The organism is Agrobacterium sp. 20P9.1.2 (genome assembly GCF_057799395.1).
On sequence record NZ_JBYOKI010000003.1, the window covers coordinates 228,011 to 285,058 of the forward strand.

General features: G+C 57.6%; 53 protein-coding genes and 3 tRNA genes (2 of these 56 only partly in view). 32 read left to right on the forward strand and 24 right to left on the reverse strand.

Features of this window, described 5'->3' with window-relative positions; genetic code table 11:
- On the reverse strand, window positions 1-354 hold the 5' portion of the coding sequence (locus AC27VJ_RS10475; protein ID WP_488683958.1) for a thermonuclease family protein. Its footprint begins 225 nt before the window's first position; 354 of the gene's 579 nt are visible here — the first part of the coding sequence; it begins with the start codon at window positions 352-354; its stop codon lies off the left edge, out of view.
- Window positions 355-461: 107 nt separating this feature from the next.
- On the opposite strand from AC27VJ_RS10475, the gene AC27VJ_RS10480 reads away from it, so the two are divergent.
- Entirely contained in the window at window positions 462-1,997 is a 1,536-nt protein-coding gene (locus tag AC27VJ_RS10480) for a sensor histidine kinase (RefSeq protein ID WP_488683959.1), read from the forward strand.
- On the opposite strand, the gene AC27VJ_RS10485 is transcribed toward AC27VJ_RS10480, so the two are convergent.
- Both AC27VJ_RS10485 and cobT read right to left on the reverse strand, forming a co-directional pair.
- On the reverse strand, window positions 1,994-2,413 hold the full coding sequence (locus tag AC27VJ_RS10485; RefSeq protein ID WP_488683960.1) for a diacylglycerol kinase: 420 nt from the start codon (window positions 2,411-2,413) through the stop codon (window positions 1,994-1,996). The genes AC27VJ_RS10480 and AC27VJ_RS10485 overlap by 4 nt on opposite strands.
- A gap of 8 nt (window positions 2,414-2,421) precedes the next feature.
- Window positions 2,422-3,444: a nicotinate-nucleotide--dimethylbenzimidazole phosphoribosyltransferase gene (gene cobT / locus AC27VJ_RS10490; protein ID WP_113088022.1), complete on the reverse strand. Its 1,023-nt coding sequence runs from the start codon at window positions 3,442-3,444 to the stop codon at window positions 2,422-2,424.
- 100 nt (window positions 3,445-3,544) lie between these two features.
- On the opposite strand from cobT, the gene AC27VJ_RS10495 reads away from it, so the two are divergent.
- The 3 genes from AC27VJ_RS10495 to AC27VJ_RS10505 are packed head-to-tail and all read left to right on the forward strand — an operon-like array spanning window position 3,545 to window position 5,280.
- Entirely contained in the window at window positions 3,545-4,363 is an 819-nt protein-coding gene (locus AC27VJ_RS10495; RefSeq protein WP_488683961.1) for an adenosylcobinamide-GDP ribazoletransferase, read from the forward strand.
- A gap of 18 nt (window positions 4,364-4,381) precedes the next feature.
- On the forward strand, window positions 4,382-4,576 hold the full coding sequence (locus AC27VJ_RS10500; RefSeq protein ID WP_488683962.1) for a DUF1289 domain-containing protein: 195 nt from the start codon (window positions 4,382-4,384) through the stop codon (window positions 4,574-4,576).
- Window positions 4,573-5,280 carry a retropepsin-like aspartic protease family protein gene (locus AC27VJ_RS10505; RefSeq protein WP_488683963.1) on the forward strand — a complete coding sequence of 236 codons (708 nt, stop codon included), beginning with the start codon at window positions 4,573-4,575 and terminating at the stop codon, window positions 5,278-5,280. Before AC27VJ_RS10500 ends, AC27VJ_RS10505 begins: the two co-directional genes overlap by 4 nt.
- 33 nt (window positions 5,281-5,313) lie before the next feature.
- Here AC27VJ_RS10505 and AC27VJ_RS10510 read toward each other — a convergent pair whose 3' ends face one another.
- The 3 genes from AC27VJ_RS10510 to AC27VJ_RS10520 form a co-directional block, all read right to left on the reverse strand.
- A complete protein-coding gene (locus AC27VJ_RS10510; protein ID WP_488683964.1) occupies window positions 5,314-5,895 on the reverse strand; it encodes a transglutaminase-like cysteine peptidase in 582 nt (193 codons plus the stop codon).
- Between the two features lie 429 nt (window positions 5,896-6,324).
- Entirely contained in the window at window positions 6,325-7,458 is a 1,134-nt protein-coding gene (locus tag AC27VJ_RS10515) for a hypothetical protein (protein WP_488683965.1), read from the reverse strand.
- 132 nt (window positions 7,459-7,590) lie between these two features.
- Complete coding sequence (locus tag AC27VJ_RS10520; RefSeq protein WP_488683966.1) at window positions 7,591-10,989, reverse strand: YhdP family protein; 3,399 nt, start codon at window positions 10,987-10,989, stop codon at window positions 7,591-7,593.
- Between the two features lie 178 nt (window positions 10,990-11,167).
- Here AC27VJ_RS10520 and bcp point away from each other — a divergent pair, with 178 nt between their 5' ends.
- The 9 genes from bcp to AC27VJ_RS10565 all read left to right on the forward strand — a co-directional run bounded on the left by bcp (window position 11,168) and on the right by AC27VJ_RS10565 (window position 22,141).
- Entirely contained in the window at window positions 11,168-11,635 is a 468-nt protein-coding gene (bcp, locus tag AC27VJ_RS10525) for a thioredoxin-dependent thiol peroxidase (RefSeq protein WP_488683967.1), read from the forward strand.
- 99 nt (window positions 11,636-11,734) lie between these two features.
- A complete protein-coding gene (locus AC27VJ_RS10530) occupies window positions 11,735-13,006 on the forward strand; it encodes a M23 family metallopeptidase (RefSeq protein ID WP_488683968.1) in 1,272 nt (423 codons plus the stop codon).
- A gap of 208 nt (window positions 13,007-13,214) precedes the next feature.
- A complete protein-coding gene (locus tag AC27VJ_RS10535) occupies window positions 13,215-14,717 on the forward strand; it encodes a DEAD/DEAH box helicase (protein ID WP_488683969.1) in 1,503 nt (500 codons plus the stop codon).
- A 2-nt stretch (window positions 14,718-14,719) separates the two neighbouring features.
- Window positions 14,720-15,136 carry an NUDIX domain-containing protein gene (locus AC27VJ_RS10540; protein WP_488683970.1) on the forward strand — a complete coding sequence of 139 codons (417 nt, stop codon included), beginning with the start codon at window positions 14,720-14,722 and terminating at the stop codon, window positions 15,134-15,136.
- Window positions 15,137-15,415: 279 nt separating this feature from the next.
- Window positions 15,416-16,489, forward strand: a complete 1,074-nt coding sequence (locus AC27VJ_RS10545; RefSeq protein WP_488683971.1) for a branched-chain amino acid ABC transporter substrate-binding protein — start codon at window positions 15,416-15,418, stop codon at window positions 16,487-16,489.
- An 81-nt stretch (window positions 16,490-16,570) separates the two neighbouring features.
- Window positions 16,571-17,248, forward strand: coding sequence for a ribulose-phosphate 3-epimerase (gene rpe / locus AC27VJ_RS10550; RefSeq protein ID WP_113085925.1), 678 nt, complete (start codon window positions 16,571-16,573; stop codon window positions 17,246-17,248).
- A gap of 124 nt (window positions 17,249-17,372) precedes the next feature.
- Window positions 17,373-18,680, forward strand: coding sequence for an adenylosuccinate lyase (gene purB, locus AC27VJ_RS10555; protein WP_488683972.1), 1,308 nt, complete (start codon window positions 17,373-17,375; stop codon window positions 18,678-18,680).
- Between the two features lie 183 nt (window positions 18,681-18,863).
- On the forward strand, window positions 18,864-19,436 hold the full coding sequence (locus AC27VJ_RS10560) for an RBBP9/YdeN family alpha/beta hydrolase (protein ID WP_113085923.1): 573 nt from the start codon (window positions 18,864-18,866) through the stop codon (window positions 19,434-19,436).
- A 158-nt stretch (window positions 19,437-19,594) separates the two neighbouring features.
- Complete coding sequence (locus AC27VJ_RS10565) at window positions 19,595-22,141, forward strand: sensor domain-containing protein (protein WP_488683973.1); 2,547 nt, start codon at window positions 19,595-19,597, stop codon at window positions 22,139-22,141.
- Window positions 22,142-22,169: 28 nt separating this feature from the next.
- Here AC27VJ_RS10565 and AC27VJ_RS10570 read toward each other — a convergent pair whose 3' ends face one another.
- Complete coding sequence (locus AC27VJ_RS10570) at window positions 22,170-22,514, reverse strand: ATPase inhibitor subunit zeta (protein WP_488683974.1); 345 nt, start codon at window positions 22,512-22,514, stop codon at window positions 22,170-22,172.
- 246 nt (window positions 22,515-22,760) lie between these two features.
- Between AC27VJ_RS10570 and purC the strand changes: the two genes are divergently transcribed.
- The 4 genes from purC (at window position 22,761) to AC27VJ_RS10590 (ending at window position 24,957) form a co-directional block, all read left to right on the forward strand.
- Window positions 22,761-23,525 carry a phosphoribosylaminoimidazolesuccinocarboxamide synthase gene (gene purC / locus AC27VJ_RS10575; RefSeq protein WP_062449937.1) on the forward strand — a complete coding sequence of 255 codons (765 nt, stop codon included), beginning with the start codon at window positions 22,761-22,763 and terminating at the stop codon, window positions 23,523-23,525.
- 17 nt (window positions 23,526-23,542) lie between these two features.
- Window positions 23,543-23,785 (forward strand): phosphoribosylformylglycinamidine synthase subunit PurS, encoded by a 243-nt coding sequence (purS, locus tag AC27VJ_RS10580; RefSeq protein WP_027673420.1) that lies wholly within the window; start codon window positions 23,543-23,545, stop codon window positions 23,783-23,785.
- Window positions 23,786-23,802: 17 nt separating this feature from the next.
- A complete protein-coding gene (gene purQ, locus AC27VJ_RS10585; protein ID WP_488683975.1) occupies window positions 23,803-24,474 on the forward strand; it encodes a phosphoribosylformylglycinamidine synthase subunit PurQ in 672 nt (223 codons plus the stop codon).
- A 72-nt stretch (window positions 24,475-24,546) separates the two neighbouring features.
- On the forward strand, window positions 24,547-24,957 hold the full coding sequence (locus AC27VJ_RS10590) for a hypothetical protein (protein ID WP_488683976.1): 411 nt from the start codon (window positions 24,547-24,549) through the stop codon (window positions 24,955-24,957).
- A gap of 6 nt (window positions 24,958-24,963) precedes the next feature.
- Here AC27VJ_RS10590 and AC27VJ_RS10595 read toward each other — a convergent pair whose 3' ends face one another.
- Window positions 24,964-25,263, reverse strand: coding sequence for a DUF1127 domain-containing protein (locus AC27VJ_RS10595; RefSeq protein WP_488683977.1), 300 nt, complete (start codon window positions 25,261-25,263; stop codon window positions 24,964-24,966).
- A gap of 90 nt (window positions 25,264-25,353) precedes the next feature.
- Here AC27VJ_RS10595 and AC27VJ_RS10600 point away from each other — a divergent pair, with 90 nt between their 5' ends.
- The 3 genes from AC27VJ_RS10600 to AC27VJ_RS10610 all read left to right on the forward strand — a co-directional run bounded on the left by AC27VJ_RS10600 (window position 25,354) and on the right by AC27VJ_RS10610 (window position 29,395).
- Window positions 25,354-26,772 (forward strand): aminotransferase-like domain-containing protein, encoded by a 1,419-nt coding sequence (locus AC27VJ_RS10600; RefSeq protein ID WP_488683978.1) that lies wholly within the window; start codon window positions 25,354-25,356, stop codon window positions 26,770-26,772.
- 135 nt (window positions 26,773-26,907) lie between these two features.
- A complete protein-coding gene (purL, locus tag AC27VJ_RS10605; protein WP_488683979.1) occupies window positions 26,908-29,142 on the forward strand; it encodes a phosphoribosylformylglycinamidine synthase subunit PurL in 2,235 nt (744 codons plus the stop codon).
- A 19-nt stretch (window positions 29,143-29,161) separates the two neighbouring features.
- Window positions 29,162-29,395, forward strand: a complete 234-nt coding sequence (locus tag AC27VJ_RS10610) for a BolA/IbaG family iron-sulfur metabolism protein (RefSeq protein WP_003507909.1) — start codon at window positions 29,162-29,164, stop codon at window positions 29,393-29,395.
- A gap of 54 nt (window positions 29,396-29,449) precedes the next feature.
- On the opposite strand, the gene AC27VJ_RS10615 is transcribed toward AC27VJ_RS10610, so the two are convergent.
- Window positions 29,450-30,598, reverse strand: a complete 1,149-nt coding sequence (locus tag AC27VJ_RS10615; RefSeq protein ID WP_488683980.1) for a hypothetical protein — start codon at window positions 30,596-30,598, stop codon at window positions 29,450-29,452.
- Window positions 30,599-30,698: 100 nt separating this feature from the next.
- Between AC27VJ_RS10615 and AC27VJ_RS10620 the strand changes: the two genes are divergently transcribed.
- On the forward strand, window positions 30,699-30,956 hold the full coding sequence (locus tag AC27VJ_RS10620) for a hypothetical protein (RefSeq protein ID WP_488683981.1): 258 nt from the start codon (window positions 30,699-30,701) through the stop codon (window positions 30,954-30,956).
- 138 nt (window positions 30,957-31,094) lie between these two features.
- Here the strand turns inward: AC27VJ_RS10620 and AC27VJ_RS10625 are convergent.
- Window positions 31,095-31,179 (reverse strand) — tRNA-Leu (locus AC27VJ_RS10625).
- A 189-nt stretch (window positions 31,180-31,368) separates the two neighbouring features.
- Between AC27VJ_RS10625 and lipB the strand changes: the two genes are divergently transcribed.
- A complete protein-coding gene (lipB, locus tag AC27VJ_RS10630) occupies window positions 31,369-32,103 on the forward strand; it encodes a lipoyl(octanoyl) transferase LipB (protein WP_488683982.1) in 735 nt (244 codons plus the stop codon).
- Window positions 32,104-32,210: 107 nt separating this feature from the next.
- Window positions 32,211-33,278 (forward strand): NAD(P)-dependent alcohol dehydrogenase, encoded by a 1,068-nt coding sequence (locus AC27VJ_RS10635; RefSeq protein ID WP_488683983.1) that lies wholly within the window; start codon window positions 32,211-32,213, stop codon window positions 33,276-33,278.
- 205 nt (window positions 33,279-33,483) lie between these two features.
- Here AC27VJ_RS10635 and AC27VJ_RS10640 read toward each other — a convergent pair whose 3' ends face one another.
- The 5 genes from AC27VJ_RS10640 to AC27VJ_RS10660 form a co-directional block, all read right to left on the reverse strand.
- Window positions 33,484-33,696 (reverse strand): hypothetical protein, encoded by a 213-nt coding sequence (locus AC27VJ_RS10640; protein WP_353575908.1) that lies wholly within the window; start codon window positions 33,694-33,696, stop codon window positions 33,484-33,486.
- Window positions 33,697-33,955: 259 nt separating this feature from the next.
- Window positions 33,956-34,189, reverse strand: a complete 234-nt coding sequence (locus tag AC27VJ_RS10645) for a hypothetical protein (RefSeq protein WP_353575909.1) — start codon at window positions 34,187-34,189, stop codon at window positions 33,956-33,958.
- A 185-nt stretch (window positions 34,190-34,374) separates the two neighbouring features.
- A complete protein-coding gene (locus tag AC27VJ_RS10650) occupies window positions 34,375-35,958 on the reverse strand; it encodes a Na+/H+ antiporter (RefSeq protein ID WP_488683984.1) in 1,584 nt (527 codons plus the stop codon).
- A 349-nt stretch (window positions 35,959-36,307) separates the two neighbouring features.
- Window positions 36,308-36,383, reverse strand: a tRNA-Lys gene (locus tag AC27VJ_RS10655).
- 161 nt (window positions 36,384-36,544) lie between these two features.
- Window positions 36,545-36,796 (reverse strand): GlsB/YeaQ/YmgE family stress response membrane protein, encoded by a 252-nt coding sequence (locus AC27VJ_RS10660; protein WP_113085935.1) that lies wholly within the window; start codon window positions 36,794-36,796, stop codon window positions 36,545-36,547.
- Between the two features lie 153 nt (window positions 36,797-36,949).
- On the opposite strand from AC27VJ_RS10660, the gene AC27VJ_RS10665 reads away from it, so the two are divergent.
- The 3 genes from AC27VJ_RS10665 (at window position 36,950) to trmFO (ending at window position 43,950) form a co-directional block, all read left to right on the forward strand.
- Window positions 36,950-39,514 carry a mechanosensitive ion channel domain-containing protein gene (locus AC27VJ_RS10665; protein WP_488683985.1) on the forward strand — a complete coding sequence of 855 codons (2,565 nt, stop codon included), beginning with the start codon at window positions 36,950-36,952 and terminating at the stop codon, window positions 39,512-39,514.
- Between the two features lie 165 nt (window positions 39,515-39,679).
- Window positions 39,680-42,193 carry a GcvT family protein gene (locus tag AC27VJ_RS10670; protein WP_488683986.1) on the forward strand — a complete coding sequence of 838 codons (2,514 nt, stop codon included), beginning with the start codon at window positions 39,680-39,682 and terminating at the stop codon, window positions 42,191-42,193.
- Window positions 42,194-42,477: 284 nt separating this feature from the next.
- Window positions 42,478-43,950 carry a methylenetetrahydrofolate--tRNA-(uracil(54)-C(5))-methyltransferase (FADH(2)-oxidizing) TrmFO gene (trmFO, locus tag AC27VJ_RS10675; protein ID WP_488683987.1) on the forward strand — a complete coding sequence of 491 codons (1,473 nt, stop codon included), beginning with the start codon at window positions 42,478-42,480 and terminating at the stop codon, window positions 43,948-43,950.
- Here trmFO and AC27VJ_RS10680 read toward each other — a convergent pair.
- The 5 genes from AC27VJ_RS10680 to yajC form a co-directional block, all read right to left on the reverse strand.
- The gene (locus AC27VJ_RS10680) at window positions 43,899-44,396 is read right to left on the reverse strand and encodes a hypothetical protein (protein ID WP_488683988.1); all 498 of its coding nucleotides are present in this window, start codon (window positions 44,394-44,396) and stop codon (window positions 43,899-43,901) included. The genes trmFO and AC27VJ_RS10680 overlap by 52 nt on opposite strands.
- A gap of 92 nt (window positions 44,397-44,488) precedes the next feature.
- Window positions 44,489-45,337, reverse strand: coding sequence for a phytoene/squalene synthase family protein (locus AC27VJ_RS10685; protein ID WP_488683989.1), 849 nt, complete (start codon window positions 45,335-45,337; stop codon window positions 44,489-44,491).
- Window positions 45,338-45,352: 15 nt separating this feature from the next.
- Window positions 45,353-45,745 carry an Mth938-like domain-containing protein gene (locus AC27VJ_RS10690; protein ID WP_488683990.1) on the reverse strand — a complete coding sequence of 131 codons (393 nt, stop codon included), beginning with the start codon at window positions 45,743-45,745 and terminating at the stop codon, window positions 45,353-45,355.
- On the reverse strand, window positions 45,745-48,309 hold the full coding sequence (gene secDF / locus AC27VJ_RS10695) for a protein translocase subunit SecDF (protein WP_353575916.1): 2,565 nt from the start codon (window positions 48,307-48,309) through the stop codon (window positions 45,745-45,747). Before secDF ends, AC27VJ_RS10690 begins: the two co-directional genes overlap by 1 nt.
- Window positions 48,310-48,371: 62 nt before the next feature.
- Complete coding sequence (yajC, locus tag AC27VJ_RS10700; protein WP_113085905.1) at window positions 48,372-48,728, reverse strand: preprotein translocase subunit YajC; 357 nt, start codon at window positions 48,726-48,728, stop codon at window positions 48,372-48,374.
- A gap of 233 nt (window positions 48,729-48,961) precedes the next feature.
- Here yajC and AC27VJ_RS10705 point away from each other — a divergent pair, with 233 nt between their 5' ends.
- On the forward strand, window positions 48,962-49,834 hold the full coding sequence (locus AC27VJ_RS10705) for an ATP-binding protein (protein ID WP_488683991.1): 873 nt from the start codon (window positions 48,962-48,964) through the stop codon (window positions 49,832-49,834).
- Window positions 49,835-50,014: 180 nt separating this feature from the next.
- Complete coding sequence (locus tag AC27VJ_RS10710) at window positions 50,015-50,914, forward strand: YrzE family protein (protein WP_488683992.1); 900 nt, start codon at window positions 50,015-50,017, stop codon at window positions 50,912-50,914.
- Between the two features lie 227 nt (window positions 50,915-51,141).
- Here the strand turns inward: AC27VJ_RS10710 and AC27VJ_RS10715 are convergent, their stop codons facing one another.
- The 4 genes from AC27VJ_RS10715 to AC27VJ_RS10730 all read right to left on the reverse strand — a co-directional run bounded on the left by AC27VJ_RS10715 (window position 51,142) and on the right by AC27VJ_RS10730 (window position 53,049).
- Window positions 51,142-51,672, reverse strand: coding sequence for a lipocalin family protein (locus tag AC27VJ_RS10715; RefSeq protein ID WP_488683993.1), 531 nt, complete (start codon window positions 51,670-51,672; stop codon window positions 51,142-51,144).
- Window positions 51,673-51,765: 93 nt separating this feature from the next.
- Window positions 51,766-52,209: a VOC family protein gene (locus AC27VJ_RS10720; protein ID WP_488683994.1), complete on the reverse strand. Its 444-nt coding sequence runs from the start codon at window positions 52,207-52,209 to the stop codon at window positions 51,766-51,768.
- 85 nt (window positions 52,210-52,294) lie between these two features.
- Complete coding sequence (locus AC27VJ_RS10725; RefSeq protein WP_488683996.1) at window positions 52,295-52,669, reverse strand: hypothetical protein; 375 nt, start codon at window positions 52,667-52,669, stop codon at window positions 52,295-52,297.
- Window positions 52,670-52,974: 305 nt separating this feature from the next.
- Window positions 52,975-53,049, reverse strand: a tRNA-Glu gene (locus tag AC27VJ_RS10730).
- A gap of 488 nt (window positions 53,050-53,537) precedes the next feature.
- On the opposite strand from AC27VJ_RS10730, the gene AC27VJ_RS10735 reads away from it, so the two are divergent.
- From AC27VJ_RS10735 to AC27VJ_RS10750, 4 genes are all read left to right on the forward strand, one after another.
- Window positions 53,538-54,389 carry a GGDEF domain-containing protein gene (locus tag AC27VJ_RS10735; protein ID WP_488683997.1) on the forward strand — a complete coding sequence of 284 codons (852 nt, stop codon included), beginning with the start codon at window positions 53,538-53,540 and terminating at the stop codon, window positions 54,387-54,389.
- Window positions 54,390-54,520: 131 nt separating this feature from the next.
- Complete coding sequence (gene gpt / locus AC27VJ_RS10740; protein ID WP_488683998.1) at window positions 54,521-55,018, forward strand: xanthine phosphoribosyltransferase; 498 nt, start codon at window positions 54,521-54,523, stop codon at window positions 55,016-55,018.
- 170 nt (window positions 55,019-55,188) lie between these two features.
- A complete protein-coding gene (locus AC27VJ_RS10745) occupies window positions 55,189-55,491 on the forward strand; it encodes a hypothetical protein (protein WP_488683999.1) in 303 nt (100 codons plus the stop codon).
- A 762-nt stretch (window positions 55,492-56,253) separates the two neighbouring features.
- On the forward strand, window positions 56,254-57,048 hold the 5' portion of the coding sequence (locus AC27VJ_RS10750) for a vitamin B12-dependent ribonucleotide reductase (RefSeq protein WP_488684000.1). 3,015 nt of this gene lie beyond the right edge of the window; only the first 795 of its 3,810 coding nucleotides appear in the window; the start codon lies at window positions 56,254-56,256; its stop codon lies beyond the right edge, outside the window.

Here is a 57,048-nt window from a genome sequence, read left to right on the forward strand (position 1 = left end):
GACTGAACAGCGCACCAGCAGCCGCTTGTAGCGATCCCGTTCATTACCGGAACATTCCACTGTGCCGGATTGCAGCAATGTTTTCACATAGGCCTTCGCTTCGGCACCACAAGGCCACTCACTATTGTCGCGCAGGCAGGTCTGGTTCAGTTCCGGCGCGTCGATACCGACGAGACGAAAGCGTTCGCCATCCCGCGAAACGGTGTCGCCATCGACCGCCGTAAACCGACCCGAAAACCGCTCCTGGTTCAGCCCATCCACCTTTGCCGCAATCAGCGTTCCCATAATCAGTATCAGGGCCGCGATGATGCCGTCCTTCACCAGCCGGAAGGGCGTGCCTGACTTTCGTCTCATGTAAGAACAAACCCTTTTCAGAAATGGCAAACAAATCCTTTAACAGCAGCATCTTCTTAAGATTTTGCCATTAGGCTGCAAGTCTTTAGATCACTCGCGTTGTGTCCATGAGTAAGAGCGCTAGCACCACTGCCGACAAAAACATCGTCGACCGGTCTCGGACACGGCGCAACAAGGCTGTGTTCGATACGGTCAAGTCGACGCGTGAGCGCCTGCAATATGGCCCTGTCAGCGCCAACGCTTTCGAGCGTGACATGCTGCAGATGCACATTGCCGAGACCTTGCAGAGCGCAACCATCATGCCGCTCTTCATCGTTCTGGCCACCGGCGTCGGCATCTATATCAGCCGCGATCCGCAGATCATCGGCTGGGCCGTGCTGGCTTTGACTGCCCATGCGCTCGCGCTGTTTTTTGCACGGCGCGCATCGCGGCAGGAACTGAACGCCGCAAACATCGTCACCTGGAACAACATATTCCTCGCCACGCAGATCGTGATCGGCCTCGTCTGGGTGCTGTTTGCGATCCAGCGCATAGAGCCCGGCGATGCCTCGCTCATCATGTTCTACAAGGGCGCGACGCTGCTGATTGCGCTGTCGATCACGGCGACATCCAACTTCCTGCTGCGGCGCGCGACACTGATGACCTTTCTGCCGGTGCTGGTGGCGCTCAGCGTGACCGCCGCGCTGTCTCGCAGCCCGATGGAAATCGGTCTGGCGCTGATGTTTTCCATGGCAATGCTGTTTTGCCATCACGTCACGAAGCGTCTCTATCACTCCAGCATCAAGCTTCTGTCCTTCCAGTCTGAGAAGGACGACCTGATTGCAGAGCTGGAAGTGGCAAAATCCATGTCGGATGAGGCCCGTCGCAGGGCCGAAGAAGCCAATATGGCGAAGTCCCGTTTTCTGGCGTCCATGTCGCACGAGCTGCGCACGCCGCTCAACGCCATTCTCGGCTTTTCCGAAGTCATGGCATCGGAAGTCCTCGGGCCGCTGAACAACCCCCTATATAAAGAGTATTCCGGCGATATTCACCGCTCCGGCCAGCACCTGCTCGACCTCATCAACGAAATCCTCGATCTCTCGCGCATCGAAGCCGGTCGCTACGATCTGCATGAGGAAGCCATCGCGCTTCTGGAAATTGCCGAAGATTGCGTCGGCATGATCCAGCTTCGGGCGCGCGCCAAGAACATCCGCATATCGCAGCAGTTCGAAACCAGCCTGCCGCAAGTCTGGGCGGATGAGAAATCCATCCGTCAGGTCATTTTGAACCTTCTGTCCAACGCCGTGAAATTCACGCCTCAGGGTGGCGAGATTTCCATCAAGGCTGGCTGGACGGCGGGCGGCGGGCAATATGTGTCGATCAAGGACAATGGCCCCGGCATTCCTGAAGAGGAAATTCCCGTCGTGCTCTCTGCCTTCGGCCAGGGATCGATTGCCATCAAGAGCGCGGAACAGGGCACGGGCCTCGGTCTGCCTATCGTTCAGGCCATTCTCGCCAAGCATGACGGCCAGTTCGTGCTGAAATCCAGATTGCGCGAAGGCACGGAAGTCATCGCCATTCTGCCAGCCAAACGCGTGCTGCAAAGCATTCCCGCCGTGGAAGACGTGCAGGTGGTGCAGCCACGCAAGCGGTCGTTCGCTTAAAGCATTACCGGCGAAAAGAACAATGTGCTGACCAGCGAGTACAGCACGAAGCCGCCATTGGCGAGCAGCAGGCAGAATACCGCAAACGAGCCGAGATCCTTGGCATTGCGCGCTGCCGAGGAAAACTCCGGCGAAACGCGGTCGACGATTTCTTCGATGGCCGTGTTCAGGGCTTCCACCGAAAACAGCAGAAGCATCAGAACAACGAAAATCAGGTAATGCGGCAATGGTGCACCGATGACGCCCAGCAGCACGAGCCCCGCGCCCAGAGCCAGCACCTCGTGGCGGAATGCCGCTTCCTTCCACAGACGCATCAGCCCCTGCCCCGAATAACGGGCCGCGGCGAAGAGATGCTTGAACCCGGTTTCCTTGCGAAAAACCGGTTTAGGCGAAGGCGTGTTGTTGATGTTGTCCATCGGCGTGCTCAGTGGTCGGTGCGAGTATCGACACCCGCCATGGCGAATGTTGCCATTCCAGAATGGCACGCCGCTGCGGATTTGACGATACCGGCAGCAAGGGCTGCACCCGTGCCTTCACCCAGACGCATGCCAAGCGCCAGCAGCGGCGTCTTGCCGAGCTTTTCAACGGCGGCCAGATGGCCGGGCTCACCGGAGACGTGGCCGATAAGGCAATGGTCAAGCGCAGCAGGATTAGCAGCCTTCAGCAAGGCCGCCGCAGCCGTTGCCACATAGCCATCGATCAACACCGGAATCTTTTCCACGCGCGCGGCCAGAATGGCACCGGCCATGGCCGCAATTTCGCGACCTCCCAGACGGCGCATGATTTCCAGTGGGTCGGACAGATGATCCTTGTGGAATTCGACGGCGGCTTTCACGGCAGCAATCTTGCGCGCCATGACATCGCCTTCAGAACCGGTGCCCGGGCCGGTCCACTCTTCAGCGGTGCCGCCATAGAGCGCCAGATTGATCGCAGCCGCAATGGTGGTGTTGCCGATACCCATTTCACCGAGGCAGAGAAGATCTGTGCCACCGGCAATCGCCTCCATACCAAAGGCCATGGTGGCGGCGCAGTCGCGCTCGGAAAGCGCAGGTTCGCAGGTAATGTCACCGGTCGGGTAGTCGAGCGCCAGATCGAAAATCTTCAGGCCCAGATCATGGGTCACGCAAATCTGGTTGATGGCCGCACCACCGGCGGCGAAGTTTTCCACCATCTGCTGCGTGACGGAAGATGGATAGGGTGTGACGCCATGGCGGGTAACGCCGTGGTTTCCAGCAAAGATTGCCACCAGCGGACGTGTCACGGCTGGCGCACGACCAGACCATGCTGCCAGCCACATGGCGATTTCTTCCAGACGACCGAGCGAACCGGCAGGCTTCGTCAGCTGCGCGTTGCGCTCTTTGGCAGCCACGAGCGCGTGCGTGTCCGGTCCCGGCAGGTCGCGCAGCAGCGTGCGAAAATCATCAAAAGGCAATCCGCTCATGCTCATGATATCGGTCTTTCTGGTCGCGCCGGACGCTTGTGTTTTCCGGCAAATCGGTCTTTGTTGCGCTTCTCATAATCGGGGATGCGCGCAGCGACAACCTCAAATGCGACAAGCGCCACCTCAACTGTTGGAGAGACGATTGCGGGCCGGGGATTTTCTGACGGATATGATGCGCGCGCTGAGCTTTCTCAGCCGCATTCCGGTGCACGACATCTTCTTTGAAAACGAACATCGCACCATGGGCGAAAGCGCCCGCGCCTTTCCCGCTGCCGGTCTTCTCATCGCCCTGCCCTCAGCCCTCGTCGTGGCGCTTCTGACCCATTTCCATGCGGATGCGCTGCTGACAGCCGTCATCACGCTCGCCATCGCAACACTGATGACAGGCGCGCTGCACGAAGATGGCCTTGCCGACACGGCAGATGGCTTCGGCGGTGGTAGAAATAAGCATCGCGCGCTAGAAATCATGAAGGACAGCCGCATCGGCACCTATGGCGCCATCGCGCTCACTCTGTCGTTTCTCGTCAGAACAGCCGCCATCGCCGCGCTGATCCGCGAAGTCTCACCGCTTGCCATCTTCGCCGCCCTGCTGGCGACAGCCTGCCTTAGTCGTGGCCTGATGGTCTGGCACTGGCAGGCGCTGTCACCGGCCAGAGACGGTGGCGTTGCCGTATCGGCAGGTCAGCCGGGAGAGCGCGAGCGCAACACCGCCCTCATCTTCGGTTTGGGCATCGCCATTCTTTTCGGCCTGCCCTTCCTCCAACTGGTGCCGTTGGGTCTGGCGCTCATAGCCGCATGCGTTGCGACCCATCTGTTCAACCGGTTCTGCCTGCGCAAGATCGAGGGCCACACTGGCGACACCATCGGCGCAACCCAGCAGATCACGGAGATCGTGATACTCGCAGGCCTTGCTCTCATTGCGTGAAGTGCGGATATAAAGTCCATGGAAACGCCCTGTATCAATGTCTGCACGCTCGACCCGCAAAATGGCCTTTGTGATGGCTGTCATCGAAGCATAGATGAGATCATGGCGTGGTCGCGCTATAGCAATGCCGAGCGCAGCCAGATCATGGCCGACCTACCGCGCCGTCTCGCTGCGAGGAATACGGGAAACACTGAGGAGACTGCGAACGCATGAACAGGCTGACTTTCGTTTTTCTCGTGCTAGGCGTCGGTCTTGCACTGCTGATCATCAATCATGATAGCGGCCAGACCTTCGGCATCAATAACGAGCAATTCGGAGAAGCCGTTTATCTTCTGCCTATCGCAGGCCTTCTGTCGGTCGGCATCCTGGCGGGCAATCGCGGCGGCTTTTCAACGGTTCTGCGGCAATTGGCCATCTGGCTCGTCATCATCCTCGGCCTCGTCTCGGCCTATCTCTATCGTTATGATGCCCAACGCTTCGGAGAACGGTTGCTGGCAGGGCTGATGCCCGGCCGCGCCGTGGTCGTCACCACGCAGGACGGTGCGCAGGAAGTCATTCTCAACAAATCCATGAGCGGCCATTTCGAGACCGATGCACAGGTTAATGGCGCAGCGGTGCACATGCTTGTCGATACCGGCGCAAGCTCCGTTGTGCTGTCTCGCAGCGATGCGGAGGCAGTCGGCATCAATGTGGATAATCTGGCCTATACGGTCACCGTCATGACGGCCAATGGGCGGACATCCGTCGCCCCCGTTCGCCTGTCGGAAATCGCCATCGGCCCGATTGTAAGGCGTAATGTCCCTGCCCTCGTGGCACAGGATGGTCAACTAGACCAGAGCCTGCTGGGCATGACCTTCCTCTCCACGCTCGGTTCGCTGCAAATGCAAACCGATGAGCTGAGACTGCGCGACCGCTAGACCGTTCCCATTGTTAATGGGAAACGGTCTAAATCAGATTTCGCTCAACTGCTTGGCGCGCGGGCCGGACAGGATCACTTCCCAGGCGGCTTTATTTTCGAATTTCTGGCGCGCAAGGAAGGTGTAGCCGGTGCGATCCCAGGATTTGATCGAGCTGGTCATGTTGTCCAGAACGTAATCTCCATCCGCAAAGCGCACCATCAGGACGGCATGGTTGTTGCCACCACGGTCCAACACGACGGAAACCGACATTCTGCTGGCGGGAAAGCCCGCATCCAGCAGCGCCTTGGTTTTTGCCATGGCGTAATCTTCGCAATCCCCGCGTCCGTCTTTCGGCAGAGACCAGTAATTGCTGCGACCATAGACAACAGTGTCTTCGGCGGGGCGAATGGCGGAGTTGACCTGCCTGTTGACCTTGGTGACGAGTGCAAGCGCATCTTCATCGCTCATCTTCGTGCCGGCCTTGGCGGAACAGAGCCAGCCGTAGCGCTGACAGGCGGAGGAGAAACCTTCAGGTGCTGCGATGGAGCGTGTGGCCTGAAGCTGGCCTGCGGAGACATTAGAGCAAAGCGTTGCCGCGCCCAGAAGAGCGAAAGCTAAAACGGAAATCTTCATGATTATGCCAGTTCCTTCGAGGTAGCCTGGTGATCCAAGGGTTCGGCATCTGCCGCCCGACTCACGCAATAACAAGTAGGCATTCACACTGAAGGTGACCCGACATCACGTCGTACTCGAACTAAATGCACCTCTAAAACGCGCCTAAGGCTCACCTATTCGCATGATTAGCCTAAAATATCAAAAAAAAATTAATCTACCCCGTTTTGATATGTGCCAAATCGGGAATTTTTCCAAACGCAACAAACATCCCACACCCGGCATCAACCTTCACGCCGAACTACAAAAACGTTAAAAATTAGAAAAAAATCCTCAAATCAGAATAATACTTTTGGATAGTAACGCTGCGAATCTAGCTCAATGGAATTACAGTCAAGGTATTAGTACGAAATAATCACAGTATATCATCACGTTGTGGATAACATTTTCTTAATATAGCCTCCAGATTGCGGTCATAAAACTGCCAATCAATGGAGGAATCCCATGAGCAGTAAGATAACAACTGTGTTTTCGTGTATTGCAATCTTGCTGTCCAGTACCACACTGGCATCGGCACAAACGCGCGTACAAAGATGCGACCGGGTGAGGCCAGGGACGATAGAATATCTCCTGTGCAGGCCAACGGCCACAATTCCCACGACCCCTGACAACCAGGGCGACAACGACAGAAACAACGGAAATCCCGTAAGCACTGATCCAGGCACCGGCAGCAATCCCGGCGGCGGTAACCCTGGCGGTGGCAATCCCGGAGGTGGCGGGCACCATGGTGGTGGCGGACATCACGGCGGCGGCGGACACCATGGCGGTGGCGGAGATCACGGTGGTGGCGGTAACCACGGCGGCGGTGGAGATCACGGCGGCGGTGGCAACCATGGCGGTGGCGGTAACCACGGCGGCGGTGGCAACCATGGCGGTGGCGGTAACCACGGCGGCGGTGGCAACCATGGCGGTGGCGGTAATCATGGCGGCGGTGGCAACCATGGCGGTGGTGGAGATCACGGCGGTTGGGGCGGCGGCAATGGTAATGGCGGCGGCAACGGCAACGGTGGCGGAAACGGCAATGGCGGAGGCCATAGCGGCGGTGGCGGTAACCATGGCGGCGGTGGCAACCATGGCGGTGGTGGAGATCACGGCGGTTGGGGCGGCGGCAATGGTAATGGCGGCGGCAACGGCAACGGTGGTGGAAACGGCAATGGTAGTGGCAATGGCAATGGCGGAGGCCATAGCGGCGGCGGTAGCCATGGCGGTGGCGATCACGGTGGCGGCCAGAGCGGCGGCGGCTGGGGTGGCGGTGGCCACGAAGGCGGCAGCGGTAATGGTAACGGTGGAGGCAACGGTAATGGCAGCGGGAACGGCAATGGCGGAGGTCATGGCGAAAGTGGCGGTGGTCACGGAGGCGGTGAGCACGGCGGCAACCAAGGCGGCCATGACGGTAATGGCAATGGTAGCGGCAACGGCAACGGTGGTGGCAACGGCAATGGTGGCGACCACGCCGGCTGGGGCGGCGGCGGTGAGCATGGCAACGGTGGCAATGGTGGCAATGGTGGCCACGGCGGCGGCCATAGCGAAATCAACGCCACCTGAACGCCTTCGAGATGGAAAACTGGCAGCGCTTGCGCTGCCAGTGTCCAACACATCAAAAGGACTTCGGTAATACGCCATATCCATATTCAGGGCCGCTTCGAGCGGCCCTTTTTATTGGAACTCGAAGATCTGGCGGAAGACACCGGGCGCGATCAGGGAAAGTGGATTGATGGCGAGACGCGGCGAGTCCGTCTGGCCTGTCAGCTTGAAGGTGATGCCCAGCAGACCACGATCCCGCCCATTGCCGAGGAAGATGCCGATGAAGGGCAGTTCGCCAAACAGGCGGTTGAGGCCATAGGCAGGCATGAAGGTGCCGGTCATATCCATATTGCCGTTCTGGTCCTTCACGATGCCCTGAAAGGTCGCGCCGATCTGTTCGCCACGAACTACGCCGTTTTCCAGTGCCAGCGTACCGTTGACATAAACCACGCGGGCAAAACCGCGCTGAAATTTTTCCGAACTGACATCGATGTTGCGGCGAACCGCCGTGTTCAGGCTTCGGCCATCCTCGCCCGTCGGCGTCGCCACAATATCCTGCAGCTTGGCTTCGTTGAGAACGGCGAAATTGCGCAGGTCGAGCGACCCGCTCCAGTCATTGCCATTGGCGGTGGTCAGCGCCAGATTTAACAGGCCGCCGCGGACGCGGGAATAGAGATTGGTGAAGCGCGCAAACGAGCCCGCATCGCTAGTGGTCAGATTGATCGTTCCGCCATCGCCGCGATTGGCGGTCTGGGCAACCAGCGCCTGTCCCCGGCTGGTGACCGCCTTCAGATCGATGGTGCGCAGCTTGCCGTCACGCAAATTGATGTCCGCATTGACGTTGCTCATCACCTCGTCATTGAAGCCATAAATCTTATCCAGTTGCGCCTTGACCGAGAAGGAACCAAAGTCGCCGTCACCGCCCCCCGGGGCGGCATTGCTCTTGCCGCTGGAGCTGCGCAGCTTTGCGATGAGAGGCCGAAGATCGGCGGATTTTCCGCTGGCGCTGACCGTGTAATTCTTGCGCGCGGACGAGATGGAAACGGCAAAATCATCCTGCGGCGAAAGCTGGAAGCGTGAGAAATTGGCAGAGGTCAGCCCTGCTTTGTCGAAAGCCAGATCACCCGCCGCCCCGAACCCATCGCCTTTGAGCGAGAAGTTGCTGATCGACGTGCGGCCATCGACCGTATCCATGGTGAAGGAGGCATTGGCGGGAATACCCGCCCCCTTCGTCCAGCCAATTCCCGGCAGGATGATGGAGGCGTTGGAAAGATCAAGTTTCACGCCCTGCCGACGCGGATCGGAGCCGTTGATTTCCAGCAGCGTCGTGCCGCCCAGAAGCTTGGTCAGTTCCGGTGCGAGTTTGGCGATCTGCCCCGGCTCCAGCGTGGCCTTGAGCAGCATCTGCCGGGCAACGGTGCTGGATTTGCGCGTCGGCTGAACCAGATCGAGGTCCATCGGAACATCATCGATGCGGGCCTTGCCCTTCATGCGCAACGCATCATTGTCGATGGTCATTGGACCATTGATCGAAGACACATCGCGGCCGGCAAATGGCCTCGTCAGCGAGACGTCGTCCAGATCCAACCGTGCCGTCCATTTGGGCGGCGGTGGCTGCTGACTGTTCAGAAGACCAACGGTCAGCTTGGCATTGGCCTTCACCTGCCCCGAAAAATCCTCCGGCTTGAATTCAGTATCCTTCAGAGCATTGATGGGCTGGAACGTCGCCAGCTCCGCCACGGCATCGGCCGAGCCTGATACGTTGAGATCAAGATCGGCCGTCAATGGCTTGTCATAGACCGAGTCGATGGAGAACTTGCTGTTCTCCAGCGCCAGCGTGCGGTTGGACGGGAAGAACGATGTCGCCTTTATGATATCGACATTGATCTTCTCACCCACCAGCTCAAAATGGGCGGAAGCGTCCCTGAGCGGCGGTATATCGCCGGTCACGTTCAGGCGTGTATTGTCCACATCGAACCTGATCTGCAATTCGCCAGCCGAAAGCTCCAGCGGACAACCCGGCCCGCACATTCTGCCTTCCGGAATGAAGACGGCGATGGAGCCGTTTCTAACAGTGCCGCCAAACAGGTTGGCCACGACCCAGGGACGCGCCTTACGCGCCATCCAGAAAGGCCACAACTGCTTGACCGCCGTCGCCTCCATCTTGGCAATCTGGCCGCCGAAGCTGATCTCAGGCGAGCCCTTGCCAACGAAATGCACTTTAAGTGAACCGGCCATGTCGCCCAGCGCACTCTTTACATAGAGTGCCGGCACATCCAGCCGGTGCGTCGCCTTGTCATAGGTACCATCCGCCGTCAGGTCGAAGGTGACCGGCGGTTCTCCACCGCCTTCGGCAATCGCGGTTGCCTGCTCCATCCGCATCGCCAGATCATAGCCGATATCGCTATCCTTGATCTGCCCATGCAGCGGCAAAACGGTTTGGCCCAACGTCAGGCGGGAGTTCTCAACCGCGATGACGCTCTTGTCGAAGTCATATCTCGCATTGATAACGCCGCTCGTCACCGGCTGCGCATCGCCGCCGATATAGAGCTTGCCGTCGCCAATACCAACGGAGACCGCAAGCGATGGCTTGGTCTCGCCTCGGTCTCTGTTACCGACGATGTTGATGCCCGCTTTGACATTCAGGCCCTGGTGCATCAGCCCTTCTGGATCGTGCTGCTCCAGAAGCGGACCGATATCGAAACCATCCAGCCGTGCGGTAAAACCATCGATGCTGCCACTGGCACCCTTGGCCGCCAGCGAGAGCGTGGCAACCTCTCCGTTAAACGCGACATTTCCGTCCAGCGAATAACCGCCATCGCCATCGGGAACCAGCGAAAGCTCCCGCAGAGAAATTGTCCGCGGCTCACCGTCTTCTCTTGGCGGCAGGCGGATGGCGATGTCGGAGAGGTCGATCTCTTCCGTGCCACTGCGCTGGAAGGCCTGCGCAAAACGGTCGAGTTCAGTGAAAGCGAGGTCCAGATAGGTGGGAACGTCATCCACCCGCATCTTGGCCCAATCTATGGCTTGCCCCTTGGGCAAAAGCGCGGTGTCGAGTTCCATGCCCGTCGCTTCAAGGCTCTGGACGGAGACACGACCTGTAATCAGCGCCAGGGGATCGAGTGCCATGCCTATGGCGCGGGCTCGGCTCAGATGCTGGCCGGTATCCTGCTCGATGATATCGACATCCTGTGCCACCAGCGCCAGATGAAAGCCCGAGGCAAAACGCACGGAGGTAGAGCCGATGCGCGCCTCGTAACGTGAGCCGATGGCGTTTTCCAGCGCCTGCTTGGCCTGCTTGGATAGCGCACTGTCGATAGAGCCGGTTTCGATGGAAAGAATGATGCCACCGACCGAGATGAAGGCCAGAATCACCAGCGCCACGAAAACCTTCAAAAGCGCACGCATCATGGAGCGTGGCGCGGGGCAATGAACAATGATCGGATCTACCGCCTGGGCAGAAGGCATTGCATGCAGCGGCGTGATATCGCGCTTGCTGAAGCTGACCTTTTCGCCACGAATTTCCGCCATCCGCCTGTGCTTGCTCCCGGAATTGCCACGGCCCTGAAATCACCATCAAGGCCTGCTCGGAGTGACGGGTCAACCAATCACACCGTCTGACTCGCCACAAGACTGGACGAAGCTCTTATTCGGTATATATCGAATAGTGGCCCATTTACTCAACAATCCGGCGAAAGAAAGGTCACCCATGACAGATTTAGCAATTGGCGATAAAGCACCGGATTTCACGCTTCCCAGAAACGGCAGCGGCGACGTCAATCTGGCCAGCCTGGAAGGCAAAGCCGTCGTTCTGTATTTCTATCCAAAGGATGACACATCCGGCTGCACCGCGCAGGCCATTGATTTCAGCGCCATGGGTGCGGACTTCGAAGCCGCCAACGCTGTGGTCATCGGCATCTCGCCCGATTCGGTGAAGAGCCACGACAAATTCGCCGCCAAACATTCCCTCACCGTCATGCTGGCCTCCGACGAGGAGCGTCAGGTGCTGGAAGCCTATGGCGTGTGGAAGGAAAAAAGCATGTATGGCAAGAAATATATGGGCGTAGAGCGTACCACATATCTCGTTGCGCCAGATGGCAAGATCGCCAAAATCTGGAACAAGGTGAAGGTGCCCGGTCACGCGCAAGAGGTTCTGGACGCCATCAAGGCGCTCTGAAAATCGCGCCATGGTGCTGCGGCGCCGGCGAAAGTCAAAACTTCGTTAACCTTAACAAATTACTATCCGGCCAAGACGAGATTGGCCGGAGGTGAGATTTTGACGGAAGCGGGTAAAAGCCTGTCATTTGGCAAAAAGCGCCAGCAGCACGTTCTGATTCTGGCCAGCGGCGATAAAGTCCGCCATCTCACCATTCGCCCGTGGCTTGCCGCGACTGCCCTTTGCGTAGTCGGCCTGCTCAGCGTCGGTTACATCGGAGCGACTGCTTATCTTGTTTTGCGCGACGATCTGGTCGGCGCGACAATTGCCCGCCAGTCGCGCATTCAGCGGGAATATGAAGACCGCATTGCCGCGCTGCGTGCGCAGGTGGATCGCGTCACCTCCAAACAGTTGCTGGATCAGCAGGTGGTTGAGCGAAAGGTCGAGCTTCTTTTACAGCAGCAGAACGCCCTCACCTCCCGCCATGGCCGCATGAGCGAGCTTCTGGAGCGCGCCGAAAAATCAGGCCTATCCGAAAACACCAATGAGAAAAGCCCGGTCAACGCCTACGCGCCTGACAAGAGAGCGAGCCTTTCCGGAGCGTCCAGCGCCATCGGCAATCTCATGGCATCGTCCTCTTCCGGCAGCGGGCTGAAGGGCAGCCTCACCTATGGCGCCACCAGCGACAAACTCTCCGACCGCAGCCTTGCCAAGATGATCACCTCGCTCAGCAAGGTCGAAAACGACCAGCTAAGCCGAATCGCCTCGCTGACGATAGGTGCCGAAAACAAGGCCGACGCGATGGCCGACATCATTCGCAGAACCGGAATCAAAATCGACGACTCCGCCGATCAAGCGATCGGTGGCCCCTTCGTTGAGCCGGTCAATGATAGCGCTGGCACCTTCGAAACATCGCTCAGTAATCTCGACAGCGCTCTCAACCGGCTGGAAACGGTGCGCGGTGCAGCCGTGTCGCTGCCCTTCGGCAATCCAGCTCCGGGTCGCGAAATTTCCAGCCGTTTTGGCAACCGCATCGATCCATTTCTAGGTCGCCTCGCCTTGCATGCCGGCGTAGACTTCGTTGCCGAAACCGGTGCCGATATCCGCACGACGGGTGCTGGTACGGTCACAAGTGCCGGTTTTTCAGGTGGTTACGGCAACATGGTCGAGGTCGATCATGGCAAGGGCATCACCACCCGTTACGGCCATATGTCCCAGATTCTCGTCAAGGAAGGCGACAAGGTCAATCTGGGCGATGTCATCGGCAGAGCCGGCAGCACCGGTCGCTCCACTGGCCCACATGTGCATTATGAAGTGCGGCTGAACGACAATCCGGTGGATCCGGTGCGGTTTCTCGTGGCCGGAACAGAGCTGAAAACCTATCTTCAATAGAACAGTCGGCGCGATACGACTTGGTTATTGATTCCGTTACAATTGCCGGTCTCACTGGAAACAGTGGGGCAACCTGTATTATTTTGGGATAAATCCCTGTTTCCTTGACTTTCCGGCTAATTCGGCCTATTTCGCCGCTACAGTCTGCGGCGTCGCCGTTATGACAGCTAAGTGTTCTTTTCGAACCAACACGGAAACAGTTTTTCCTTTGACAACATTCTCTGATCTTGGCCTGAGCCAAAAAGTTCTTTCCGCTATCGAAAGTGCCGGCTACACGACACCGACACCCATTCAGGCAGGCGCAATTCCGCCAGCGCTTGAACGACGCGACATTTGCGGCATCGCACAGACGGGTACGGGCAAAACCGCATCCTTCGTGCTGCCAATGTTGACCCTGCTGGAAAAAGGCCGTGCGCGCGCAAGAATGCCGCGAACCCTCATTCTGGAGCCCACTCGCGAACTCGCCGCACAGGTGGCTGAGAACTTCGAGAAATACGGCAAGAACCACAAGCTCAACGTCGCCCTTCTCATCGGCGGCGTCTCCTTCGAAGAGCAAGACCGCAAGCTGGAGCGCGGCGCAGATGTTTTGATCTGCACCCCGGGTCGCCTGCTCGACCATTGCGAACGCGGCAAGCTTTTGATGACCGGCGTCGAAATCCTCGTGATCGACGAAGCCGACCGCATGCTGGATATGGGCTTCATCCCGGATATCGAACGCATCGCGAAGATGATTCCCTTCACCCGTCAGACCCTGTTCTTCTCGGCCACCATGCCGCCAGAAATTCAGAAGCTGGCCGACCGCTTCCTGCAGAACCCCGTTCGCATCGAAGTGGCAAAGCCATCCTCGACGGCAAAGACGGTGACGCAGCGTATCGTCGCCACGCACGACAAGGATTATGAGAAGCGCGCCGTTCTGCGTGAGCTCATCAATGCGCAGACCGAGTTGAAGAATGCGATCATCTTCTGCAATCGCAAGAAGGATGTCGCTGACCTGTTCCGCTCGCTGGAACGTCACGGCTTCTCCGTCGGCGCGCTGCATGGTGACATGGACCAGAACTCGCGCACCAAGATGCTGGCGGGCTTCAAGGACAATCAGATCACCTTGCTCGTCGCATCCGACGTTGCGGCGCGCGGTCTCGATATTCCCGATGTCAGCCACGTTTTCAACTTCGATGTTCCGATCCATGCGGAAGACTATGTTCACCGCATCGGCCGTACCGGCCGCGCAGGCCGCTCCGGCGCTGCCTTTACGCTCGTCAACCGTCGCGACACGAAGTATCTCGACGCCATCGAAAAGCTGATCAACGAAAAGATCGAATGGCTGAACGGTGACCTGTCCGAGCTTCCAGCTCCGATGGAAAGCTTTGCTTCCGAGCGCCCGCGCCGTGGCAAGGAAAAAGAACAGCGCGGTCGTGGCCGCGACAGAAACCGCCGCGATGTGGTTCCTCAGACCGAACCAGAAGTCAAAACCATTCAGCCAGCAGCAGCCATCGTGGATGTTGCGGCCAACGGAGGCGAAAAGTTGAAGGCAGAGCGCAAGCACGAAAAGGCACCTCGCAATTTCGAGCGGAACCACACCACGTCTCCTGCAAACGACGACAATCGCGAGCGTCGCCGCCACTACCGCGATTATGACGATGGCCCGACACCTGTCGGCTTCGGCGATGACATTCCTGCCTTCATGCTGATCGTGGCAAACGCGAAAGCGTGAGCATGAAACCCGGCATTGATTTTCCGGGTGTCGGCTCTGGCCTTGTCATCCAGCGAGATGGCAAGGTCTTGCTTTACAAGCGGGTCAATCCGCCGGAAGCAGGACATTGGAGCATCGTCGGCGGCAAAGTGGACCACATGGAATCCGCCGCCACCGCCGCAAAACGCGAAGCCGAAGAAGAAACCGGCCTAGCCATTGGCGACGTCAACTTCCTTTGCATCAGCGAACAGATCATTCCCTCGGACGGCCAGCACTGGCTATCGCTTATTTATGTCGCAGACGATGTGCACGGGGAACCAAGCCTGACAGAACCGGATAAATTATCCGATATGGGCTGGTTCGACATGAACGACGCCCCGCAGCCACTATCGCTTTTCGCGCAAGATGCGTTCCGGCATTTGCGCAAGCGGAGTGCGTGACGGCTACGGAGCCCCTACATTGCTGAAAATACGCCAAATTTCGTCCTGCTGGCGCCTTTTCGAAAGCATTGCCTCTTTTGTAAACGGTTCTGTGTCGATAAACATCTCTCAGCCTGTTCAAGAATTGCTGCTGGCCTGGCGAAAATGGTGATTTCGAGAACCGGAGTGGAGCGTACTTAACGTATGTGAGCACCGGAAGCGCAGAAATTACCATTTGCAGTCGGCCAGCGGCGATTATTGGATATGCTGTCAGGACAGGAAGAGGAACACAGCCGCCCGATGCCATTATTTCGCCTGCTCATCATCGCTGCCAGTGTTGCCTTTGCCGGCACAGCAAGTGCTGCCACCATCGGTGTCGTTGCGCCGCAAAATGGTGCCTATGAGATGCTGGGCTCGCAAATCCGTCAGGGCGTCAAGATTGCAGCGGCCAAGGCTGGCCTCGATGTCATGGAAATTCATGAGAGCTGTGAAGAAGGTAGTGGCGGTGCCATCGCCGATGGCTTGGTTGCGGCCAAGGTCAGCATCGTTGTCGGCTTTCTGTGCACGGAAACTCTGCCTGAGGCACTGCCCACGCTCAAAAATGCAGCGATCCCAGCCATTACCCTCTCCAGCCGCGCCTCTGGCCTGATGGAAGATACGTTAAAGCGCGGCTGGCCACTCTTCCGGTTGGGGCCGTCGGATACGGATGAATCGGCAGCGGCAATCGACGCCATTCTGCGTGACTGGAAAGGCCACTCCTTTGGTCTCATCGATGATGGCACGATCTATAGCCGCGAACTGGTAGACCGCATCCGCGCCAAGCTGGAAGAATCCGGCCTCAAGCCCACCTTTACCGATACGCTACGCCCCGCGCAGGAACAGCAGGTCGCGCTCGTCCGTCGGCTCAGCCGCACTGGCGTCACGCATGTCTTCATCGGCGCGGAACGCAACGATGTCGCGATCATCGCCCGCGACGCAGCAGCCGAAAAGGCGCCGCTGACGATCATGTCCGGTGATACGATGCGCGCCGCCAACAACCCGGTGCCTTTGCAGCCGGGCGTTCTGGCCATCACCATCCCCGATTACGCCGCCTTGCCTTCGGCTGCGGACGCGGTCAAGGAACTCCGTGCTGCCAATGTCGAGCCGGAGGGGTACGCCCTGCCCGCCTATGCAGCCACGCAGATTGCCGCAAAGCTTGTTGAGCTGGCGGAGGCGCAGAACAAGCCGGCCCCCGCCGTTCTGGTCGGCACCGCTTTTGAAACCGCCATCGGCCAGATCACTTTCAACGACCGTCACGAATTGCAGACCAATCCATACCGCCTCCAGAAATGGGATGGCACGGCCTTCGTTCCTGTGGACCGCGCCGAGCGCTAAGCCCAATTGGCCGTGTGACGATTGTTGATACCGCGCATCGGTGGTAAAGCGCGCAAACCTTTGTAGTAGGAGCTTTTGCAGATGTCTCTTCCCGTGCGGATCGCCCCCTCCATTCTTGCCGCCAATTTTGCAAAACTCGGACAGGAAGTGGCCGATGTGACGGCGGCGGGTGCCGACTGGATTCACCTCGATGTCATGGACGGCCATTTCGTGCCGAACATCTCCTTCGGGCCAGATGTTATCAAGGCTCTGCGCCCGCACAGCCAGGCCTTCTTCGATTGCCATCTGATGATCGCGCCTGCCGATCCCTATCTTGAAGCCTTCGCCAAGGCTGGCTGCGATGGCATCACGGTTCATGCCGAGGCTGGCCCGCATCTGCACCGCTCGCTGCAAACCATTCGCTCGCTGGGCAAGAAGGTCGGTGTGACGCTCAACCCGGCCACACCGCTGTCGGTTCTGGAAAACGTGCTCGATGATGTCGATCTCATCCTCATCATGAGCGTCAACCCCGGCTTCGGTGGCCAGAAATTCATTCCCGCCATGCTGGACAAGATCCGCGCCGCCAAGTCGCTGATCGGTGACAGGCCAATTGAACTCGAAGTGGATGGCGGCATCACCATCGCGACGGCAGGAAGCGCGATTGCTGCTGGTGCCAACGTTCTCGTTGCCGGTTCAGCCATCTTCAAGGGTGACGGGGTCGAAGACTATCGCACCATGGTCAGCGCCGTGCGCGCGTCCGCAGAACAGGGCCGCAGCTAAGCGGCCAACCAAGTGGCGGCCCCTGCCCTTCGCCACTTTCCCCCTCGGCCCTCGAATGCGTTGAGATTGCCGGAACACTTTGCTAAAGGGGCAGAAAAATTTCCTCGTATAGAAAGCCATTGCCATGATCCCTCGTTATTCCAGACCGGAAATGGTCGCAATCTGGTCGCCGGAAACCAAGTTCCGCATCTGGTTCGAAATCGAGGCGCATGCCTGTGATGCTCTCGCCGAAATCGGCGTCATCCCCAAGGATGCAGCCAAGACCATCTGGGAAAAGGGCGGCGCCGCGGAATTCGATGTGGCGCGTATCGATGAGATCGAAGCCGTCACCAAGCATGATGTCATCGCCTTCCTGACCCATCTGGCAGAATTCGTCGGCCCCGACAGCCGTTTCATCCACCAGGGCATGACCTCTTCGGACGTTCTCGACACGACACTCAATATTCAGTTGGTGCGCGCCGCCGATCTGCTGATTGCAGATATGGACCGCGTTCTTTCAGCACTCAAGACTCGCGCTTTCGAACACAAGGACACGGTTCGCATCGGTCGCAGCCATGGTATTCATGCCGAGCCGACAACGATGGGCCTGACCTTTGCCCGCTTCTATGCGGAGATGGACCGCAACCGCGCCCGCCTCGTCGCAGCCCGTGCGGAAATCGCGACCGGTGCCATTTCCGGCGCAGTCGGTACCTTCGCTAATATCGACCCGTCTGTCGAAGAACACGTCTGTAAGGCGCTCGGCCTGTCGCCAGAGCCGGTCTCCACGCAGGTCATCCCGCGTGACCGCCACGCCATGTTCTTCGCAACACTCGGCGTCATCGCGTCTTCCATCGAAAACGTCGCCATCGAAATCCGCCACATGCAGCGCACCGAGGTTCTGGAAGCCGAAGAGTTCTTCTCTCCGGGCCAGAAGGGCTCCTCCGCCATGCCGCATAAGCGCAACCCTGTGCTGACCGAAAACCTGACGGGCCTTGCGCGTCTGGTGCGCATGTCGGTGGTTCCGGCCATGGAAAACGTTGCACTGTGGCACGAGCGCGATATCAGCCACTCCTCTGTCGAACGCGCCATTGGCCCCGACACGACGATCACGCTCGATTTCGCGCTGAACCGTCTGGCTGGCGTCATCGAAAAGCTGGTGATCTACCCGGACAACATGTTGAAGAACATGAACAAGTTCCGCGGCCTCGTTCACTCCCAGCGCGTTCTTCTGGCGCTGACGCAGGCTGGCGTTTCTCGCGAAGATTCCTACCGTCTCGTCCAGCGCAACGCCATGAAGGTATGGGAACACGGCGCTGACTTTCTGGAAGAGCTGCTTGCAGACGAAGAAGTCCGCGCAGCCCTGCCGGAAGAAACGATCCGCGAAAAGTTCGATCTAGGTTATCACACCAAGCATGTAGACACGATTTTCAAGCGCGTGTTTGGTAAGGCTTAAGGTCGAGAGACTTTCATCCTTTCTTCCGTCATCCTCGGGCTTGTCCCGAGGATCTAATCACGCTTCTGCGGATGCAACGTGGGTAGATCCTCGGAACAAGCCCGAGGATGACGGAGAGAGGATTTATCGTCGCTACCAAACCGCCACCTTGATTCCACCCACAATCACACCGAGATATGCGGCATGAAAGCATCAGAAGCAGATATCCTCATCGTTCCCGGTTACACCAACTCCGGCCCTGAACACTGGCAAAGCCGCTGGCAGGAGAAACTGTCCACGGCCCGCCGTGTCGAACAGGCGGAATGGACAAAGCCGGTCAAAGACGACTGGGTGGCAAAGCTGATCGAGGAGGTGAATGCCTGCACCAAGCCCGTCGTGCTAGTCGCGCACTCGCTAGGCGTACCAACGGTCATGCACGCCCTGCCGCAGATCAAGGACAAGATCGCCGGTGCGATGTTCGTGGCCCCGCCGGATGTGGCGAACCCGGATATCCGCCCGAAACATCTTATGACATTCGGCCCCTACCCGCGCGAGCCTCTGCCTTTTCCGACTATCACCATCGCCAGCCAGAACGACCCCTTCGGCAGCTATGAGCATGCAGGCGATATTGCCAATGCCTGGGGCTCGACGTTGATCGATGCGGGCATGTCCGGCCATATCAACACCGAGTCGGGCCATGGCCCATGGCCGGAAGGGACGATGGTGTTTGCGCAGTTTCTCAGCAAGCTGAAACCGCCTGCCGGGTTCCCTGAATAATTTCATTAGCAATATCAAATATTTCTCGACTATGACGTGCGAAAGAGAAATTTCCGCACGTCCCTTTTAACTGCAACGTAAGTCTGCGAGAATAGACTGGGAATTTCCGGCGTGCGTTCGTGCGCTATTTTAATCGATTGAACATATGGCAGGATCGCGTGAACCAAGATCTGTTGCTGAAAGATATTCTTGAAGCTCTGCCTGTTCCCGTCCTCCATCTTCGGGCCAGTGGCGATATCGTTTTCGTTCCGGCCAATTTCAATCTGGCCGCTTCCTGCGACATGCCCGGCCATCTGCTGGACTTCATCCACCCCGATGACCACGCAGGCGTCACAGAGACCTTAGCGACGCTGCCAGAAACCTCATCCACAGCGTTGGAGGTCCGGTTGCACGGTACCGACACCGTGGATCGCCATGCCATCCTGTCTTTAAGCGCAGTCGGCTCTGGCACTCGCGCGAGAACGCTTGCGCAATTTACCGATATCACCGAGCAGCGACATCGGGAAAAAGAGATCGCTTTTCGCGAGAGCCGCTGGAACAGCGCGCTTGTCAGCTCCTTATCCGGCGTATGGGACCAGAACCTCGCCACCGGCGCAATGTATGGTTCAGATACATGGAAGGCCATTCGCGGCCTGGCGCCGCACGAACCCATCGAGACCGATTACGACAAATGGGTGGATTTGCTGCACCCGGATGACCGGGAACATACGCTGCACTGCATTGAACGACAGAATGCGGGCGACCCCGCCTATACCGCCTTCCAGTACCGTGAGCGGCACAAGGATGGCCACTGGGTGTGGATAGAATGTCGCGGTGCCTGCATAGAACGGGATGATTACGGCAGGCCCGTGCGCATCGTCGGCACCGATACGGACGTGAGTGAGCGCAAGGCCACCGAACATCTGATGGAGCGCATTTCGCGCCACCTGAAGGTCGCGCTCGAAGCCTCGCAGGTCGGTGTGTTCGAGGTGAATTTCGACGCGGGCGAGACCATCTGGGATGACCGCATGTATGAAATGTATCAGGTCGATCCCAGCACGCCCGTCAGGATCGGCGGCCTGTGGGAATCGCGTGTTCACCCGGATGATCTGCGCCGCGTCGATAAGCATGTCTCCGACAAGATCGAAAAACTTCAGCCCTTTTCGGAAGACTATCGCATCGTTCTGCCGGATAACTCCCTGCGCTACATCCGGGCGCGCTCGCTTCCGTTCATCGACATCGATGGCCGCAAGAAGATGATCGGCGTCAATTGGGATGTGACGGCGGATGTGCAACTGCGCAACGAGCTGGAGCGCGCCAAGACACTGGCAGAAGCCCGCAATGTCGAGCTTGAAGCCGCGCGGGCAAGCATCGAACACAACGCGATGCATGACTATCTGACCGACCTGCCAAACCGCCGCTATCTGGATGACGTGCTGGAGCGCCGGACGCCGGGAGCGAAAAAGAGCAGACGCGGCATTGCCATCCTCCACATCGATCTCGACCGCTTCAAGCAGATCAACGACACGCTGGGACACCGCACCGGCGATGTCATGCTTCAGCATGTCGCAGATTTGCTGCGTAAGAACCTGAAGGCAGATGAATTCGCGGCCCGCATCGGCGGCGACGAGTTCGTCTTCCTGTCGCCCTTCAACGGCAATACCCGAAGAATAGCGGCCATGGCGGACGGCCTCATCAAGGAGCTGCGAAAGCCGGTTCTGCATGAAGGACATGAATGCCGGTTCGGCGCCAGCATTGGCATCGCCTGCGGCATCGGCGCTGATATCGATTACAAGCAGGTTCTGCTGAATGCGGATATCGCGCTCTACAATGCCAAGAAGCGCGGCCGCAATCGCTACGAATTCTTCTCAGCCGATACGCAGGATTGGCTCATCAACACCAAACGCGTCTCGGATGAAATTCTGATGGCGTTGGAGAGGGATGAATTCGTTCCCTATTATCAGTTCCAGTTCGACGCACAGACGCTCAACATTTCAGGCGTGGAAACGCTGGCACGCTGGAACCACCCGCTCGAGGGCATTCTGACGCCAGACAAGTTTCTGGCCGTCGCCGAAGACCTCGATGCCGTCGCAACCATCGACGGCATCATTCTCGAAAAAGCGCTGGCCGATTTCAAACTGTGGAAAGCGGCAGGCATTGCCATACCCACCTTCTCCGTCAACGTGTCAGCGCGGCGACTGCACGATCCGGCCCTGACGGACACGTTGGACGGCCTGGATATCGAGCCGGGTACGCTCTCCTTCGAACTGCTCGAATCCATCTTCCTCGATGACGGCAACGATATCGCCATTTCCAATATGCAGAAATTGCGCGCACTGGGCATCGATATTGAAATCGACGACTTCGGCACCGGCCATGCCTCGATCATCAGCCTTTTGAAAGTCAGCCCAAGTACCCTGAAGGTAGACCGCGAGCTTGTACGCCTGACGCCGGAATCTGCGGAGCAGCGCAAGCTGCTCGGTTCCATCATCGATATCGGCCATTCACTCGGCATCAAGGTGGTGGCGGAGGGTGTGGAAACGGCGGAGCATATCCGCATCCTGCAGGACATGGGCTGCGATTCGCTTCAGGGCTATGCGCTCTGCCGCCCGATCCCCCGGGATCAGGTGCCAAGCTTCGTCGCCGCCGAGGCCTGGAGGTCGGCAGCGACGCATATTCAGCGAAAGGTGCGTAGAAAAGCCGCCAATCTGCCGGGAGGCAAGTAGATCGCCGGCTGAGCAAGATGTTTGACGATCAGGCGACGGCCTTCATGTCGGGTTCTGACAATCCCTGGCGCAGGCTCTGGGCGGCAGAGTTCAGCAAGTCACGCATGCGGTCGTGGATTTCATCATCAGCAACAGTCACGGCAGCCTGTTGGAAGTCCGCCTGCAATTTCAGAAAAACAGCTTCTTCTTCATTGCCATTCACCGCACAGCCAGCGAGTTCGCTAGCGTAGGCGTCCGCGTTTTCTATCTTCATCAGCGCTGCTGCCCAAAGCCCGACAAGCTTGTTGCGCATGGCGTGAAGACGAAACGTCACATACTCTTCGTTGAAATAAATATTTTCGAGTGCTTTACCACGTTCTTTCAATGCAAACATAATTTCACCCCGGTTTTTATTAGATTATTATTTTCGTCCTCTTCGTGGGGACGCTTATGTTGTAAAATAAAACTGTTGAAAAAGCGTAATCATGCATTACGGCCTTCGCAGCAGTCACATGCAAGGTTAAGAATTGATGCGAAGGTGACCCCGACTCATTGTGGAATGGCTTCTTTTCCTTTATGGGACCGCTTCAACTGACGAAACAAATGCCGCCCTCCGGCACCAACCAAGAGATTTGTTAATATGAACCGTCGCCGCCGTATTTACGAAGGCAAGGCCAAGATCCTTTATGAAGGTCCAGAGCCAGGAACTCTCATCCAGTTCTTCAAGGACGACGCAACCGCCTTCAACAAGAAGAAACATGAAGTCATCGACGGCAAGGGTGTGCTGAACAATCGCATTTGCGAATATGTGTTCACCCACCTGAACAAGATCGGCATCCCCACACACTTCATCCGCCGCCTCAACATGCGCGAGCAGCTGATCAAGGAAGTGGAGATGATCCCGCTTGAGATCGTCGTGCGCAACGTCGCTGCCGGCTCGCTCTCCAAGCGTCTGGGCATCGATGAAGGCGTGGTTCTGCCGCGCTCCATCATCGAGTTCTATTACAAGTCCGACGCGCTCGAAGACCCTATGGTCTCGGAAGAGCACATCACGGCATTTGGCTGGGCCAATCCCGCCGAACTCGATGACATCATGGCGCTTGCCATTCGCGTCAACGACTTCCTCTCTGGCCTGTTCCTCGGCGTCGGCATTCAGCTGGTCGATTTCAAGATCGAATGCGGCCGCCTTTTCGAAGGCGATATGATGCGCATCGTTCTGGCCGACGAGATTTCCCCGGATAGCTGCCGTTTGTGGGACATCGAAACGCAGGAAAAGATGGACAAAGACCGTTTTCGTCGCGATATGGGTGGGCTTCTGGAAGCCTATTCGGAAGTTGCGCGCCGTCTCGGCATTATAAACGAAAATGAACCGATCCGCGGCACCGGCCCGGTTCTGGTCAAGTAAATTCAGGAGAGCATCAGGTGATCAAGGCACGGGTGACTGTTACGCTGAAGAACGGCGTTCTCGATCCGCAGGGTAAGGCAATCGAAGGCGCGCTCGGCAGCCTCGGTTTCGATGGCGTCGGCCAGGTCCGTCAGGGCAAGGTCTTCGATCTGGAACTGAACGCCAGCGACAAGGCGAAAGCCGAAGCCGACCTGAAGGCGATGTGCGAAAAGCTCCTCGCCAACACGGTGATCGAAAACTACTCTATCGCTATTCTCTGACGTTCAGGAGCCGCCCTATGAAATCCGCAGTCGTCCAGCTTCCTGGCCTTAACCGCGACCGTGATATGATCGCGGCTTTGACACGGATTTCCGGCAAGGCACCGGTCACCATCTGGCAGACCGAAACCGAAATCCCGGATGTCGACCTGATCGTCATTCCCGGCGGCTTCTCCTATGGCGATTATCTGCGTTGCGGCGCCATTGCCGCGCGCATGCCGGTCATGCAGGCCATCCGCGAGAAGGCAGAACAGGGCGTCAAGGTTCTCGGCGTCTGCAACGGCTTCCAGATTCTGGTTGAGGCAGGTATGCTGCCGGGCGCTCTAATGCGCAACGCATCGCTGAAATTCGTTTGCCGCGAAGTGAAGCTCGAAGTCGTCAACAACGACACGGAATTCACCCGCGCTTACGACAAGGGCCAGATCATCCGTTCTCCCGTTGCGCACCACGATGGCAACTATTTCGTGGAGCCCGAAGCACTGAAAGCTCTTGAAGACAAGGGTCAGGTGGTTTTCCGTTATGCCGAAGGCACCAATCCAAACGGTTCGCTCAACGACATCGCTGGCGTCATCAACGCCAAGGGCAATGTTCTCGGCATGATGCCACACCCGGAAAATCTCATCGAAGCCGCGCACGGCGGCAATGATGGCCGCGGCATATTTGCCTCCGCTCTCGGCGTCATCGCAGCGTAAATATTAACAAAGCCGAGTTACACCGGCTTTGTTGTATTTCCCTTTCATGGCCCCTATTCGTGGATTGAAGCGATGAACCGCCTGCCCCTTCGTAAAGCACTGAACATTGCAGGCCTTGGCCTCGTCGCGCTGTCTCTGACGGCTTGCCAGTCCGAGAAAAAACCGGCGGCGTCATCCTCTTCATCGCAGGCCGCTTTGCCGGTTATGGAACGCGTAGCGCTGGGTGCCAATGCCTGCTGGTTCAAATCGGGCGACCCGGCTTTCAAGGCCTATCGCCTTGCCCCGGAACTGAATTCCTTCTCTGGTCGCCCCCGCATTCTGCTGGTGCCGCGCAACAGCCCGGAATCACGCCCCATGCTCGTCGTGCAGGCGGAAGGCAACCCGGCCAAGGTGGATGCTTTCGGCCCCGCCATGAACGAACCGCATGCGGCGCGCATCACTACGGATGTGAAGCGCTGGGTCAATGGCGGCAAGGGCTGCTGATCCACCTCAGAACGAGCGCGGCAGTGAAAACAGCCGCGCCTTGGAAAACTCACGCATCGCATCCTGCCGCGTAATTCCAATGTCTTCCAATTCTTCTGCTGACAAATCCCGCAGTGCCAGACGGCTGGCACGCTTGCGCTGCCACTGACCGAATGCACCGAGCAGCCGCTCCACTAGATTGCGCGGCTGCGCCTGAAACGGCACAGGGCTAACCATCTCGCCGTCATCGCGGAAAACACGTTCCCGCGTGTAACCGTCAGGATACATTGTATCGATTGTCGAGAGATATTGATCCAATTTACGCATATTGTACCCCTTTGAGAAATTCAGAAACAGTTCAATTGATACAATCAATACAATTGACTTATGGACGAGTACAATGCATAAATTGTCACCATGACAAATTGGCTCCCAGACTTATCGCAAGGCACCGGCCCGATTTATGTGCGGCTTGCCGACCATATTGAAAACGCTATTTCCGAAGGCACCCTGTCGCCCGGCACAAAGTTACCGCCGCAGCGAAATCTTGCTTTCGATCTGGGGGTGACAATCGGCACCATCAGCCGCGCCTATTCCCTTATTCATGAACGTGGTCTTGTCAGCGGTGAAGTGGGGCGTGGCACCTATGTCAATGCCAGCCAGACACCCAGCCCGGCAGCGAAGATAGAACAGGCCGTTGCACATATCGGTGGAACGCGTGTCCCCTCCGATACGCCCAACCGCTTCCGCCTCAACACGACGGCAGCAACAGACATCGGCCAGAACAAGCTGATCGACGGACACATCTCCAGCATCGTCAGGGAATGTTCGCTTCAGGTTACAGATTACGCGCGCTCGCTCCCGCAGGAATGGTCGCAGGCCGGAGTTCGCTGGCTGTCGCAGGGCGACTGGTCACCAGCTGTGGACAATATCGTGCCAACGCTGGGTGCACATGCCGGGATCATGGGTGTCATCACCGCCATGACCTCCCCGGGAGATCGCATCGTTTTCGAACCCGTCACCTACTCGCAGATTGCTAGAGCTGCCATTCTGGCCGGACGTCGCGCTGCGCTGGTGGAGAGTGACGAGCGGGGAATCATCCCCGAGGATTTCGAGCGCGTCTGTGCACAACAGCATCCGAAGATGGTGTTCCTGATGCCGTCAGGCCAAAACCCCACTTGCGCCACGCTGCCGGAGGAACGCCGACGCGCGATTGCCGATATTGCCCGCAGGTACAATGTCTGGATCATCGAGGATAATCTCTATGGCGCGATGATCCAAAACGCGCCTGCGATGATTGCGCAGTTCGCACCCGACCAAACCTTCGTCGTTGGAGGCCTGTCGAAATCCGTTTCGGCTGGTGTGCGGGGCGGCTGGGTCGCCTGCCCTTCGAATTTCGCTTCCCGCATCCGCATTTCCCACGCCATGATGACTGGCGGCCTGCCCTTCCTGCTGGCCGAACTCAGCGCGCGCATGGTCAATAGCGGCGATGCGCACGAGATCCGCAAAGACGTCACGGAAGAGATCAATGCCCGCGAACAGATTGCCCGCAAGGCTTTCTCCAATTTCGAATTCAATTCGATGCCGGACATTCCTTTCCTGTGGCTGAAACTGCCGGAACCATGGCTCTCAGGCACGTTCCGCAGCGCCGCCATGAAGGAAGGCATTCTCATCGATGATGAGGATGAATTCAAAGCCGGTCGTTCGGAGAAAGCCTATCACCGTGTCCGCATCAGTTTTTCCGCGCCCAAAACCCGCGCAGAACTGACGGAGGGCTTCGGCATACTGCGGCAATTGCTGGACAATGGTTCTGCAGGCTATGAAGGCGTGGCGTAAGGACCGGCAAGAGGCAGCGAAGCTACGAAAAGCCGTGAATTTGCAGGCCGCGACAGGCATTTTCCTGTCGCACGAAGTGATCTCTTAGGGTAAAGAACCGGAAACTCCCGTACCGGCTCGAACCCCGTGAGACCTATGACACTTCCAAATCATATCCAGATCACCCCGGAACTCGTTGCATCCCACGGGCTCAAGCCCGATGAATACCAGCGTATCCTTGACCTGATCGGGCGAGAGCCGAGCTTTACCGAGCTTGGTATTTTCTCCGCGATGTGGAACGAGCACTGCTCTTACAAGTCGTCCAAGAAGTGGCTGAAGACGCTGCCGACCACAGGCCCGCGCGTCATTCAGGGGCCCGGTGAAAACGCAGGCGTGGTGGATATTGATGATGGCGATGTCGTCGTCTTCAAAATGGAAAGCCACAACCACCCCTCCTACATCGAGCCCTATCAGGGTGCGGCGACCGGCGTCGGCGGCATTTTGCGTGACGTCTTCACCATGGGTGCACGCCCTATCGCAGCCATGAACGCCCTGCGCTTCGGCGCACCCGACCACCCGAAGACCCGCCACCTCGTGGCAGGCGTCGTGGCCGGTGTCGGCGGTTACGGCAACTCCTTCGGCGTGCCGACAGTTGGCGGCGAAGTCGAGTTCGACGCGCGTTATAACGGCAACATTCTCGTCAACGCATTCGCAGCAGGTCTGGCAAAGTCCGACGCCATCTTCCTGTCGGAAGCCAAGGGCGTCGGCCTGCCGGTCGTCTACCTCGGCGCAAAGACAGGCCGTGACGGCGTTGGTGGTGCAACCATGGCATCTGCCGAATTCGACGAATCCATCGAGGAAAAGCGCCCCACCGTTCAGGTCGGCGACCCCTTCACCGAAAAGTGCCTGCTGGAAGCCTGCCTTGAACTGATGAAGACGGGTGCCGTTATTGCCATTCAGGATATGGGTGCCGCTGGCCTCACCTGCTCTGCTGTCGAAATGGGCGCCAAGGGCGACCTCGGTATCGAACTGAACCTCGATCAGGTTCCGGTTCGTGAAGAGCGCATGACCGCTTACGAAATGATGCTGTCGGAAAGCCAGGAGCGCATGCTTATGGTTCTGGAACCTTCCAAGGAAGGGGTCGCCAAGGCGATCTTCGTCAAGTGGGGTCTGGATTTCGCCATCGTCGGCAAGACGACAGACGATCTGCGCTTCCGCGTTCTGCACAATGGCGAAGAAGTCGCCAACCTGCCGATCAAGGAACTGGGTGACGAAGCCCCGGAATACGACCGCCCATGGACGCCGGCCAAGGTGCCTGCACCGCTGGCGGAAAACGACGTGCCGGACGCCGACATTGCCGATGCACTTTTGAAGCTCGTCGGCTCCGCCAACAACTCATCGCGCCGCTGGGTTTACGAGCAGTACGACACCCTCATTCAGGGCAATTCCTTGCAGTTGCCGGGCGGTGATGCAGGCGTGGTACGCGTCGAAGGCCATGCCACCAAGGCACTCGCCTTCTCATCCGACGTCACCCCCCGTTACGTAGAAGCAGACGCCTTCGAAGGCGGCAAGCAGGCTGTTGCCGAATGCTGGCGCAACATCACGGCCACAGGCGCATTGCCGCTGGCGGCGACCGATAACCTCAACTTCGGCAACCCGGAAAAGCCTGAAATCATGAGCCAGCTTGTTCATGCCATCAAGGGCATCGGCGAAGCCTGCCTTGCGCTGGAATTCCCTATCGTGTCCGGCAACGTCTCGCTTTACAACGAGACCAACGGTCAGGCGATCCTGCCCACGCCAACCATCGGCGGCGTTGGCTTGATGGCGGATTGGGGCAAGATGGCCCGCATCCGCTTTGCAGCCAGCGATGAGGTCATTCTTCTCGCAGGCGCACCAGAGGGTCTCGGTTCCCATATTGGCCAGTCCGTCTACATGCGCGATGTCAATAACCGCATCGATGGCCCTGCCCCGCATGTGGATCTGGCCCACGAAAAGAAAACCGGCGATTTCGTTCGCGCCATCATTACCGATGGTCTCACCAGCGCCGTCCACGATTGCTCCTCCGGCGGTCTCGCTCTTGCCGTCGCCGAAATGGCGATTGCATCCGACATCGGCGCGACGGTCGATGCGGTCGAAGGCCACAATCCGGTCCTGACATTCTACGGCGAAGATCAGGGCCGTTATGTCCTTACCGTCAGCCAGACGAACCTCGAAACCGTCACAATGCGGGCCGCAGCAGCAGGCGTTTCGCTGGTCGCCATCGGCAAGACCGGCGGCTCCACAGTTAAGCTGGGCACGGCTCGTGGCCTCGAGATTAATGAATTGCGTTCGGCCCATGAATCATGGTTCCCTCAGTTCATGGACGGCGAGACTCTCGTCGCTGCAGAATAAGAATTGAGGAGTGAACACCATGCCCATGAAGCCCGGCGACATTGAGGACATGATTAAGGCCGGAATTCCCGGAGCAAAAGTAACCATTCGTGATCTCGCCGGTGACGGCGATCACTATGCGGCAGAAGTCGTCGCCGAAGCCTTCAAGGGCAAGACGCGCGTACAGCAGCATCAGATGGTCTATGATGCATTGAAGGGCAATATGGGCGGCGTTCTGCACGCCCTCGCCTTGCAAACATCCGCACCGGAATAATCGAACGTCCGCATTCAAGATCAAAGGCCTGCGCGAAACCCTCGCGCGGGCCTTTTACATTTCCGGCGGCTTGTCGGAACGCAAGTCAGCAAAGGATGCCGCAGGCAGTGGGCCAGCCGTCAGCAGCGTAAAATCGAAACCGGATTTGCGGTCGGAACCCAGCACATATTGGCGGTGCATCCGCAGGAAATTTCGGCGGTTCTTGCCGTAGCGCTCATCCGACATTGAATGCTTGAAGCGGATCGGCACGATCTTTGGCTGGCGGGCATCGCCATGCCCCGTCAGCTTGGCCGTATGGCACTTGTAGAGATGGATGGGATCGGTCAGGCACTGGATATCGAACCAGTTCACATCCTCATGCCGCGCCAGCACGCCGATGCTTTGGCGCAGGCGTGAAGCGCTGGAAAGCAGCGCGCATTGAAGCGCTGCACCGCCAAGCGTCACGAAGGCCACGCGCCTGCCATCGAAGGCATCCGCCTTCAGCTCCAACACCCGGCCAGCAACGGCCAGCGCCAGACTTGCGCCCATGCTGTGCGAAACAAAAAGAACCTCGTCTGAAGGCTGCTCCAGCGCCAACAGCACGGCCCGCGCCTTGTCCTCGATCCAGTCGCGCGCCATGGGCTCATCACGCCCCACGGCCAGGGCAAAGCGCCAGTCGGCAAAAAGATGCAGCGTATGAAACCGCTCCGAATACGGCATCACGCCCTTCAGAAAGAAGAGGTAACCGAGGGGAATGGTGAGAAGACAGAGAAGCGCCGAAACGCCAGCCAGCAAAGGCATTGCTGCAATCAGAATACTGGCGGTTACACCCAGTGCGATCAGCAGAAACGGAAACAGGAAAAACAGCCCAAATCGCCACGCATGGCGGAAATAGGCGAAGGCTCCACCCTCACGGATAATCCCGCCACCAGCCTTGAAGCCAAGCGCAATCTGTTTCCAGATGGAGCCGGCTCGCAGGCGTGAGATCAAGTCATTATGGTCGTGTATGAACACGGCGGATTGCGTCGCGTGGCCATCATGCTGCGCGCCAACGTTCATGAGGCTCCCCGCCTCCGTCTGCCCCACGCCGCCCACCGTGAAATCGACACCGAAGGTCTTGCCGGATTGCACGGCGCTACGTTCATAGCGGCGCTGATGGGCCGCTGCATCCAGGGGATCGAAGCCGGGAAAATAAAAGACGAGTCGCGACGAAACCTTCGCCATGAGAAGCAATCCTGAAACGGGCAACCCCGAAAGATCGCTTGATGTTGGGCGCCGCACCTATATTATAAATGATGACATTTTATAGGCATGAGAGGCGCATTTGTCGAAAATTGTTGATCAGCTGATAAGCGGCGTCGTCAAAGGCGCCATGTCCGAAATCCTCAAGAAAACCGGCGTGAAGCAAACCAGACGCACCAAGCGTCGGACCAAAGCCAACACGTCGCTTGGAGGCGGCATTGTCGGCAGCATTCTTGAAGCCGCACTGGGTGGCAAGACGACACGCAAACCTAAAGCAACACCGGCCAAGAAACAGGTCAGCAAACGCCGCACTGCCGCTGCCAGAAGCCGCCAGCGTTAAACGCGCTGGCATGAGCAGATATCCAACGGATGACGCGTAAGCGATCCGTCCAAAGCTGAAGTTGCGTTGGATTTTCACTTTAACAAACGCGCGGAAAATACTGGTAAAAAAGAAAAAACCCGCCGAAGCGGGTTTCTTTGGTGCGGTCGAGAAGACTCGAACTTCCACGGGTTGCCCCACAGCGACCTCAACGCTGCGCGTCTACCAATTCCGCCACGACCGCATCGTGGTAGATGCCGACTTGCGCCGACGGAGGTGCATGTAGCAAAAGGATTTTGGGTGCACAAGAGCGTCATGACAGATTTTTGAAATTAAAAACCGCCCGCATCATCCCTATATCGAAGAAGCCCGCAAACGCTGGACTTGCAGCGCTGAAATCATTCTGCGAGAAGGCTGTGGAAAGGACATTTTCATGCTCACACGCACCGATATCCAGACAAATATGTTTGCCGAGCCCGGTTCTGCACCGGTTCGCTGGCGAATCTCCGATGGGCTTGTGCCTTATGAGCATGCCATTGCCGAGATGGAACGCGAAGTTGCGGCCATTGCGGCAGGCGAAGCCGATGAGCTTGTCTGGTTGCTGGAGCATCCGCCGCTTTACACCGCTGGCACCAGCGCCGATTCCGCCGATCTTATAGAGCCGGATCGTTTTCCCGTTTTTGCTACCGGTCGCGGCGGCGAATATACCTACCACGGCCCCGGCCAGCGCGTGGTCTATGTCATGCTTGATCTCAAGCGCCGCAGCCAAGATGTGCGCGCCTATGTGGCAGCACTCGAAGACGTCATTATTCGCACGCTGGACAAGATGAATGTGCGTGGCGAGCGGCGCGAAGACCGCGTCGGCGTCTGGGTGCGTCGCCCGGAAAAACCGCTGCTGCCAGATGGCGGCATGAGTGAGGACAAGATCGCCGCGCTCGGCATTCGCCTGCGCAAATGGGTCAGCTTCCACGGCCTGTCGATCAATGTGGAGCCGGATCTGACGCATTTCACCGGCATCGTGCCCTGCGGTATCACGCAATATGGCGTAACCAGCCTTGTCGATCTGGGATTGCCGGTTATGATGGAAGATGTCGATGTTCTGTTGCGCGAAGCCTTCGAGGAAGTGTTTGGCGCAGCGGAAAACGAAGTGGCCAATCCTGCGGGCTGATGCCCACGGCAACCTTCTGCATCGACCGACGTTTCTTCGCTCCGCAAAGCTGGATTACCATCCGGCCCTTTGCTCAATCCGATAAACCAGAAAATAGGTGACATCACATGTTCACAACTTCAGCCTATGCCTGCGACGATGGCTCTTCTCCGCTGAAACTCGCTACCATCAAGCGGCGTGATCCTGGCCCGCGTGATGTAGAAATTGAAATCGAATTCTGCGGCGTCTGCCATTCGGATATCCACACTGCCCGCGCTGAATGGGCAGGCTCGCTTTTCCCTTGCGTTCCCGGCCATGAAATCATCGGCCGCGTTGGTCGCACCGGCGCCGAAGTCACCAAGTTCAAGACCGGCGACCGCGTCGGCGTTGGCTGCATCGTGGATAGCTGCCGCGATTGCCCAAGCTGCGCCGAAGGTCTTGAGAATTATTGCGAAAAGGGCATGACTGGCACTTACAACGCCCCCGACAAAGCCATGGGCGGCGATGCGCATACGTTGGGTGGATACTCCGCCCATGTGGTCGTGGATGACCGCTACGTGCTGAATATTCCCGAGAGCCTCGATCCGGCAGCCGCAGCACCCCTGCTCTGCGCTGGCATCACCACTTATTCGCCACTGCGCCACTGGAATGCCGGTCCCGGCACCCGCGTCGGCGTCGTGGGCCTCGGCGGTCTCGGCCATATGGCGGTCAAGCTGGCCAATGCCATGGGCGCAACAGTCGTCATGATAACCACGTCCCCCGGCAAGGCGGAAGACGCCAAGAAGCTTGGCGCACATGAAGTCATCGTCTCCAAGGACCCGGAACAGATGAAGAAAGCGGCTTCCAGCCTCGATCTCATCATCGACGCGGTGGCTGCAGACCATGACATCAACTCCTATCTCGCTTTGCTCAAGCGCGACGGCGCCCTGGTTCAGGTCGGCGCACCGGAAAAGCCACTGTCGGTTCACGCCTTCAGCCTTATCCCGGGCCGCAAGACATTCGCAGGCTCCATGATCGGTGGCATTCCAGAAACCCAGGAAATGCTGGATTTCTGCGCTGAAAACGGCATTGCTGCAGATATCGAGATGATCAATATCGACCAGATCAACGAAGCCTACGAGCGTATGATCAAGAGCGACGTGCGCTACCGCTTCGTCATCGACATGAAGAGCCTGCCAAAGCAGGCCGCCGCTTAACTTTCAGGCGCGCATCATTGACCCAAAAAACAAACCCGCCGAGATGATCGGCGGGTTTATTATTGTCTGCCTGCAATATGATGCACTAATGCCAATTTCAGGGGCCATATCGTCGGCGGCTAACACCACACCACCCGAAATCGGAAGGAAAATCGATTCGCGATTCGACAAAAGCTGAAACACTTCAAAAGCGAAGTATTACGCTTCAGGAAAGCGAACGATCGTCCGTGAAGCTGCTTTCCGGAACCTGATTGCTGGCCAGCGCCACAATGGCCAGCACGGCATGTTGGCGATCCCAGCCCGCACCTTCGGCCTTTTCCAGAAGCCCATTGATCGATGGCTCGAGGGCAAACTGGCATTCGGCCTGATAATCCATGGTGTCGACTGAAAGCGACGGAGAATTGATCAAAGCGCGCATAAAGCACTCCATTCTATCGCATCGCCTGAGCATAATGTCAGGAGACGCGCACATTCAAACGCTCGAACGCCTTTCCATCATGATGACGAAAAAGCATCAGAACTACGAATCCCCAGCGGGTCGCAGAGTCGGATATATGGGTGGATGTGTCAAGTTCATGAAGGGCGTGCAAATACACTCTCCCGGCTTTTCCACGCGCGAACCGCGTGTATCCGGTAGGTGACATATGATAGGACGTGTGAAATCCCCTTGTCCAGCCCTAATAATCCCGTCTCGGCTTTCGCCGCCAGATCAGCATCGCCATCAGAAACAGCGAAAACAGGATGAACCATGTCAGGGGAAACGCCATGAACAGCCCGGCATAGGCACAGCTTCCTTCGAAGCAAGACCCAAGCGCGCCCGCCTCCGCCATTACGGTCACCGTAAAGGCAGCAGCAAGCCCGCTTCCGACCGCACCCGCAACGAGGATCAATATGTTGGTAACAACTCTCATTCCCTAGATTATGATGGAGAATGAGACAGCTTTGCGGAGGGAACGGCTTATTTGCGATGTTTAATATATGTGTTGCAGGATTGAGACGATAGTCATCGGGGCAAGGATTTGAGACTCGGCAGGACGCTAAAGAAGCTTTCCCCCAGCCCCATCAGATGTGACCGGACACTTCAAAAATATCCACCTCAGTCCTTCGCCGAGATCGCGCTCAGCTCTTCGAGATCAAGATCGCGTTCGAGTTCCCGAAGCGTTTCGTCGTCGATCTGTCCAGCGCGGTGGAGCCTGATCAGCTCCCGCCTGCCCGCCGCAACCGCTTCCAGAACGACGTCGAAATGGGCGTGAAGAAGCGGTGAATAATGTTCCGTGCGCTCGGCGTATCTTACGCTTGCCGCCAATCGATGCTCATATCTCTTCAGCAGTTGTGGATGAACGAGTTGACCATCGCCATCATAGGCAAGATTTTGCACCGCCTTGAGCTGCACATCTGCCATAGCAGCTTCCGCCTCACTCATCGTAAGGGGTGCGCGCTCCGTTTCGATGTCTCCAAGGCCCGCCCAGGCGACTACCCGCCCAAGCGTCGTTCCCTGTAAAAGAACCGTTCCCACGATAACCGCGAATGACATGACGAGGATGAAGTCGCGGCCCGGAAAATCTCCCGGTAAGCTCAAGGCGAGCGCAAGCGTCACGACGCCTCGCATGCCGGCCCACCCCAGCACCGCCACGCCACCTGCCCCAATCGGCACGGTGCGTGCTCGTCCGGTGGAGTGGAACAGCCTGATGACGAGGTCTGCTCCCAATATCCAGGCAAACCTTGCCACCACAAGCGTAACGAGGATCACGGCGGCCGGAAGGGCCATCGATTGGACAAGTGCACCGAAACCGCCCCCTCGTTCCACCACATCACGAAGCGATAGCCCGATGAGGATAAAGACCGCAGCCTCCATTAAGAAGACGAGAACGTTCCAGAAGGACGTGCCGCGCATTCGCGTCGCTGCGGACAAGACCGTGTGCTGGTGCCATGATGCTATCAGCCCCGCAGTCACGGTGGCGATGACACCCGATACATGGATCTGCTCCGCCACGAGATAAGAAACCCATGACATAATCGCCGTCGCCGCGATCATAAGATACTCGTCACCCAATCGGCGGACGAGTTTCACCCATGCGAACGCAACGACAACGCCCACCGCAGCGCCGCCAATAGCCAGAACGAAGAACGCACCGAGAGCGTCTATCGTGCTGAACGTACCGCCCGCAGCAGCAGCGACGGCAAACCGGAACAGCACCAGTCCACTGGCGTCATTCAGCAGGCTCTCGCCCTCCAGAAGTATCTGAAGTCGCCTCGGCAGATGGACACGCTCCAGCACGGCACGAGCCGAAACCGCGTCGGGAGGCGAAACGATGGCCCCGAGCGCCGCACAGGCCGCCCACGGCAGGGATGGCATCAGGAGGTGGACGACAACCGCAACAATAATGGTCGTAAACAAAACCGCACCAATGGCGAGCGACGCTATTCCGAAGACGTGCCGTTTCAACCGGTCAACCGCAATCGACCATGCACCATCCAGCAAAAGCGGCGGCAGAAAGATCACCAGAATCAGTTCAGGATTGACCGAAATCGGAGGCAGACCGGGGACAAATGCCAGCATCGCGCCGCCAGCCAGAAGCGCCACCGATGGCGGCAGACCCAGACGTTGCGCAATATAATGAAGAACGATGATCGCGAGCAACATCGCAATCACGAGTTCGAAAAGGCGTGTCCCGTCCATGCGCCACCCCAAAGGCAAATTGGATAGGCATCAAATGAACAATTCCGCAAAAAATGCAACGGCTTGTTCCGGGCCGCAGATTATGGTCAGCGTCTCTAAGTACAGAGCGAAAACAAGATTTTAGTTTGCGCGAAATAAGATATAGCGATTGTAGGAGATACTGAAGACGACAGCAGGTCGATGGTCAGTCAGACGCCTCATGGGGGCAGCTTCACCAATCACGTCGCATTTAACAACGTAGCACTTGAGATACGAAATCACCGCAGATTTCAGCAACCAAGTCCAACTATTCCAGCTTGTTTGGGATCGCCTCAAGAGACACATAACGAATTGAGATCGTTAGATAAAATGGTGGGTGATGTAGGGCTCGAACCTACGACCCGCTGATTAAGAGTCAGCTGCTCTACCAACTGAGCTAATCACCCGCCGCCGCCGTGTCTGGCGGTGTGAGTGGCCGTATAAAGACGATCATTCTGCTTGTCCAGCGTGGAAATGAAATTTCTTCGATTTTTGCGTCGGAAAAATGACAACCACGCTGGAAAAGCCTGAAAAACCGGGCTTTTTCACCCGATAATTTTATTTCTCGTCAACGCCTGAAAGCGCGCGCTATCGCAATCAGGATACAAGCGCCTATGAAGCCTGCAATCAGATATCCGATCCATCCCGTCAGAACGATGCCGAATACTGCCAGAATCGCGTTGGCGACGATGGCGCCGACGATTCCAAGAAGGATGTTCATGAAAACACCCATATTGCTCTTCATGAATTTTTCGGCGAGCCAACCGGCTATGCCACCAATGATGATTGCGGCGATCCAGCCAATTCCAGCAGATTCCATGATTTCCTCCTCGGTTGCTGCACAATCATATTTGGCGATTCTAATATTTTCTTCAAGGTGGCGCTGGGGCGCCATGAGCAGGACATGCTTGAAACCTTTAAGCGGCCTACTACCTTGGCGCAGTGATTCGGAAAGAGCAGAAGGGCGTTCACGATGACATTCTCCATACGGCAGTGCCGGGTACTGCCGATTCTGTTGGCCTTCGTGGCCCTATGGATGCTCCCCGCCCCGTCCGTTATGGCGCAAGCGCCCGGTTCTGTTACCGAAGACACCTCCCTGCCCGTGGCACAACGCGCCGAGGCGCGGATGGTGGAAAACAAGGCCATTCTGGCTGACATTACCCAGCAGACGGAAAACCAGCGTAACGACGACACCAAGCTCGTTGATCTCAAAGGCAAGGCGGATGATCTGGCGGGTAATGCTGCCGCCACCGTCGGCCACCTGCGCGCCCGTCTGGATGAAATCAACTCCCGCATCACCTCACTCGGTGAACCGCCCAAGGACGGCCAGCCGCCCGAAGCAAGCGTTGTGACCGACGAGCGCACGAAGCTGAATGCCGAGAAGGCCCAGATCAATGCTGTGTTAGGTGATGCCGAGAGCGTCGCGTCCAATGCCGCGCGCCTCTCCAACAACATCACCTCCATCCGGCGCACCTTGTTTGCCGCCACGCTTTTCAAGCGCACGGAAATTTCGCTGCCAGTTCTGGCAGATGCCGCCAAAGCCTTCGGTGGCGAGATTTCGGCGCTCAGCAGTTCGCTGACCGGCTGGGCAATCTTCGTCTGGAACTACAAGCGCCTGTCCATGTTCGGCGCGGTTTCGCTGTCCGTATTGGCGGCGCTCTTGTTCATGGTGGGAGGTTATCGCCTGCTGGGGCACAGAATGGAGCGCAAGGCCTTCTCGGGAGAGCCATCTTATCTGCGGCGTCTATCGGTGGCCTTCTGGTCAACCACGGTGCAGTCCATGTCGGTCTTTCTGTTCATGGGCGCTTCGGTCTTTCTGCTCGATAATTTTGGCGTCCTGCGGCCGGACATAGCGCCGATCTTCTTTGTGGCAATGTATATCGTTGCCTTCATCTATTTCGTATCGCGGCTTACCTACGCGATCTTCGCGCCCACGCAGCCGGAATGGCGGCTGCTGAATGTGTCCACGCGCGGCGCGCACATCATCTCCTCTGCCATGCTCGTCATGGCGCTGGTCAATGGTCTCGACTACCTCTTCAGCACCATCAGTGAAACGCTGAATTCCCCGCTCATTCTCACCGTCGCCAAAAGCTTCGTTGCCTCCATCATCATCGGCATCATTCTCTTTACACTGTCCTTCGTGAAGCCGCTGGCCAGCAAGGAAGGTGATGAGGATGTCAGAGACCACCCCATGCCGCGCTGGCTGTCTGCCCTGCTGCGCTTCGGTGGCCTGCTGCTCATCGGTGCCTGCCTGACCGGCTATGTGGGGCTAGCGCGTTTTCTGGCAACGCAGATCGTTTCCACCGGCGCCGTCATCGCCACCATGTATATCGGCATTCTCTCCGGTCGCGCCATTTCCAAACAGGGCGTGTTTGCAGAGACATTAGTGGGGCGTTATCTTGGCAAGCGCTTCGGGCTCGGCCCCGTGCCGCTGGATCAGGCGGGCCTTGCCGCCGGGCTCGGCATCTACTGCATTGCGCTCATCTTCGGCGTACCGCTCGTTCTGTTTTCCTGGGGCTTCCAGCCCGGCGATATCGAAAGCTGGGCCTATCGCCTGCTAACCGGCTTCTCTATCGGCAAGACGTCAATCTCGCTCATCAGCATCATCACCGGCATTCTCGTCTTCGTTATCGGCTATGCGGTCACTCGCTGGTTCCAGAAGTGGCTGGACAGAAACGTCATGGCGCGCGGTCAGGTGGATGCGGGCGTGCGCAACTCTGTCGGCACCGGCATAGGCTATCTCGGCGTGGTGGTTGCGGCGATCTTCGGCATTTCGTCTGCGGGTCTCGATCTTTCCAGCCTTGCGCTCGTCGCCTCCGCCCTGTCGGTCGGTATCGGTTTCGGCTTGCAGAACATCGTATCGAACTTCGTGTCCGGCCTCATCCTGCTGGTCGAGCGCCCCTTCAAGGTGGGCGACTGGGTGGTCACGGGTACCGTGGAAGGCACGGTCAAGCGTCTCTCGGTGCGCGCAACGGAAATTGAAACCTTCCGCGGCCAGTCCATCATCGTGCCGAATTCGGAATTCATCAATTCCTCCGTCGGCAACTGGACACATAGAAACCGCATCCAGCGTGCCGAAATTCCCGTTTCCGTTTCCTATGACACCGACCCGCAACGGGTGATGGATATTCTGCTGGAACTGGTGAAGAAGCAGACCCCGGTTCTGCGCAACCCGGAACCGCATGTGGAATTCCTGCGGTTCGGAGAATTCGCACTGGACTTCGAGCTTCGGTTCCATCTGGCCGATCTCAGCCATGGCCTCACCGTCAAGAACAATCTGCGCATGGAGATTTTGAAGCGTTTCCATGAGGAAGGCATCAGCATTCCCATGAAGCAGCGCAATCTGAACATTCATGTCGATGCCGACAACAATCCCAATGCGCTGGCCGCGCTCATGGATGATGGAGACAAGCCGGTTGCGGCCCAGACGCCAGCCGCACCGAAGCAGGACATTCCAAAGCCTGAACCTGCGGAACCTGCCGCCAAGGATACCGAAATCGAGACGGCAAGACCCTCTGCGCGCAACCGCAGAGGCTGATACTCAAAAGCCTTGAAAATCGTCAAAAGGCTCGCCGTCGCGGCGAGCCTTTTGCATGTCGTAATCAGGCGTTTGAGCAACGGTGCGACATTGCATAGTCTCGCCCAAACTGGTTCGATAAAGCCCGCAGAAAGCGGGCGAAATGCCTCAAGGGGAACTTGCATCATGAAGACACATGCGCGGGCGGTGGTGATCGGTGGCGGCGTTGTCGGCGTTTCGACGCTCTATCACTTGGCCAAAAAGGGCTGGAACGACGCAGTTCTGATCGAGCGCAAGGAGCTGACATCCGGTTCCACATGGCACGCAGCTGGCCTGCTTCCACTCTTCAACATGAGCTATTCCGTCGGCCAGATCCACAAATACTCGGTGAAGTTCTACGAGGAACTTCAGCAGGAAACCGGCATGAATGTCGGCTTTTCCAAGGTCTCCAACATTCGTCTCGCCCGCACCAAGGACCGCTGGGATGAATATATGTATTATTCCGGCATTGCCGAAACCATCGGCGTCAACGTCAAGATGCTGACCCCGGAAGAGGTCAAGGAAGTCTGGCCGCTCTGTGAGACCGATGGCCTGCTCGGCGCCATCCAGCACCCCGACGATGGTTATATCCAGCCCGCAGACCTCACACAGGCGCTGGCCAAGGGCGCGCGCGACCGTGGGGCTACCATCTACCGCAACACGACCGTCACCGCGCTGGAGCAGCTTGAGAACGGTCACTGGAAGGTGACGACGGACAAGGGCGAGATAATCGCGGAACATGTCATCTCCTGTACCGGCAACTTTGCCCGCAAAACCGGCGAGATGGTCGGCATCAACATTCCCGTCATTCCGGTCGAGCATCAGTATATCGTCACCGAACCGCATCCGGATATTCTGGAACGTCGCAAACAGGGCCTACCTGAGATGGGCGTCCTGCGCGAATCCGATAGCGCCTGGTACATGCGCGAAGAAGCAGGCGGCCTCATCCTCGGACCTTACGAGGTCGGCGCACCGGTCTGTTATGTCGATGGTCCCTCGGACCAGAGCGAATATGAGCTATTCCAGGAAGAACTCGACCGCCTTATGCCGCATATCGAAGCGGCCATTGCCCGCGTTCCGGCCTTTGGCGAAGTGGGCATCAAGAAGGTCTATAATGGTGCGATCGCCTATACGCCGGATGGTAACCCGATCGTCGGACCCGCACCGGGTCTGAAGAATTTCTGGCTAAACGAAGGCCACTCCTTCGGCATCACCGCTGCCGGAGGTGCTGGCTGGCAGCTTGCGGAATGGATCGTCGATGGCGAGCCGACGCTCGACCTGATGGGTGTCGATCCGCGCCGCTTCGGCCCCTATGCGACAGAAGGCTACCTCATCGCCAAGAACGAGGAGGCCTATGCCAACGTCTTCACCATGCATTACCCGGATGAAGAGCGCGCCGCCGCCCGTCCGCTCAAGACCACGCCGATCTATGATCGCCTGAAGAAACTCGGCGGCGTCTTCGGCTCCGTCTATGGCTGGGAGCGCGCCAACTGGTTCGTGCCTGAAGGTTACGAGCTGAAGCCGGAAGAACTGGGCGTCGGCGCTGATGTCATCACCAACCACAACCATGCGCCCGCGCTGGATGACGGTCGCATCGTTGAAAAATGGTCGTTCCGCCGTTCAAATTATTTCGAACATGTCGGCAACGAGGTGAAGAACGTCAACCAGAATGTCGGCGTGCTGGATATGTCGGCCTTCGCCAAGATGGAAGTCTCCGGCCCCGGCGCGCGCGCATGGCTGGACTCGATCCTCGCCAACGCCATTCCCAAGAAACGTGGCCGTATCGCGCTGACCCACCTTCTGACCAAGGATGGCGGCGTGAAGGCGGAATTTACCGTCTATGAATGGGCACCGGGCCGCTTCTACCTCGTCTCTGCCGGTGGTCTTGAAAACCACGACCATGACGTCCTGCGCCGCCTTGCCCCCACCGATGGCTCCGTCATTCTTCAGCCCATAACGCAGAAATACGGCGTGCTGGCACTGGCCGGTCCAAAGTCCCGTGAAGTCTTGAAAAAGCTCACCCGCACCAGCCTCGACAACAAGGATTTCCCATGGCTCACCGCCAAGGAAATCTCCGTTGGCGTCGCAACGGCGCATGCGCTGCGCGTCAACTTCGTCGGTGAACTGGGCTGGGAACTGCACCACCCCATCGAAATGCAGGCCTATATCTTCGACCGGCTGATGGAAGCCGGTGCCGAATTCGGCATCAAGCCTTTCGGCATTCGTGCGATGGTCTCCATGTCGCTGGAAAAATCCTACCGCAACATGGGCCGCGAACTCTCCGTCGAATATAATGCCTATACGTCGGGTCTCGACCGTTTTATCAAGCCTGAGAAGCAGTTCATCGGTCGTGATGCCGTGGTGGCGGGCAAGGAACAAGGCCTCAAGTGGATTTTCTCCACCCTCGTTGTCTCCGGCAACACGACGGTAGACGCGCGCGGCTCGGAAGCCATCTATGACGCGTCAGGCAATGTCGTCGGCCGCGCCACCTCGGGAGGCTTTGGCTGGCGCATCGGCAAGTCGCTGGCACTCGCAATGCTGTCGCCGGATCATGCGGCGGTTGGTACCAAGCTGAAGATCAGGATTTTGGGTGAGCTATACGACGCGGAAGTCGTGGTCGAAAGCCCGTTCGATCCGGACAATGCGGTGCTGCGGGCTTAGTAGAACACCTCGCTGCCGCCTCTCCCACCTTCGTCATCCTCGGGCTTGTCCCGAGGATCTAACGAACCCCAACATTCAACGTGGGCAGATCCTCGGGACAAGCCCGAGGATGACGACCGTTAGAGTTGCTTCTCCGTGAGCCAGCCACCGAAAAAGTTTGGCCTCCCCCCTCTCCCGTGGTACTGCATCCGCAAAATTGCCTGCTGAGGATGGCAGGCTTCACAATCAAACAAACATGTCCGCCTGGAAGCACTTGATCTGCTGCATGGCGGTGCGGGTGCGCGATGCAAGACAAGACCTATTCCCCCATTCATGTCGTCGGCGGCGGACTGGCCGGTTCGGAAGCAGCCTGGCAGATTGCCCAGTCTGGCGTCCCCGTCATTTTGCACGAAATGCGCGGCGTGCGCGGCACCGAAGCCCATAAGGGAGATTCGCTGGCCGAACTCGTCTGCTCCAATTCCTTCCGCTCGGATGATGCGACCGCCAATGCCGTGGGTGTCATTCATGCTGAAATGCGGCTTGCCGGTTCGCTCATCATGGCCTGCGCCGACAGGCATCAGGTGCCCGCCGGTGGCGCACTGGCGGTGGATCGCGATGGCTTTTCCGCTGCCGTGACGGCGCAGCTTGAGGCTCACCCGCTGGTGACCATCGTCCGCGAAGAAATTTCCGGCCTTCCGCCGAAGGAATGGGACAACACCATCATCGCGACTGGCCCGCTGACTTCGCCGGATCTCGCAGCCGCCATTCAGGCTGAAACCGGCGAAGACGCACTGGCCTTCTTCGATGCCATCGCCCCCATCGTTCACCGCGACAGCATCAACATGGATATCTGCTGGTACCAGTCGCGCTACGACAAGGTCGGCCCCGGCGGTAACGGCAAGGATTACATCAACTGCCCGATGGACGAGCAGCAGTATAACGCCTTCATTGATGCGCTGGTGGCGGGCGATACGGTCGGTTTCAAGGAGTGGGAAGGCACGCCCTATTTCGACGGCTGCCTGCCCATCGAGATCATGGCGGAACGCGGACGCGAAACCCTGCGCCATGGCCCGATGAAGCCGATGGGGCTTACCAATGCCCACAACCCCACCGTCAAGGCCTATGCCGTTGTCCAGCTACGGCAGGATAATGCGCTTGGCACGCTCTACAACATGGTCGGTTTCCAGACGAAGCTGAAATACGGCACGCAGGCCGATATCTTCCGCATGATTCCTGGTCTGGAGAATGCCGAGTTCGCACGCCTCGGCGGCCTGCACCGCAATACCTATATCGATTCGCCGATCCTGCTCGATCCTTCGCTGCGACTGAAATCGCGCCCATCCGTCCGGTTTGCCGGTCAGATCACTGGCTGCGAAGGTTACGTGGAGAGCGCTTCCATCGGCCTCCTCACGGGCCGTTTCGCCAGCGCTGAACGCAAGGGCGAGCCGCTCAGCCTGCCACCTGCGACGACCGCTCTCGGCTCACTGCTCAACCACATTACCGGCGGCCATCTGTCCACCGATGAGGAGCCGGGAAAGCGCTCCTTCCAGCCGATGAATGTCAATTTCGGATTGTTCCCGGAACTGGCACCCGGTTCCATCGTCAAGCCCGAAGGCGTCAAGCGCTTCCGCGGCAAGGACAAGACCATCATGAAGCGTCAGCTGATGGCCAGACGTGCGCTGACCGATTGTGCCGCATGGCTGGGCGTTCCTGCCCCGGTCTTTGCTCAGGTGGACGTAGACGGCGACGTTGCAGAGACGGAATCTTCGGCGGCCTGATCGGCCTCAGCCTTCGGCTCCTGTTCGGCAGCTTCCAGATAGCTGCCGAGCAACCACAGTGAAACTTCAGCCGCTTCCCCCGCTGATTTGAACCGGTAAGCACCGCTGTATTTCGGGTTATCGACAAAGGTCACCACGAAACCATCGCCGGTTTCCAGATGCTCGACCGTAATGCGCTCGGGATCGATCAGCATGCAGGCATGATGCTTGCCCATGTTGCGCATGAACCCGGCCTTGTTGTCGTGCAGACGCACAAACACGGCATTGCCGTCAGCGGTCATATGCAGGCTGCGGATTGCCTCCGTCGGAAAAGCTCGAGCGAAATCGAGAATCGCCTGTCCGGTATCGTGCCGGTCGTCATCATCAGGGTCGCGCTGCAGGCGCCAGACATAGACGCCAAAGAAACCCAGCGGAACGAGAATGAGTAACCAGATTGCAGGGTTCATCGACGTCGCTCCATGCGGCTCATCTTGATGGATGGTAAGACTCTCATACGTGCCGGTTCTTAACCACCAAGCCTTGCGCGAATATTGAGCCGTCAGAAGCGTTTGGAGAATGAGGCTTTTGCAAGCTGCCACTGGCGGCGCAGCATGGATGGCTGGATATCCTGATCGAACAGGCCCGCCCCTGCCCGCCTGGCATCGGCAATGACCTTGCCTGCCAGCGAAACCGGAATGAAAGCCGGGAAAATGGGTTTCGGCACCTGCGCCTTGCGGGCCTTGTCCAGATGTCCCTGTGCGGACATGCAGAATATTTCGATGGCAGCACCGATGCGGGCCGTGTCCTTGCCTTCCAGAAAACTCTCGCGATCAAGACCGGCGGCGGCAAGCATGTCCTGCGGCACGTAGACCTGGCCGCGCCGCCGGTGCAGCGGCATCAGCAGCAGCATGCCGGCCATGGCCTGCGCCACACCCGCATGGCCAGCCGATTCCGCGCTTGCCATGGCATCAGCGGGAGACAGTACGATGCTGGAAAGCTGGATCAGCGCCGACGCGGTTTCACCGGCATAACCTTCCAGCGCATTGCGGTCCTCGAAGACATCATCGTAGAGATCGAAAATCCGCGCCTCGATCATGTCGATCAGCGTCTTGCGCGGTAGATTGTGGGTCTCGATGGCGCTCAGCAGCGCGGCAGCCACCGGGTTGGCAAGGCTTTCGCCATGCGGCGTGCCTTCCAACAGGTCGCTCCACCATTGCATGCGCACTTCACCCGGCAGCGGTTCACGTACGAGGTCGCGAATGCGGGCGATTTCGGCATTAAAAGCATAGAGCGCTGCAAGAGCGGGACGCTTGTCTTCGGGTGATAATAAGCATGCCAGATACCGGTCGCGGTCGGTCTCGCGCAACATGCTCAGGCACGCGTCCTTGATCCCTGCCGGCTCTGTCATTGCTGTTCCGCTCTTTCAGCCTTCCACGGCAATCAGCGCCGCCGCTACGGCACGCGATTCCGAGAGCATGATGTTATATGTCCGCACGGCTGCGCCCGTGCTCATGGCATCCACCGAAATACCGGCTTCCTTCAAAGCGGCTTTCAGCTCCTTGGGAAGAATACGCATGCCGTCTCCCGTACCGACCAGCAGAAATTCGATTTCGCCAGCCTGTTCGAGAATCCTGGAAAAAGCCTCGACCGTCAGCATCGTGTGGTCTTCCACATCCCAGCCATGAATGCCGGAGGGAAGACACAGCAGCGAGCCGCGATGCGACATGTCGGCAAAGCGAAAGCCGCCATTGCCATAAGCATCGATGGGCGCCCGGCCGGGAAAATGGGCCGGGCGTATTTCTATACCACCTGCCATCAGACGGCCGGCTTGCCGCCGATAGCGCCACTCTTGGCATCAGCCTTGTCGTCTTCGGCATCATTGCCATTCGGACGCAGCTTGAAGGCGATCAGCACCGGTGCGGCGATGTAGATCGACGAGAAGACGCCGATACCGACACCGAACAGCATGGCGAAGGTGAAGGAGCGAATGACTTCACCACCGAACAGGTAGAGCGCCAGCAGCGCCAGCATAACCGTCAAGCCGGTCAGGATGGTACGCGACAGCGTCTGGTTCAGCGAAACGTCGATGATCATCGAAAGCGGCATCTTCTTGTAACGCCGCAGGTTTTCGCGAACACGGTCATAAATGACGACCGTGTCGTTGAGCGAGTAACCGATAATCGTCAGGATCGCCGCGATACTGGTGAGGTTGAATTCGATGCCGAGGTAGACGAACAGGCCGATGGTGAACACCACGTCGTGGACCATCGAGATGATCGCACCCAGCGCGAACTGCCATTCGAACCGAACCCAGATGTAGGCCATGATGGCCACCATGGCCAAAGCAATACCCACGGTGGAGGTAAAGGTTAGATCGCCCGAAACGGCAGGGCCAACCACTTCCACGCGACGGAATTCGTATTTGTCCTCAAGCTCGCCGCGCACCATGGTGATCGCAGATTGCTCGGCATTCTCGCCGCCTTCCTGCGCCTGAATGCGGATCAGCACGTCCTGCGAGGTTCCAAAGCCCTGAGCCTGGATTTCACCGAGGTTGAGCTGGCTGAGCTTTTCGCGAATATCCGCGATATCGGCATCACCCTGCTTGGCCTTGACTTCGATGACCGAACCGCCCTGGAAGTCGATACCCAGGTTCAGACCCTTGGTCACGAAGCCGCCGATGCACGCCAGCATCACCACGCCGGTGATGATGAAGACGTAACGGCGATAGCGCATGAAAGGAATGTCCTTGCCGTCGAAAATCGCGGTGCGGATACCCTTTGGCAGATGCTTGGGACGGCTCTTGCGAACCCACACGCCAAACAGCCACGCCGTCAGCGTATAGGCGGTGAAGACGGTGGTGACGATACCGACGGCCAGCGTCACGGCAAAGCCCTTGACCGGGCCGGTGCCCATATAGAACAGCACGCTGGCAACGATCAGCGTCGTCAGGTTGGCGTCGATAATGGTCGCGAAGGCGCGCGTAAAGCCGTTCTCCAGCGATGAGATCAACGGTTTCCCGCTTCTCACCTCTTCTCTGATACGCTCATAGATCAGAACGTTGGAGTCCACAGCCATACCGATGGTCAGAACGATACCGGCAATACCCGGCAAGGTCAGCGTCGAGCCAATGATACTCAGCACCGCCAGCAGCATGACGATGTTCACGATCAGCGCGATATTCGCCAGAAGGCCGAAGAAGCCGTAGAAAATGAACATGAACAGCACGACACCAACGGCGCCGATGGCGCTGGCCATCAGACCGGCATTGATCGAGTCGCTACCGAGGCTCGGGCCAACGGTGCGTTCTTCGACAACGGTCAACGTTGCCGGAAGCGCACCGGCGCGCAGCAGAACAGCAAGGTCGTTTGCGCCCTGAACCGAGAAGTTGCCGGAAATCTGGCCGGAACCACCGATGATCGGCTCGCGGATCACAGGGGCGGAAATTACCTGATTGTCGAGAACGATGGCGAAAGGCTTGCCGACATTCTGCTGGGTTGCCTGCGCAAAACGCTGTGCGCCGCGGCTATCGAAACGGAAGGTAACGACCGGCTCGTTGGTCTGCTGGTTAAAGCTGGCCTGCGAATCGACGAGGTTGTCGCCCGATACCAGTGCGCGGCGCTCCACCAGATAAGGAACCGGCGGATCGTCCTGCGAATAGAGAATTTCAGATGTGGCCGGCGGGCGGCCATTCAAAGCTTCCTGAACCGGCATGGACGTATCGACCATGCGGAAGGAAAGCTTGGCAGTCTGGTTCAGCAGCGATTTCAGACGCTGCGGATCCTGCAGACCGGGAACCTGCACGATGATGCGGTCTGTACCCTGACGCTGGATCAGCGGTTCGGTCGTGCCGACTTCGTCCACGCGGCGGCGAACGACTTCGATGGACTGCGAAACAGCTGAAGACAGGCGGTAATTGATGCCGTCATCGGTCAGGTTGAGGCGCAGCAGGCTATCGCCGCCATCGCTCATCGTCACTTCCGTGATCGACGTGCCAACCAGGGTACCGGAAGATACGGGCAGCGTCAGATCGCGAAGCGCGGTCTTTGCGGCCTCATACTGGGCCGGATCACTGATGCGAACCTGCACCTGCTGGCCGTTACCGGCAAGGCCCGAATATTTGATGTTGGCATCACGCAGCTGGGTCCGCACATCGCCGACGATGGTTTCGAGACGTTCCTTCACAATGTCGGAACGCTCGATCTTGAGCATGATGTGGGAGCCACCCTGAAGGTCGAGACCTAGAGTTACCTTATTGTCCTTGTACCAGTTTGGCATGCCCTCCAGTTGCTTGTCGGTAAACAGGTTTGGAGAAGCGATAACGACGCTTATCAGCACGGCCAGCCAGATGAAGGCTGTTTTCCAGCGGGAAAAATGAAGCATTTAGGTCTCGGTCAAGGTTGGGTGTCAGAACCCAGGCTGCGTTTGCCGCAACCTGCTTATTATTACTTGGCGTTTGCAGGCGCTTCGGTCTTCACCGGCTCGCCCTTGACGCGTACTTCGGCAATGTAGCTGCGCGATGCACGGACCTTGACGCCTTCGGCGATTTCGACTTCCAGCTCGTTGTCGTCGATGACCTTGGTCACCTTGCCGACGATGCCGCCGCCGAGAACGACCTGATCACCCCGGCGAATGGCCGTCAGCGTTTCCTGACGCTTCTTCAGCTGCGCGCGCTGCGGACGGATCAGGAAAAAATACCAGACCACCATCAGCGGGGCAAACAGGAAAAGCATCTCAAGGCCAGACCCGAATGCAGATGGTGTGCCTGCCGCATCCTGGGCAAACGCTTGGCTAATGAACATAAAGAACTCCTCAGATTTTCGGGCACAGTCTTAGCCACTGGCCAGCTTTCAAGCCGCCGGAATATAGTTGCGATCCCCTAGAATGCAACAGACACAGACAGTACGCCGTACCGTTTCCACGCCTCATAACCTTTCAAGGCGATAAACGCCATGCTAACCCGCAGAAATTCTATTGTTGTGCCGCCTCCATACAGTGCGAAGCGCAGCCTTGAATGTTTGCAGGAGACATTGAGATGACACCGGAAGAAACAAACCTGGCTCTGCTTTCCGAAGTTCGCCGCCTTGCGGCCGCCCTTGAGCGCCTTGCAGGCCCTGCTCCCGCTGTAAACGACTGGAATAGCGCCGATTGCTTCGTCTGGGTTCCCGCCAATGCCTGGCTTCAGCCAGTGCCACGCCCAAACCGCGTCGCCCTTCAGCTCATTCGCGGCGTGGATCATGTCCGCGATATTCTCCACGAAAACACCCTGCGCTTTGCCGAAGGTTATGCTGCCAATAATGTGCTTTTGTGGGGCGCGCGTGGCATGGGCAAGTCGTCGCTGGTCAAGGCTGTTCACGAAGACGTGCGTACCGCAAGCCGCGTGGCTTTGAAGCTGGTCGAAGTCCACCGCGAGGACATCCACACCCTCCCTGCCCTGTTGGATATTCTGAAATCATCCGATCAGCGCGTCATTCTCTTCTGCGACGATCTCTCCTTCGACCATGACGACACTGCATACAAGTCTCTCAAGGCAGCGCTCGATGGCGGCATCGAAGGCAGGCCGGACAATGTTCTCTTCTACGCCACCTCAAACCGCCGACACCTGCTGCCGCGCCACATGATGGAGAATGAGCAATCGACAGCCATCAATCCGTCTGAAGCGGTGGAAGAGAAAGTCTCTCTTTCGGACCGCTTCGGTCTGTGGCTCGGTTTCCACAAATGCAGCCAGGATGATTACCTGAAAATGATCGATGGGTACGCCGACTATTTCGATCTCGGCCTGCCGCGCGAAACGCTGCACCACGAGGCGCTGGAATGGGCAACGACCCGCGGCGGGCGGTCCGGTCGCGTGGCATGGCAGTACATTCAAGATGCCGCCGGAAGGCTGCGCAAACCAATTGTGCGCTAAGCTTTTTCGCGTCCTGGCATTAATTCAATAAATATCCACAAATGGTTGAATTAACTCGATTATATTGAATACGGAATCGACTGAAAACAATTAGATTTTCCTGTTTTAGCGCGGAACAAACGCATATTCTGCCCGTTTCAGTGGCACAACGCGAACCCGCGTGTGTTACAGGAGATCAAAATGACTGATCAGACAAGATATGCGACATCCACGGCAGGCGTTTACGCTCCTGTAGCGCGGGACACTGGTACCAATATTTCCTGGGGCGGCGTGTTTGCCGGTGTGGCAATCGCCCTTTCCCTGCACCTGCTGTTGAACCTTCTTGGCCTGGCAATCGGCGCAGGCGTGATCGACCCTGCGCAGAACGACACGCCCACCGCCGCATCGCTCTCCATGGGCTCGGTTATCTGGATGATCGTCAGTGGCATTATCGCAGCCTTCATCGGTGCCTATGTTGCCAGCCGCATGTCCGGTCGCGTCGTCCGCTCCACAGGCGCGCTGCATGGTCTGACCTCCTGGGCGGTTACCACGCTCGTCGTCTTCTACCTTCTGACCACATCAGTCGGCGCGCTGGTCGGCGGCGCATTCTCTGGCGTCACCAGCGTTTTTTCCGGTGCCGGTTCCACCATTGCCACGGCGGCGACAGCCGCAGCGCCCTCGCTTGCCAATGCCAGCGACCCCGTTTCCACGATCGAACAACGCATTCGTGAAGCAAGCGGCGGCAATGATCCGCAGGCTCTGCGCGATGCAGCCGTCAGTGCCGTTCGCGCCGCATTGACAGGTGATCAGGCTCAGGCCGACGATGCCCGCAACCGCGCTGCCGATGCTCTGGCCCGCGCACAGGGTATCCCGGTCGATCAGGCCCGCCAGCAGGTCATCCAATATGAGACCCAGTATAAGCAGGCCGTAGAACAGGCCAAGACTCGCGCAACGGAAGCTGCCCAGGCAACCGCAACAGCAGTCTCCACCGGCTCTTACGTCGCCTTTGGCGCGCTGCTCCTCGGCGCCGTCGCCGCGCTCTTCGGCGGCAACATGGGTGCTGCCCACACAGAACGCCGCCCCGAAACAATCGTAGAATAACGGATTGGCCTTACTGCTGCAAATGCCCGCGGAAACGCGGGCATTTTTGTATGGATTAGTCTTGAGACGCGACGTTGTCTCTATCCGTCATCCCTGAGCCGAAAAGTCAGACCAAGTCGCAGGTCCAACGAGACTCTTTGGAGACGAAAACACCACTCAAACCCGACACGACAAACAAAAATGCCTGCGTCTCCGCAGGCATCTGTCGTCCAAGTCGAAGCCCAATCTCAGAACTTCGGAAATTCCAGCTTGCTTGCATCATATCCGAGCTCTTCAGCCTTCTTTACCATCACCGCCAGCCTGCTCTTGGATGGCACGTTGCGCGAATAGATCCAAAGATTGGTCATGTCGGGGTTGGAACTTATGAACCAGCTTCGGTCGGGTGACTGATAGCGGACCCAATAGTTGAAGGTGATGAACAGCAGATAACGCACCCGTAGCTTTGCGTTTGTCGCCTTGTAGTCTGTCAGCGTGCCGATGCCTTCGATGGTTTTGAGTTTGCCTTGGGGCGTTCCTTCGCGGCAGCCATCCTGCACCATTACCTCGTTGGGCGCGGCACCCTTCTTATAGATAGTGAAGCCAGCGACGCAGCCATCCGTCAAACGCATCGGCGTGCGGCCAATCTCCAGCCATTTGCCCTGATAGTGCGACAGTTGCGTTGGCACCACCGCCGTTTCGGCTTTCGCCTCCTGAACGAGACATGCGCTGAGCCCGCAAAAGGCCAACGTGGCGGCAAGTGGGCGAAGGAAACTGGACATGGTCAATGCTCCGTTAATTCTGTTTTCAGAACAACGCCATTCCAGCTTCGCGGTTGCATGCCGCCCCATCATGAAACCGTGTTCGCCACAGGGTTAGCCAGCAGCAGATCGCCCGTCCGGATATTCCGCCGGTCCCTTGATCTCCAGCATGTTGCCGAAGGGGTCGTATATATAGAAGGAGTGGCCCATGCCCCGCGCGCCGCCATGCATGGCCTCACGATGGATTTCCACGCCGTGGCTTTCCAGATGCGCCCGCAGTGCATCATGCTCGAAAGGGCCAGTCGCGATGCAGATGTGGTCAACATTACGCCCACCCGCCACCGGCGGTGCCGCCTTCTGCCCGCCCGGATGCGTAATATCCCACAAAACGATAAGCGATGCTCCACACCACACCTGCTCCATGCCCAGCGCCGGATAGGTGTAGCCGGGACGGCAGCCCAAAACCTCATGATAAAAACGAAGCGCCTTGTTCATGTCATCAACCAAAAGAACGACGTGATCGATGCCGACAAGGGAAAACGGTATGCCTGATGTCACTGATATCTCCTCCAAGATGCCAGTGCTACAATCGCGTTCTCGCGCGCCGGGTCAACTGCGAAACTCAACCCGTATTTGGCCGGGGTTAGCTCTCAATGCGCAGGGCAGCAAACAACTGTGCTGACAAGTCTTCCGCTGCAACATCGATTTTCGGAAGTTTCAGGCGAGCGACCTCATCGGCAATGAAGCGATTGAACGCCTGCGCCCTGACCGTGAACTTGTCGATAAGCACTCGACCGCTTGCATCCCTATTTTCGTAATCGCTTTCAGCTTTGATCCGCCGCTCGATCAAACCATCTGACCCGACAAGCCAAACTGCCCTCACCTCATCAGAGAGTAACGGCGCAATCCTTTCTGGCAGCAGGGCTGAGCCCTCCATCACCAAACAATCTGGCGCATTTATCAAAGGCAGAATATGAGCATCCCACATGGAATCGTAATGACGCAGAACCGATTGCATCAACTCATCCAAGCTGAGGTCGCGGTAATGTTCGACAACATGTGGCGGCACGAAATCGGGTGCATCCCGCCATGGCCGACCGGGATGCCGGGCAAGACTATCTGTTGAAATGCAGCGCCAGCCCAAGCGTTGTGCCATCTCAGCAGCGAGCGTGGATTTGCCCGCATGTGAGGTGCCGCCAATCAGAATGATCCGAGCCGCCATATCCCCTCCTATTCAGGCACGAAAAAACACTGTCGCAGACGGCAACGACCGCAAACGACGATGGACAACATACAAGGAAGAATGGGGATTTTGTGAGGAAGTGGTACGCCCTAGGGGAGTCGAACCCCTCTTTTCAGAATGAAAATCTGACGTCCTAACCGATAGACGAAGGGCGCGTAACACTTGCGGTGTGGCGCCCTTATAGTCAGAGCTTTTCGATACCGCAAGCAAGAAAATGCGCCTTTTGACAAAAAAATGACGGACCGGGCGAGAAGCCCTGAAAAACAAGGATTATCCATTCAAAACAGAGGCTTATTTTGCCTGTGGATAAGAGCTTTTGGAGGGGAAATCGGCTGATCCATGCCGAGACAGCGGCGAATCCGGCTTACTGGTCCTGCGTTTTTGAGCGCTAAAAGCGTGTACTTTTGCACTTTGAGGAAACACCTCAGTGGCGCACCACTTAAAATAGCAAAATCGGAAAAAGGAGCCTATAAGATGGGATTTAATATCTGGAATTGAAAAATAAGTTGCCCATCATAAGTTAACCGACATCTCGCCATCGAATAGCTTTTTTTCGAGGCTGATTTCGATCTTGCTATTTTAGAGAATGATCCATTGCCGAGGCGGTAACGGATGACGACTGTGAAAACGACGGATAATGCCCATGCTCCAACGATCGCTGATCGCAAAAATTTTCCTCGTTTCTTTCCTGAGCGTTCACGTTCCGCTTATTGCTTTGATTGTTCATCTGCTTTTTGGTTTTGATACCAGCCCCATTCCGGTCTTCGGCCTTATACTCGTGGCCACCGTTGTCGGCACCGGCGTCTGCCTGTTCGCCATCTGGCACTTCATTCGCCCCCTGCACCACCTTGCCGTGGCTCTGAAGAAATACCCGGAGGACAAAAGCGTTCTTAAAATTCAGTCCAGCGGCACAGATGAAATCGCCATCGTGACCGATGCGACGAAGTCGATGTTGTTTCAGGTTGAGGAGCTGACCAAGAAGCTCAAGCATCAGGCCACCACGGATTTTCTCACCGGACTGGCCAACCGCCGCTGGCTGACGGAGCAGGTGCCCGCTCTTCAGTCGCAAGCCGAGCGTGGCAAGGAGCCCCTTTCCCTCATCCTGTTCGATCTCGATAATTTCAAACAGATCAATGATGATTACGGCCATGATTCTGGCGACAATGTTTTGATGATCGTCGGTGAGATCGTGAAGGATTCTCTGCGGCCCTATGATCTGGCTGCCCGCATCGGCGGCGAGGAATTCTGTATCGTCCTGCCGCGTACCTCGGGCGAAGCTGCGCTGAAGATTGCCGAGCGCCTGCGCGCTGCCTTCCAGGCCAGCTATGTGGAGCCGCTGCCGCATGGTCGCATTACCTGCAGTTTCGGCGTGGTGCAGGCTGGCCCCGGCGAGCGCCTGCAGCAATTGCTACGCCGTGCCGATACCGCGCTCTATCGCGCTAAGGACGCCGGGCGAAACCGCGTCATCGGCGCTTTCGTGGATAAGAACCAGTAGAAGACACACGTTCTTTTTTAGGAATGCGGCAAGAAACCCGTTGGGGAGCTGTGCGATGTGCTTGCTTTTCAGGCATTCTTGCCGCTATTAGCCAAAGCCATCGACAATTTTGACCAGATGGTAGACACCCCATGTCCCTTCCCGATAAAGCTTTTCCCGTCTCCTGGGATCAATTTCACCGCGATGCCCGTGCGCTTGCCTGGCGTCTGGCCGGCCTGAACCAGGAGTTCAAGGCCATCGTCTGCATCACCCGCGGCGGCCTCGTCCCGGCAGCCATCATCTCCCGCGAACTCAACATCCGCCTCATTGACACCGTTTGCATCGCTACCCGCCATGATTACGTCAATCAGGGCGATACGCTGCTGCTGAAGGGCATTTCGCCGGAGCTGATGGAAAAGGAAGGCGATGGCATCCTCGTCGTCGACGACCTGACCGACACCGGCAAGACCGCCATCGAAGTGCGCGAAATGCTGCCAAAGGCCCATTTTGCCTGCGTCTACGCCAAGCCAAGCGGCGTCCCCACCATCGACACCTTCATTACAGAAGTGAGCCAGGATACGTGGATCTATTTCCCGTGGGATCTGGGTTTCACCTATCAGGAGCCTATCGCCAAAGGCGCACCGGGCTGATTTCGCTCACGTTTGCGACGTCGAAAAAAATCATTAGAAAACTGTCTATTTAATTGAAAGTTTTACGACGAAGGGGAAAGTCCGCAGCCAATTGCGGACTTTCGGTTGCCTCTGGTGACGAGTCTGTTATGGACTTTCTGTCCAAACTTCACCGTTGACCGGCTGCCAAAATGAACGAACCTCATAATGCGACAATCATCCAGACGATCATCGGCGCTCTTGAGCAACTGGAACGAGACGACGATGTTATCCTTCTGGGGCCATCACCTCGAAAGGTCGCCGAAAAAATCGCCGTGGAACTAAGTTCAGTCGTGCCAGATCCTGGCCTCTCTCCAGAGGAAATGCGGGGAGTGCGGCTGCTGGTCCTACATGCGATCTCCAATAAGTCTTTTTTTGACTGGGAGATGCCAATGCTTACGGGTTTTACCGCTGCCCAGTTTCAAGAAATAGCAGAAAAACTTCCTCGAGAATGACCGCCCTTATCGCAAAGCGGATGCGCTGTCTCAAATTTCCTAGCCTTCACGACGAAATTGGGATCACACGACCGATATTTGCAACTGAAGTATTCCAAATTTCACAGTTAGGGGCTGCTGCATTCAGGTGCTCTTTTTGGTTTGTCTAGACTTAATTGGTGGTGAACCGGCAATTGTGGAAATCAGGTGTTGTTGCTCGTACACCACACTCGAAAAAATCGAGAAAATCGCGATAAACGGGCCCTCCGTAAGGTAAGGTAGTCGGCATCGGACTTTCTAAAATTCATCCAAGTTACTGAATTTTATGGGTGGTTTTTCTTTCCCCGTTTTCCACAGCCACGCCACACAATATCTTGTGGTTAACAAACGATTGCAAACTAGGCCTTGACGGAATCACTGCATATCCGCAAGGTAATGCTCATGTTGCGGCGGCGACGGAATCGGGTGTTCCACCTTCGGTTCTCATCAGTTTCAGTTCACGCGTTTGTATGCGTTCCAGCCATGAGGGGATGGAGCGCAATCGGTTGTGTGTGAGCTGGCTTTTGTTGCCAAAACAAAATGCGGGATATATGGCGACAACAAACTGTTAATACTATATATAGTATGCTTGCAGCCGAAATCACCACGAGATAGAGGGAACGTCATCCATGGATGATGGTTTCACCTGAGATGACCACACACCGGCGGCGCGCGATAAGGCGCGACGCTGGAGCGAATTTTTGCGCCCTGCCCAGAGGCGCCCAAGGACGAGGACAAAGACAAATGCGCATCGAACGCCGCTTCACGAAGCCCGGCCAGTCTGCCTATGCGGAAATCGAATTCCGCAAGGCCGTGAGCGAGATCAAGAACCCGGATGGTTCCGTCGTTTTCCGCTTAGCGGATATCGACGTTCCCGCGCAGTTCTCTCAGGTCGCGACAGACGTTCTGGCGCAGAAGTACTTCCGCAAGGCCGGCGTCCCTGCCCGTTTGAAGAAGGTCGAAGAGAACGACGTTCCTTCCTTCCTGTGGCGTTCCGTTGCCGATGAAAAGGCGATGAAGGATATTCCCGAAGACGAGCGTTACGGCTCTGAAATCGATGCGCGTCAGGTTTTCGACCGTCTGGCCGGTACATGGGCTTACTGGGGCTGGAAGGGCAAATATTTCTCCTCCGAAGAAGATGCGGCTGCCTTCAAGGATGAGCTTGCCTACATGCTGGCCACCCAGCGCGTTGCGCCGAACTCTCCACAGTGGTTCAACACCGGCCTGCACTGGGCCTATGGCATCGATGGTCCAGGCCAGGGCCACTTCTATGTCGACCCCTTTACGGGCAAGCTGACCAAGTCCAAGTCCTCCTACGAACACCCGCAGCCGCATGCCTGCTTCATCCAGTCCGTCGAAGACGATCTGGTCAATGAAGGCGGCATCATGGACCTGTGGGTGCGTGAAGCGCGCCTGTTCAAATACGGCTCCGGCACGGGTTCCAACTTCTCCTATCTGCGCGGCGAAGGCGAAAAGCTGTCCGGCGGTGGCAAGTCCTCCGGCCTGATGAGCTTCCTCAAGATCGGTGACCGCGCAGCC

Excerpts from the sequence above, each read along its gene's own strand:
- AC27VJ_RS10660 (WP_113085935.1), bottom strand. The coding sequence starts at position 36,796 with ATGGAATCTGCTGGAATTGGCTGGATCGCCGCAATCATCATTGGTGGC.
- AC27VJ_RS10560 (WP_113085923.1), top strand. The coding sequence starts at position 18,864 with ATGAAAGCATCAGAAGCAGATATCCTCATCGTTCCCGGTTACACCAAC.
- purB (WP_488683972.1), top strand. The coding sequence starts at position 17,373 with ATGATCCCTCGTTATTCCAGACCGGAAATGGTCGCAATCTGGTCGCCG.
- purQ (WP_488683975.1), top strand. The coding sequence starts at position 23,803 with ATGAAATCCGCAGTCGTCCAGCTTCCTGGCCTTAACCGCGACCGTGAT.
- AC27VJ_RS10650 (WP_488683984.1), bottom strand. The coding sequence starts at position 35,958 with ATGGACGGGACACGCCTTTTCGAACTCGTGATTGCGATGTTGCTCGCG.
- AC27VJ_RS10640 (WP_353575908.1), bottom strand. The coding sequence starts at position 33,696 with ATGCGCGCTTTGATCAATTCTCCGTCGCTTTCAGTCGACACCATGGAT.
- AC27VJ_RS10680 (WP_488683988.1), bottom strand. The coding sequence starts at position 44,396 with ATGAACCCTGCAATCTGGTTACTCATTCTCGTTCCGCTGGGTTTCTTT.
- AC27VJ_RS10510 (WP_488683964.1), bottom strand. The coding sequence starts at position 5,895 with ATGAAGATTTCCGTTTTAGCTTTCGCTCTTCTGGGCGCGGCAACGCTT.
- AC27VJ_RS10715 (WP_488683993.1), bottom strand. The coding sequence starts at position 51,672 with ATGTCCAGTTTCCTTCGCCCACTTGCCGCCACGTTGGCCTTTTGCGGG.
- AC27VJ_RS10735 (WP_488683997.1), top strand. The coding sequence starts at position 53,538 with ATGCTCCAACGATCGCTGATCGCAAAAATTTTCCTCGTTTCTTTCCTG.
- AC27VJ_RS10610 (WP_003507909.1), top strand. The coding sequence starts at position 29,162 with ATGCCCATGAAGCCCGGCGACATTGAGGACATGATTAAGGCCGGAATT.
- AC27VJ_RS10545 (WP_488683971.1), top strand. The coding sequence starts at position 15,416 with ATGCCATTATTTCGCCTGCTCATCATCGCTGCCAGTGTTGCCTTTGCC.
- AC27VJ_RS10635 (WP_488683983.1), top strand. The coding sequence starts at position 32,211 with ATGTTCACAACTTCAGCCTATGCCTGCGACGATGGCTCTTCTCCGCTG.
- AC27VJ_RS10690 (WP_488683990.1), bottom strand. The coding sequence starts at position 45,745 with ATGGCAGGTGGTATAGAAATACGCCCGGCCCATTTTCCCGGCCGGGCG.
- AC27VJ_RS10540 (WP_488683970.1), top strand. The coding sequence starts at position 14,720 with ATGAAACCCGGCATTGATTTTCCGGGTGTCGGCTCTGGCCTTGTCATC.
- AC27VJ_RS10745 (WP_488683999.1), top strand. The coding sequence starts at position 55,189 with ATGAACGAACCTCATAATGCGACAATCATCCAGACGATCATCGGCGCT.
- AC27VJ_RS10500 (WP_488683962.1), top strand. The coding sequence starts at position 4,382 with ATGGAAACGCCCTGTATCAATGTCTGCACGCTCGACCCGCAAAATGGC.
- AC27VJ_RS10480 (WP_488683959.1), top strand. The coding sequence starts at position 462 with ATGAGTAAGAGCGCTAGCACCACTGCCGACAAAAACATCGTCGACCGG.
- trmFO (WP_488683987.1), top strand. The coding sequence starts at position 42,478 with ATGCAAGACAAGACCTATTCCCCCATTCATGTCGTCGGCGGCGGACTG.
- AC27VJ_RS10725 (WP_488683996.1), bottom strand. The coding sequence starts at position 52,669 with ATGCAATCGGTTCTGCGTCATTACGATTCCATGTGGGATGCTCATATT.
- AC27VJ_RS10670 (WP_488683986.1), top strand. The coding sequence starts at position 39,680 with ATGAAGACACATGCGCGGGCGGTGGTGATCGGTGGCGGCGTTGTCGGC.
- rpe (WP_113085925.1), top strand. The coding sequence starts at position 16,571 with ATGTCTCTTCCCGTGCGGATCGCCCCCTCCATTCTTGCCGCCAATTTT.
- AC27VJ_RS10505 (WP_488683963.1), top strand. The coding sequence starts at position 4,573 with ATGAACAGGCTGACTTTCGTTTTTCTCGTGCTAGGCGTCGGTCTTGCA.
- AC27VJ_RS10590 (WP_488683976.1), top strand. The coding sequence starts at position 24,547 with ATGAACCGCCTGCCCCTTCGTAAAGCACTGAACATTGCAGGCCTTGGC.
- yajC (WP_113085905.1), bottom strand. The coding sequence starts at position 48,728 with ATGTTCATTAGCCAAGCGTTTGCCCAGGATGCGGCAGGCACACCATCT.
- lipB (WP_488683982.1), top strand. The coding sequence starts at position 31,369 with ATGCTCACACGCACCGATATCCAGACAAATATGTTTGCCGAGCCCGGT.
- AC27VJ_RS10495 (WP_488683961.1), top strand. The coding sequence starts at position 3,545 with ATGCGACAAGCGCCACCTCAACTGTTGGAGAGACGATTGCGGGCCGGG.
- AC27VJ_RS10515 (WP_488683965.1), bottom strand. The coding sequence starts at position 7,458 with ATGGCCGCCGCCGTGGCCACCATTGCCACCATTGCCACCGTTGCCATG.
- purC (WP_062449937.1), top strand. The coding sequence starts at position 22,761 with ATGAACCGTCGCCGCCGTATTTACGAAGGCAAGGCCAAGATCCTTTAT.
- AC27VJ_RS10600 (WP_488683978.1), top strand. The coding sequence starts at position 25,354 with ATGACAAATTGGCTCCCAGACTTATCGCAAGGCACCGGCCCGATTTAT.
- AC27VJ_RS10710 (WP_488683992.1), top strand. The coding sequence starts at position 50,015 with ATGACTGATCAGACAAGATATGCGACATCCACGGCAGGCGTTTACGCT.
- secDF (WP_353575916.1), bottom strand. The coding sequence starts at position 48,309 with ATGCTTCATTTTTCCCGCTGGAAAACAGCCTTCATCTGGCTGGCCGTG.
- AC27VJ_RS10570 (WP_488683974.1), bottom strand. The coding sequence starts at position 22,514 with ATGTTTGCATTGAAAGAACGTGGTAAAGCACTCGAAAATATTTATTTC.
- AC27VJ_RS10705 (WP_488683991.1), top strand. The coding sequence starts at position 48,962 with ATGACACCGGAAGAAACAAACCTGGCTCTGCTTTCCGAAGTTCGCCGC.
- AC27VJ_RS10595 (WP_488683977.1), bottom strand. The coding sequence starts at position 25,263 with ATGCGTAAATTGGATCAATATCTCTCGACAATCGATACAATGTATCCT.
- bcp (WP_488683967.1), top strand. The coding sequence starts at position 11,168 with ATGACAGATTTAGCAATTGGCGATAAAGCACCGGATTTCACGCTTCCC.
- cobT (WP_113088022.1), bottom strand. The coding sequence starts at position 3,444 with ATGAGCATGAGCGGATTGCCTTTTGATGATTTTCGCACGCTGCTGCGC.
- AC27VJ_RS10645 (WP_353575909.1), bottom strand. The coding sequence starts at position 34,189 with ATGAGAGTTGTTACCAACATATTGATCCTCGTTGCGGGTGCGGTCGGA.
- purL (WP_488683979.1), top strand. The coding sequence starts at position 26,908 with ATGACACTTCCAAATCATATCCAGATCACCCCGGAACTCGTTGCATCC.
- gpt (WP_488683998.1), top strand. The coding sequence starts at position 54,521 with ATGTCCCTTCCCGATAAAGCTTTTCCCGTCTCCTGGGATCAATTTCAC.
- AC27VJ_RS10685 (WP_488683989.1), bottom strand. The coding sequence starts at position 45,337 with ATGACAGAGCCGGCAGGGATCAAGGACGCGTGCCTGAGCATGTTGCGC.
- AC27VJ_RS10665 (WP_488683985.1), top strand. The coding sequence starts at position 36,950 with ATGACATTCTCCATACGGCAGTGCCGGGTACTGCCGATTCTGTTGGCC.
- AC27VJ_RS10485 (WP_488683960.1), bottom strand. The coding sequence starts at position 2,413 with ATGGACAACATCAACAACACGCCTTCGCCTAAACCGGTTTTTCGCAAG.
- AC27VJ_RS10520 (WP_488683966.1), bottom strand. The coding sequence starts at position 10,989 with ATGGCGGAAATTCGTGGCGAAAAGGTCAGCTTCAGCAAGCGCGATATC.
- AC27VJ_RS10615 (WP_488683980.1), bottom strand. The coding sequence starts at position 30,598 with ATGGCGAAGGTTTCGTCGCGACTCGTCTTTTATTTTCCCGGCTTCGAT.